We start from the raw sequence: 57,671 nt of genomic DNA, 5'->3' as shown, positions 1-57,671 counted from the left end.
TACGCAGCGTGCTCGGGTCAAGCGTCATGTAGTCGTCGAGATTCAGAATCTCGAGCGTCGTAAAGTGCGAAAGTTCGGACTTCTTCTGGTCCATCAGGTACTGGAGAAGCGCTCCCGTCACCTGGGTTTCGACCACTCGCCCATCGAGGCCGAGACCGTCCAAAGCCTCGACCTTAAAGTGCGTAAACAGCACATCCTTCGCGGAATCTTCGCCGAACAGGAATGCCGGAAGTTCTGTCACCAGAATGTTTTCGGAGCGAATCAAGTCCATCACTCCGCTAGGAATCACGGTTCCTTCGGGCACCACAACTTCTTTCGGCATGCGGCGGCAGAATTCACATTCAAAAGCCTGCACCGAGCTCTTGCACGCTGCCAAGTAGCCAGTCGTCACGTCGGCAATCGCAAACGAGACCGAATCCTTTTCGGGAATGAAGGCGCAAAGGTAATTCGCCTCTTTCGCATTCAGGTTCGACTCGTCCATCGCGGTGCCGGCACTGATGATTTCCACAATGTCGCGCTTGACGATTCCCTTTGCGAGTTTCGGGTCTTCCACCTGTTCGCAAATGGCGATGCGGTAACCCGCCGCCACCATCTTGGGCACGTAGCGGTCCGCGGCATGGTGCGGGAACCCGCACAAAGGCGTTGCTCCCGAGGCGCCGTTGTTGCGGCTCGTGAGCGTAAGTCCTAAAATTTTGGAGGCAACCACGGCATCGTCTTCGAAAAGTTCGAAGAAGTCGCCCATTCTAAAAAACAAGATGCAGCCGGGATTCTGTTTCTTGATCTCGTAATACTGCTGCATTAACGGGGTCACAGCCATTAGGCATCTCCCATCGACAATTCAACCTGGTCCGGATTTTCTTCGGGCTGCTTGGGTTCTTCGGGACTCACCGATTCGGGTTTCGCATACTGCGGCACCAAGGCGCCCGCTTCCAGAAGTTCACTGAATTCGCGGAGGCGCGGCAAGTCTTCCGGGATGCGGTTGATGCCAAAATACTTCATGAATTCCTGCGTGGTCACGTAGGTATAGGGGTTACCCACCGTATCGGCACGGCTACCCAGCGCAATAAAGCCCTTGTCGAGCAAGTTACGGATCGGGCCGTCCACCGACGACACGCCACGCACCTGTTCAATCGCCGCCTTGGTAATCGGCTGCTGGTAAGCAATCACCGCCAAGGTTTCAAGCGCCGCCTGGCTGAGCCTGCGGGCGTTTGCTTCGGGGAACAACTTGCGCACCCACGGGTAATACTTGGCGCGGGTCCTAAAGCGGTAACCGCCGGCCTGTTCCACAATTTCGAACGGGGAATTAATCTTGTTCAGCGAATCGTTCGCCGCAATCAAAGCATCGGACACCAAGCGCGCATCCAGAAAATCACCCAGAATTTCACGCAGCTTTTTAAGCGTCACAATGTCAGGAGACGCAAATACGAGCGCCTGGATAATGCGGGCCAAATCCTCTTGGCTCTCGACTTTCGGGAGTTCCGCCGATTCTTCGGCCAAATCGTCCAAATTCTGATTTTCTTCCATACGCTTACCAAGATACAAATTTTCAGTTCAAGATCTACCAATAGATCCCGGCTCGGGGGCCGGGATGACATTCTAAGCTAGAACACAACCAAGTCATTCTTGTGGATGAGTTCGTCGGCGACATCCTTGCCCAAGAGTTCGTGAATCTGGGCGGTCTTCTTGTGAAGCACAAGTTTCAAGGTTTCGCTGTCGAACTTCGCGACACCGCGTGCCACCGGCTCGCCGGTTTCGCTCAAGACTTCAATCAGGTCGCCCTTGTCAAAATGCTTTTTCACCGCGCACACACCCACGGGGAGCAGGCTGGAATGCTTTTCGCGCAGAGCCTTCACGCCACCTTCGTCCACCACCACGGCCCCGCGCGGAGTCGTAATGAAGCTGAGCCAGCGCTGACGGCTGTTGAGCTTTTTCTTGGAGCCAACAAACAAGGTTCCTTCGGCGTTTTCAAAAATCACCTGATGCGGCAACACCTTCATGCCGCTCGCGAGGAACGCGTTGCAACCACTCTTGGTCACGTTGCGAATCGCTTCGAGCTTGCTACGCATTCCGCCGGTACTTACAGCGGAGCCCGTCTCGCCGGGCTTACCCGCGAGTGCAAGCACCGCAGGCGTAATTTCAGGCACAAAGCGCAAAAGGCGTGCATTCGGATTCTTCTTCGGATTATCATCGAAGAGTCCGTCTTCGTCCGTGAAAATCAAAAGCAAGTCGGCATCAAGGAACAGCGCCACATCGCTCGAAAGTTTGTCGTTATCGCCCACCTTGATTTCGGCAACAGCCAGCGAGTCGTTTTCATTGATAATCGGAACAATCTTGCGGGCAAGCATCGCCTTGATGGTGTTCTGCAAATTCTTGTAGCGGTTGCGGTCGCGGAAGTCTTCGGCAGACAAAAGAATCTGGCCCACCGAAAGTTGCATCCAACGGAACATTTCGCGGTAGGCGTACATGAGGTCAATCTGACCCACGGCAGCGCAGGCCTGCTTTTCGGCAAGCACCGTCGGCTTTTCCTTGTAACCGAGCTGGCTCATGCCTGTTCCCACGGCACCGCTTGTGACAATCACAACTTCCTTGCCCGCTTCCATGAGGCGAGCAACGGAATCTGCAAGTTTCTGGATATAACGGGTGCGAACGCCGCCCTTTTCGGAGTCGACCAAAATACGGGACCCGATCTTTACGACAATACGGCGGGATTCATCGAGAATATTCTTTCTTAATTCACTCATGAGTTGTAGACAGTAGGAAGTTAGAAGTAGACAGTTGTTTATGGTTCATTGTTAACGGCAAACAAGCAATCTAATCGCGTCTAGGCGAATCTGCGGGTTTGAAATAATCTTTTTCCATTCCTGCGCGTTCTTGCGGAGCTGTTGCAGCTGGGCGTTGTTGCCCGCCTTGCCACGCATGCTCAGCAAATGGTTCATGCGCTGGTATTCCTGTTCGGCGCGGGCTTCGACAGCTTCTGCTGCCACCTCGGCGATTTCTTTTGCCTTGGCAGACACAATGCGGCGTGCAATGGCGAGGCCTTCTTTGCCAAAGTACTTGAGCGTCATGTTCACGGCAGCGTTCCCCTGCGGAACAGGCACATCCTTGAAGTTTGCGTTCTTCAGTTCCGGCACCTTTTCGGTCAAGTCTTCACCCGTCGGGTTCACGAGCACGCTAATGTAGCGCGGGCCCGCAAGGTCAGACACGCCCCATTCTTCGGAGACCGAGAAGTCCACCGCAAAGTTGTACTGCATCACAAGGCCACGCATTCCGGAATTCTGCCAGATGTTGCATGCCACGGCACCATTGTCGAGCGAAGTTTCAAAGTCAATCACGCCCTGCGAAAGCGGGTGTTCCAAGCTCACGAAGTCCACTTCGTCGTGCACCATGGCTACGTTGCGGTCAAAGGTCACAGTCAAGCTAGACGTATCGCAGAAGCGAGCATCTTCGTCGCCACCGCCCGAACTTTCTTCGAAGTTTCCGACAGCCTGCGTCACGCGGCCACCGCCACCGGCGCCCGCCATGCCAACGCTTTCCGGCATACCAGGAATCGAGCCCGATTCCACCTGCGTGCCCATGCTAATGATGTAGCAGCCCTTGATCTTACTCTTTTCGATTTCAAGACCGCGGTCCATCAGCGACGAGAACACGAGCGTTTCCAAATCCTTGTCGGCGTCAATCTTCAAGATGGCATCGGTGATTTCTTTAGCCTTCGCCGGATTGCGGGAATTGAATTCCAACAGACGGTCACGCCCCTTCTCGATATTCTTGCGCATGGTATCGCAATCCTTCTTGACCTTAGGGATTACGGTATCGACAAAATTCTGGAGCAATGCCTGCGGTTCGGCCAAAGCGGCAATCAGTTCGTCGGTGTACTTGAGGAAGAGTTCGCCACCGCTCATCATCGGAGTACCGAAGGCATTCAAGCCGTTGTGGTACCAGCGGAACATGACTTCCTGACCGGAGCCCTTCACATACGGCACGTGAATAATGATGTTTTCGGTCTGACCGATACGATCCAAGCGGCCAATACGCTGTTCCACCAAGGCTGCATCGAGCGGCAAGTCGAATAGAATCAGGTGATGGGCAAACTGGAAGTTGCGGCCTTCGGAACCGATTTCAGATGCAATCAACAAGTTCGCGCCGTTTTCTTTACTGAAGTTTGCGGCAGCCTTGTCGCGGGCCATAATCGTCATGTTCTCATGGAACATCGAGAACGCACCCTCGCCCATGTATTCGTTCAAGAGCGTTTCAAGAGCTTGAACCACCTGGATGGATTCGCAAATCAGGAGCACCTTGTCGCCCGCGTGTTCCTTCAAGAATCCCTTGAGCCACACGTAGCGTTCGTCGAGCGCCCAGGCGTCGGAATAGCTCGTGCACAAGAGGCCATTTTCCTGAATGTCGGTGGACATGTCCAAATCGTTTTCGGCGGCCACGTTCACCATGTCGCGGTAATTCTTGTTCGGTTCCAGCGGAATTTCGTCGAGCACGCGCTTCGGGAATCCGCCCACGCCCTTACGGGTATTACGGAACACCACCGAGCCTGTACCCACGGCATCTACAATGCGGCGGATCCATTCGTCGGCCGGCATGCTCTTTGCGCTTTCCTGTTCAAGCCACGGGCGGATAATCGACTTCTTCGGCACGCATTCGTTCAAGTCGTCCCAGCTCATGGTCTGGCCGGGGTCCGTCGACAACTTCGAAAGTTCATTCACCAGTTTGCGGTAGGCATCCTGGTCCTTGATAAAGCTGTTGTAGTCCGCAAAACGCACGGGGTCGAGCATCTTCAAGCGGTTGAACTGTGATTCCGGATGGAACTGCAGCGGCGTACCCGTCAAAAGGAGCACGCCCTTCGAGCGCTGAATCACGGCGTTAGCGAGCAAGTATTCGTGGCTCGTGAATCCGTCTTCGCAAACCAGGTGGTGCGCTTCGTCAATAATCACCATGTCCCAAGTCGTCTTGAGCAAGTCTTCGATCAGAGCGGGCTGCTTGATCAAGAAATCGATGGAGCAAATAATATCGTTTGCAATCGTGAACGGATTCGGGCGGTCATCGTCGTCGTTCACGAACAGGCCCTTGATGTAGCCCTCGTCCACCAGCGTGAACAAGTGGTTAAAGCGGCGCTTCATTTCAACAAGCCACTGGTGCTTGAGCGTTTCAGGCACGATAATCAGGGTACGGGTCAAGCGGCCGCGGGCCTTGAGTGCATGCCAAATCATGCCGGCTTCAATCGTCTTGCCGAGGCCCACTTCGTCAGAGAGCATCAAGCGCGGGAGCGTAGAACTATCGCAAGCGCGGCTGCACAGGTAATACTGGTGCGGAATCATCGAGGTACGCGGACCAATCATGCCACGCACCGGCGACGAAATCCACTTGCAAGAAAGTTCCATGGCCGATTCACGGCGACCGAACTGCACGCTGTTCGACACGCGGTTTTCCATGAGGGCCTTGAACAAGTCCGCAGGACGCGCAATCGAAATCTTGCCGCTCAGTTCAGATTCCTTCATCTGTCTGCCGGCACGACCCGTATACACTAACAAGCCGTCCACCTCTTTCACCGATTCCACGGTAAAAGACATACCCTTTTCGCTCTTGGCGGTATCACCCACCGAAAGTTCAAAGCGGTCCACAGGGGCACCCATGGAACGGTAGCAACGGACATCACTTACAGCGGGGAAAGAAATCTTAACAATACGGTCTTGCACCTCGGTGACTATACCAAGCCCGAGAGTAGGTTCCGATTGACTTACATAGCGTTGGCCAATCTTGAAATTCATCATACCTCCTAAATTTAAAAAAGTTGGCAGAACTTAGTTGGCAGAGCTTAGAGAAAATTCAAGTTCCAAGCCACAAATTTTATGTTCTAAGTTCTATGTTCTAAGTTCTAAGTTCTATATTTACCTCGTATGATATGGTATTTTATAGATGAAACCGTAACAGACGGTGAACGACGCAAGGGTCCCTTTAATATCGACGAAATCAGGGACTTTGTAAAAGACGGCACAATAAAAGACGAAACTTTAGTGTGGCATTCGGGCATGGAAGCCTGGGTCGCCTGGAAAGACACCGAAGAATCCAAGGAAGTTCCGCTCTCCGAAGAAGAACAGATCAAGCAGGCCCTGGAAGCCATTATTGCCGAGCACAATAAAGGCAAGCATTACGCCGGATTCTTTGTCCGCGCTATCGCCTACTTTATCGACAACGTTATTTTGTCTGCAACAGGTGTCTTGATTCTGATGATCATGAGCGCCGTTCAGGCGATTGACCTGAACGCCCTCGCCGACGCCATGAACGCCTACATTAACACGCCCACCTCCGAAGAGGCTTTGAACAAGGTGATTGACGTTCCCGGCACGCACCTGTTCCTGATTATCTGGGGTGTGGCACAGGCCATTTACTTTATTGCGTTTACAGCCATCAAGTCGGCCACCCCCGGCAAAATGCTCGTGAAGATTCATGTCGAAGTCGCCCACGGTGAACCAATGAGCTGGGTGAGTGCCGCACTCCGCTTTATCGCAAGCCTGATTACGCAATGCACGCTCATGTTCTACGGCCTTGGCTACCTGATTGTCTTTATTGACCCCAAGCGGCGCGCCCTCCACGATTACATCGCCCGCACCAGGGTTGTACATGACAAGCTCAAGAAGTAATGTGAGATGTGAAATGTGGGATTAGACATTTCACATTACACATCACACATTATATATCGTTCCTTGAGATTGCAAATTTCAGAATTACTATATTTTCCTCGGAAAACAATTACGAGATCCGAATTCATAATTCTGAATTTATTATGTACCAGTTTATTGTACCTCAGGTTAAAAAGCCGCTCGACGGCGAAGTTGAAATTTCCGGCGCCAAGAACGCCGTTTTGGCCGTCATGGCCGCAGCCCTCTTAGCCGACGGCGTCTCCGAAATCACGAACGTCCCGCACCTCAAAGACATGAAGACCATGTCCGACGTGCTGCGCGTGATCGGTTGCCACATCGGTGGCGAAGCCCACACTTTAAGAATCGACACCCGTGGCGCCGACCATCTGGAAGCCCCTTACGAACTCGTGAAGACCATGCGTGCAAGCTTTTACGTGCTTGGCCCACTGGTAGCACGCTTTGGCCGCTGCCGCGTGTCTCTCCCGGGCGGTTGCGCCTGGGGCCCGCGCCCGGTTGACCTTCACTTGAAAGGGCTCGAGGCGCTCGGTGCAAAGATTACGGTAACGCATGGCTATGTGGAAGCCACCTGCGATGGGCGCCTACCGGGCGGTACATTCCATTTCCCGATTTCGAGCGTGGGCGCCACGGTGAACGTGCTGATGGCCGCAACGCTTGCCAAGGGCACCAGCGTCCTGCAGAATGCAGCCCTGGAACCTGAAATCGATAACCTCGTCGATTACCTCATCGGCATGGGCGCCAAGATTCAAGGTCGCGGCACGCGCACCCTTACGGTGCAGGGCGTAGAAGCTCTACGCCCGGGTAATGGCGTCACCATTCCCGACCGTATCGAAGCAGGCACCTTCCTCTGCGGCGCAGCCATCACCCGTGGCCGCGTCAAGGTCACCAAGATTATTCCCGAACATATCGCCTCGACGCTCGATGCCTTCCGCGACATGAACTGCAAGGTGTCCGTCGGCCCCGACTGGGCCGAAGTCGACGCCCGCAATGTAGAACTCAAGCCGATTACGATTCAGACGCTCCCGTTCCCGGGCTACCCCACCGATATGCAGGCACCCCTCATGGCAACGCTCCTCTCGGTTCCGGGCAACAGCGTGATTCAAGATACCGTCTACAATGACCGCTTTAAGCATGTGGCCGAAATGGAACGCCTGGGTGCAAACATTACACTCAGCGGTAACACCGCCACAATCAAGGGCGGGCTCCCGCTCGAAGGTGCCGACGTCATGGGCTCCGACCTGCGCGCTTCCGCCGCGCTCGTCCTCGCCGCGTTAATCGCCGAAGGCGAAACCAAGATTAGCCGCATTTACCACCTGGACCGCGGTTACGAAGACTTCGAAGCTAAAATGGCTAAGCTCGGTGCCGAAGTCAAGCGCGTCATCATTGACGCGGACGAACCGTAGACAGTAGACAGTAGGAAGTAGGAAGTAGGAAGTAGACAGTAGACTGTAGGCTGTTAAAAGAAAAACTCCGGCGAGGCAATCGTCGGAGTTTTCATTTTGAAAGATTTTTGAACTATTACAGAGCGGCTTCCGTAGATTCGGTCGTTGCGCTTGCAGTCGGTTCAGAAGCATTATCGGTCGTCGACTTGCGGGAGGTCGGCTTGACCGGTTCGCGAACCACAGGCACGCAACGTTCCACAGGTTCACCGGCAGATTTCTTGTCTTCTTTTTCCAAGATTTCCTGCAACATTTCGGCAGCCTGTTCAAATTCGGCAGACTTTTCGCAAGACTTGGTAGAAAGAATCTTCTGCAGGTACTGCTTCTGCATGTTGATGTCGCATTCTTCGCCATAAAGGCCCGAAAGCTTGAACAATGCGGGGCAGGTCTTCTGGCCGTCGGGGAAGGCTTCCGACATGCGTGCAAAGACCTTTTTCGCCTTGTCAACCTGGGCAACATCAATCAGGCAGAGAGCCATCCAGTAAAGCGAATTCTCGGCGAGTTCACCTTCTTTCATTTGTTCATAAACCTGCTTGAAACCGCTGTAGGCCAGCTTGAATTCACCGCGATGGTAATCGGAGCGGGCCGTATTGAACATCGCTTCGGCTTCCACGAGCTTTTCGGCTTCGCGTTCCAGGCTATCCATGGACACGGGCGCTGCAGGCGCACCGCTCACGACCACCTTCTTCGCCAAGATCTTGTCGGACTTGCCGAGCAACATATCCAAGCGGTAGATGATTTCTTCTTGCCTGGAATCGTTACGTTCGGACTCGTCTGCAACGCGGCGAGAAAGCATAGTGATTTCGGCCTGCATGCGTTTTTGAGCAAGCTCAGCCGCATCAAGTTCTGCACGCAGAGAATCGTTTTGAGCCTGAAGCCGTACAGCGACAGAATCAAGGTTGGCCTGAACTTCAGCGCCGACAGCCTTCATTTCCTGCGTACGGAGTACCGTCATCTGGCTACAACCCGTCAGGGCTGCGACCATAAGCAAGGGAAATACGATGTTCAATTTTTTGTTTTTCATATAACAAGTTCTTTTTAATTACCCGCAAAATTCCTCGCCTGCAGTAACAGGCAAGACGAGGACGAAATTTAAAGAATCTTATTCCTTGATGTTCACGCGGAAGTTGGCGCGACGGTTCTGGGAGTAGGCTTCTTCGGTTGCACCTTCAACCTTCGGAGCTTCCTTACCGTAGCTGACCGATTCCATGCGCTTGGCGTCAATGCCGTAAGCAACGAGGAATTCCTTCACTTTCATGGCACGCTTTGCACCGAGAGTGAAGTTGTAGTCTTCGGTACCGCGAGCATCGGTGTGGCCTTCGATCGTAATCGTGAAGCGTTCTTCCTTAATCAGGAGTTCGCCCACCTGAGCCAGGAGTTCCTTAGCCTTTTCGGTGAGTTCAGAACGGTCAAAGTCAAAGTAAACGTCTTCGCTCATGATCTGGTTGATGAGTGCTTCCAAGCGGGCACGTTCAGCTTCCAAGCGGGCGCGTTCAGCAGCCAGGCGTTCGGCTTCGAGGCGAGCCTGTTCAGCTGCCAGGGAATCTGCATTAGGTTCTGCAGCCGGAGCAACCGCGGCCGGAGCCGGTTCTGCATCCGGTTCAGTCTGGGGCTGCTGCTTCTTGGCGCAAGCAACGAGGCAGAGGGCTGCGGCAGATGCCACTACAGCGAGTTTAACGAAGTTCTTCATTTTTTACCTTCCTTTTTTGGTTGTTTAAAATCGTCATAGAAGAACGACCAAGTGGGCGAAGTATTTTCACCGGAATTGGTGATTCGCGTAACGTTGGAACCGTCCTTTCTCATAATGTAAATCTGGTACGAACCGCTACGGTTGCTCGCAAAGGCAATCAGTTTGCCATCGGGCGACCAAGTCGGGTGTTCGTTGTTACCGGCGTTGTTCGTGAGCTGCACAATGTCAGAACCGTCGAGAGCACAGGTATAAATGTTCATGTGTCCGGCATCCATCGAGGTGTAGGCAATGCGGTCCCCTTCGGGCGACCAGGCGGCGCGTTCGTTATAGCGACCCATAAAGGTCACACGGCGCAAATCGGAACCATCCTTGCTCATCGCAAAAATCTGCGGACCACCGCCACGGTCACTCGTAAAGAGCACTTCCGAGGCATACGGGCTCCAGGCCGGACTCGTCTGGTTCGACTTGAGGTAAGCGAATTTCTTGGCCTTGCCCGTTTCGGGGTTACCGATATACAAATCCGTCTTGCCGTCCACTGTGCTCGAGAACAAGAGCTCGCCAGTCTTCGGGTTCACAGCCGGGCTATAAGTCTGTTCCAACTGCGGGAACACCGACCTTTCCACACCTCCAAAAGTCTTGGAATAAAGCTTCGGACGGTGCGTCTTGAAATTCACATAATAAAGACCGGCATTGCCCTTCATCCAAACAGGCATCATGCTAATCGTCGTGTCGCGGGTAATCTGGCTGCGATGGAATCCGTCATAGTCGGACACCACCACCTGCTTGACGCCGTCCATCTTGGACACATAAGCAAGCTTGGTCGAGGCCACGCCGCGTTCGCCCCACAGGCGGTAAATCACCTGGTCAAAGAACTGGTGCAAGGCACGGCGCATATCCTTCTGTTCTACCGTATAAGATTCACCAAGCAGAACATCCTTGGTCTGCGAAGCATACAAGAAGCATTCCACCTTCAGCATCTTGCCGACAGGCGTTACCTTACCCGTAATGTAATGCTTGGCATGGGCCTTACTGAATTTCGGCAAGTCAAACTTGTCCGAAGAAACAACGTCGAAGCGGCCAGAAAGGTTTGCATCGCGAGTCACAATCAAGTGTGGTTTTTCTTCGATCCAGTCAATGGACTTCTTTTCTGCAAAGGGAACAACGCCAATGGGCATCGTCTTGAAGACAGAAATACCCACGTCTACGGCAATCGTATCGATGGTAGCATGCGATGTCACCGGCAGCATGGCCAATGCAAAGGCAGCGACGCTTACAAGAAATCTCATTTTTTCCATTCTAATCCACTCGTTTGTTCAATATAATACAATTTTTCGCTACCCCAGACCACAATCACCTTAATTCGGTGTGAAATTAAAGTGAAGCACCAGCGAGGGGGCTCTAAAATTGGGCGGAAGTTCCGGAACCTTCGAAATCTGCACAGCACGCACCGACAAGTGGTCCCAAGTTTTGTTACCGGAACTGCGCTTGAGGGTAATCGCCGTAATGCCACCAAAGCGGTCCACCGTAAACTGCACCGTCGTCTTTACGTCGCGACGCACGTTCAGGTTCGAGGGCGGATTGAAATTGCTCATGATAATTTGTTTTAAACGTTCCAAATAAACTTGCATCAGCGGGTCCATGTCTACAGACCCGACCGGGTTCAGGCTCGGGGCCTCCACCGATGTCGGCAGATCCAGGTCGTCTACTTCAAAATCATCCTGCGGTTCCGGTTCAGGTTCCGGTTCCGGCTGCGGTTCTTCCACCGGCTCCGGTTCGGGCGGTTTTTCCTCTACCTTGGGTTCAGGCGGCAGCTGCGGGTCAACCTTCGGTTTAGGTTCCGGCTTGGGTTTCGGTTCCAACGGCTTGGGTTCAGGCGGTTTGGGCTCCACCGGCTTAGGGCGCGGCGGCTGTGGGCGCGGCTGTACAGCCTGCTGTACCTGCACCATCTCGAACACGGGAATCGGTTCCGGTTCATGCTTAAAGTTCACGAAATGGAACGCGACACAAATACCTGCAACGAGCAAGTGGAACACCACCGCACACACGATGATCTTCGTCGTCATTCCATCGTCTTGCGACGAGAAGTATTGGATGTTTCTTTCTTCGCTCACCTACTTCCCCGGTTTTTCCTTGGGATTCATCGTCAGGAATCCGAGCTTGGTCACCCCGAGCTTTTGCACCTGGGTCACCACTTTCATCACCAGGCCGTAGTTCACAGACTCGTCGGCATTGATGACCACCGCCATCTCGCCGTTCCAAAGCGACTTGAACACGTTGTTGAAACTCGCGAAATCGACCATCATGTCGGCAATGTAGAGTTCCTCGTTTTTGGTGATTGAAACCTTCAAGAGTTTCTCTTGTTCCATGGTCGGGGCTTCTGCCTTAGGCAGGTCCACCTTGACACCCTGGCTCATGAGTGGTGCAGAAATGATGAACACAATCAGAATCGCGAACACGACATCGATCATGTTCGTGAGGTTCATCTCCTGCTTAAGTTCTTTACCGCGACTGCGCTTCACAAAGCCTCCTAGCCGGCCACTTCTTCAAGGGCGAGCAAGTCACCGCGCTTAAAGAGACTAAGCACCTGGGAGCCAAAGTTGAAGTACGAAATTTCGTTCTGACCGTTGCGGGCAGTAAAGTAGTTATAACCGGCAGAGGCAGGAATTGCAACAACAAGGCCTGCAACCGTGGTAATCAAGGCCATGGCGATACCCGGAGCGACCACGGTAAGGTCTGCCGAACCATGCTGACCAATCTGGAAGAAGGCGACCATGATTCCCCACACCGTACCCAAAAGTCCGAAGAACGGGGCGAGGTTGGAGCACGTGGCCAAGAAGCCTAAGTAGCGGTCTTCGGTAAGACGCAGGCCTTCGATCGAACGCTGGATAGTATCTTCCAGGAGCGAGGCGCGATGCTGGATCGAGTCATAGCTCACAAAGTTACTGAACTTGGAAGCTTCCTTCAGCACTTCAGACGTGAGGCTCTTCAGCGCACTGTCATCGGCGGTTTCGCAGAGGCCCTGCAATTCCACGAACTGGCGCACGTTAATGAATTCGCGGAAGAACACGACGTTTGCGCGCTGGTTCTTGCGATTCACGATGTACTTTACAATGATAATGCCCCACGAACCGAGCGACATGACCGCCAAGATGCCCAAAATCACGATGGTCGCGATATCGGACTGTGCAAGCATTTGGAGTAAAGGTACCGAATTGTTCAAAATCACCTCCCGTTAGCCGGAAAAAGACTCGTATCTTGTTGTTTGACAACAATATAGCAAAAGACCACGGAAAAAATTCCGGGGTCCTAGGTAAAATTTGCAACAATATCGTAAGAAACAAAAGTTTACAAAATTGGGGCTTTTGCAGAAAAGCCCCAAAACAAATGTTAAGGGGCAATGGGGCTTACTTGAGCGTCACGCTCTGGCTCATTCCGTTCACGCGAACAATGTAGTTGCCCGGAGTTTGCAGGGTGATGCTTGTCATTGTTCCGGCAAGTGGCTTGGCTGCAACCAAGTGACCAAGGCTATCGAATATGCGAACAACGCCACCCTGCGTGTTAGAAAGCGTGAGCGTCATGCCGTTTACCGCAAGGTTGAACGTAGGCTGAACGTCGTTCCAAGCGACAGTCGTATGCTCAGAAGAACTGCTTTCGGCCTCCGATGACGAGGACGGCTTGGCCTCGCTTGAAGAAGATTCCGACTTCGCAGAAGAACTGCTCGATTTCGTCTCAGAACTGCTGGACGGTGCCACGGACGAGCTGGACTTCACCGAAGAACTAGAAGAAGCAACGGAACTGCTAGATTTCGCCTCAGAGCTGCTGGACGGAGCCACAGACGAGCTGGACTTCACTGAAGAACTAGAAGGTGCGACAGAACTGCTCGATTTCGCCTGAGAGCTGCTGGACGGAGCTACCGACGACGAAGACTTCGCTTGGCTCGAAGACGACACAACCGAGCTGCTTGAAGAACTTCCCGTGTAAACAGGGATTTCAGCAAATGTTGGAGTTTCACCTGTTGCAAGCGCTTCCAAAGCACCCACAAGGTAAGCAAGAGGAGCATTCCAGTTGATAGCCACTTCATTAGTCGCATAGCTACAGCTATTGTCATAATAAGCCGTCGCCGGATAAGTCCTGGAATAACTACAGCTAGAGCCAACATCGCTATTGTCCTTATTCTGCGGACCACCCACCAGCATACCGGGCACAGGAGCCTTGATTCTGTCAGCCTGGGAAATTCTGTGGTGCGGATTTTGTGGAGAATTAGAACCGAATCCGGTGACAAAGCTCATACCAAGCGGGTTTTCGCCCAATAGATAGTCCACCACATTAACAGCAGCATTATAATACCTTTCATCTTCTGTCATATAGTATGCATGAAGCAGCCACACGCCCTGATTGGCAGCGACGGCGTTCGAGCCCCACACATAATCATCCGAAGTCATAGGAACCATAAAGCCCTTACTTGCATTTTCAACAAGTTTGTCCGCTGTAGCAATCAATTTTTCGTAAGCACTTGCACCATACTTGTCCTTATAAACGGACTTGTCGTAATTGGCGAGACCATAGACATTCTGCCATGAAGGAACATCTCCCGAAACTCCAACCGTTTTGTAATCAGGATTTCCTGTCACAACATAAAGTTCCGTCGAAGCAAATTGATATTCGTCAGAAGCGTCCGCATCTTCGTAAGCACCCGTTTCCACTCCTACGGGATTCGCATAATAAAGCGCTTCCGGGTTGAATCCGGCCCAAGCATACGCCCTTTCCGCGGCAGACAGACATTTTTCTGCAAACACGGCATCAAACTTTTTGTAAACGCGATAAGCCTTCGCCATGACCGCTGCAAAATCATAAGTAGCAGTTACACTCTTACCTATTGCATACCGCTTACCCGTATCATCAACCGGCATCACCGTCTTGGGGAACGCAAGTCCCGAAACCTTATGATAAACGCCTCCATCAGGAGCCTGCATCGTAAGCATCCAATCCAAATTGTACTTTATTTCAGCAAGCAAATCGGGCAGATTTCCTTCTTCCGGAATATTCCACTTGAGAGACTTGAAGTAGTTGGGATAATGTTCGTACAAAGCGAGCAACGTGTAAGTGGTTATACCCGAATTGACGATATACTTTCCATAATCGCCGGCATCGTACCATCCCTTGCCACTGTTAAACACGCGATCATCCCCTGTAGAAGTATGCGCACGGACAGCCGTATCCAAGTGGCCCGCACTACGCTTGTAGACTCCCGCATACACCGAATCCAAATCCATGGACGCTCGTTGATAGTAGAAGAATTTGAGAGACGCCTTTAATATATCCTCATAAGGGGCATCAGTCACAACAAGATCCTTATAGATGGTATCTGCGCCCTGCCGCACAATATAAGAACCAACCTTGTCTAAACCAGTAAATTCTACGGGACGCACTCGAACACCACCCGCCGCAAAGAAGGAAGATTCACCAGGAATAGCGGAATAAGCAACCTTGCCATCCTGATCTAAAAACTGAACCACATTATCGTTTCCAAATCGCAGGAGGAATTCCTTGAAGCCATTTTTCCTATAAGCAACCTGGTTCGCATAAACCTCTCCCGGGCACTGAATTTCACGTTCTTCAACCTTGACATTTCGAATGGCAAATCCGCCATAACGTGCACCACCATTGATATAGAATGTGGCCGAAGTGGTGGATCCGCAATAATCATAAGTATCCGATTCAAAATTTCCATTCAACGAAAACAGATGTTCAAAGTATACCGTATTCGGAGACGTTGACTGCATAACGCCCACATAAACAGAATCCCATGTAGCATCGTCAAAAAGATACCCGTTCCCGACAATCTTATAGGAATGTCCCTTCGTCAAGGTTATCGTATGGCGAGCTTGCAGTGCATAGGCTTTGTTGCTTTCATAAGAAGACCAGAACTTGAGCACCTCGTAGCCGTCGTCATCTATTTCAAACTCCACTGCACCCGCCGTTCCCGCATTAACGGTCCAGCAGCTGCTTAAATAATTATATGTATGTTCGCCATCAGAAAAGTTTCCACAACCTTCCAACGCATCACCCACCCAGTCAGGGTCATGAATTACTTCCGCATAATTAAAGCTAGAGGAGCTACTCTTTGCACTAGAACTGGAAACAGCTGAAACAGAACTGGAACTTACGTAATAGGCGAAGCTATAAGGTTCTGCGTTCGGATCTGTAAAGTAAGCCATATAGCGAACATCTCGTGTTGCAGGGGCAACAACCGGATTCCAGCCAGCAAACTCGTAATCCTTGCTTACGGGAGTTTCTCCCTTATATACGGGAAGTTCACCATAGGAAACGGAATCGTTCTGCAAAACATCCAATCCGTTCATAAAATCGATGGCATAGCGACTGTACTCAAATTTTGCAACAAGAACCACCGGAGTCGAAAACGAGCGACTTTTCCCTATCGTTCCCACAGCGGTTTCACCATCATACCAACCTAAAAGCTTGCGTCCCGGAGTATCGTCCGAGGGCATTGTGATCGAGGTACTCTTGCCCGAAAGAACATACCTTAAAACCGTATCGCCTTCTACAACGAATTGGACTAGCCCAGGTTCTGAGGATATCTCCGAGAACACAGCGTAAAGCGAATCATCGCCCGTCATGACGTCATCCGTCTTAAAGGCTTTCCCTTTAGATACCCAATAATCAAATTTCAATTCGTCATCAACAACGGTCGGATCCGGTTCACTTATGGGACTTGCCAAATGGCCTGTATAATCCGTGTAGGATGTACCGATATAATAAGTCTTTACGCGAATAGTTTTCGAGGAATCCAGAAAAGACACCTTATATATGGGACGATTCTTGTCATCTGCAAAGACCGGGTAGCCGGAACCATTCCAGCTCCAAAATTTCTGATTCAAAGTTTTTCCGTTACAGGTATTCAAAAGCCATGCAAAATCCAAGTTTTGCATTTCCGATGTGGTTTTGGTGTTTGTGCCCATGGAATCAATTCCAAGGCGACTTCTATCCATGTACGAGCATGTATTGACCGACGCTCCCGCCACATTCTTGCCACTAGCCATGATGGAATCCGCAGTGCTGTACGCTCCCGCAAAATATGCATTTTTTCTTGAATCACGATACAAGGCAGCAACATTAGAATCGTTACTGGCCCAACGAACAATCACATTGCCCCTATTGATGTTAGCGCCCGCCACCAACGTGTATTGAGATATTCCCGCCGCAAGGGCACTGTACGACTCTTTTCCAACAATTTCTATACGTCCCTCGTTGATGCAGTAATCAACGGTATCCGGAAAATAGCCAACAATGCCACTAGCAAAATAATGTTTTCCGGAGGTATCTGCCGAAGGCTGGACGTAAATATTTCCGTAATTATTGCTTCGATTCACGCTCCAAGTCCTATAGCCAACTAAGCCGCCAAAATAACCCGTCTTAGTCGCCATGCCGGACTCGTCAATATAGTCGATATTGCCATGGTTTTCCGAATCAAGAATTTTCGTATAATACCCATAACCAACAATACCGCCATAATAGCCATTCCCGCTACAATAAGCGCCCGCTGGCGACGTATAGATAAAAATGTCGCCATAATTTTTCACATTGGTCATAACCGTAGACGAATCGGAATTATACGACAGGATTCCACCGATGTCGCATCCCCCCTTTGTCACAAGTGACAAATGCCCGCGATTCACCACATTCGTCAATTGATGGACATAGTTACCATGACCGGACTCGCTTATGTTAAATATTTTGCCAACAATACCGCCCACATTTGTCATACCCGTAAGATTGCCTTCGTTTACCGCATTCTTCAGGTTCAAAACAGAGGTATAACTATTGCTATAGGAATAGCGTCCTCCCCTAAACACACCAACGATTCCTGCGACTAAGCCACCAACAATATCTACCTTGTTGACAACACCGTCAATAGTGAATTTTCCTGTGGCATTTGTTACAAACCCACTATTGGTCTGACTAGACGAAAGAATGCTGGAACCAATTTGCCCTTCGTTTACGCAATCCTTAATAAGATAAACTCCCACAGAATCCGTCTTTCCAATAAAGCCCGCACTACGTCCTGCATAGACATTCCCCTTATTCACACTCCTCGTTATAGAAACATTATTTCTGCCCCAGCCAACAAAGCCTCCGCCAACCCCCGAATTTTTTTTATTTTTAGACACTTTGCCTTCGTTTACGCAATTGTCTATTTCCAGAACACCCTCGTTCACGGCAACAAAGCCGCCCACAACAAGTCCTTCTTTGGACTCATACCCCGAAACCACATGTCCCCTATTTACAGAATTCTTTATGGAGGTCAAGGAACTATTCTTCGCTATACCATAAATAAATCCTCCAGACGACCCTGCGGAATCAGTCAACACATCGCCATTGTTCGCGCAACTATCAATGGATACCTTACCATAAACCATTCCAATAAAGCCACCATTGTCGCGTCCACTCACGCTACCGTCGTTTACAGAGTTCTTAATTGTCGTTGATGAACCCTGTGCGGCAATTCCTATAAGACCGCCAGCAGAGTAAGCTCCCTCAATGGTGCCATTGTTACGCACATTGCCAATATAAGATGTACCAAGAATAGCACCAGCGATACCCGCCGCATAATTAGTATCTCTTACAAAGCCGTTGAATTCACAATTCAAAAGAGAATCACCTGCAAAGCGGGCCACAATTCCACCAGAAAAGGAGGTACTGCTGCCCATGGTGGAGCTTGTGATGGAAACATTTTCCAGGGTCAAATTTTTGATGACACTCCCCTTTGCCACCGCACCGAAAAGCCCTGCATAGAGTTGGCTTTCAGCAATGTATATGCCAGAAATCTTGTGACCATCGCCGTCAAAAACACCAGCATATTTGGAATCCGCTGTTCCTATGGGAATCCACTCCGTAGTCAAAGCAGAAACAGGAGTTTCCCAAATGACAATATCGTCCTTGAGGATTGCGTTGTAGTCCACGTTGCCCTTGTTCACCTGCATCGCAAACCAGGCTAAATGCTCCGGAGAAGAAAGCTCGTAAAAAGTCTTGCCGTCTATATCGCAAGACGTAGGCTTAAGCAAATCGCCTTCCCAGTTGGCAAAAACCAGGGGGCATACAAATAAAAAGGCTGCAATCAGTTTTTTGAGCATAGAGTCCTCGTTGTGCTATCGAGATAAATATAGCTTAAAACGGCTAGAAAGTAAAGAAAAAAAAACAATTACGTAAGGAATGTGAGCTAAAGCAAATAATCAAGGTCGCTTACGGTTCTACAGCAATCAGTCACCAAAAGTTAGCCTCCATTTGGATACTACCAAATTTTCCATCATCAGTCATAAAACCTCCACGATTTTCCCAAAAAATCTTGAAATGTGGGAGGATGCGGATTTTTCTTTCCATTACAGGTCCCGCCAGATGAAATACTTTGCGCCATGAAATTATCCGCATTACTTTCCCGCCATAAGGGACGCGATTTTTACGACAGCATGTTTTTACTCCAGCAAACAGAGCCCTGTCTAGATTTTTTGAAAGCCTTGCACGGGATCAAAACGAAGGGCGAACTGAAGAAGGCTCTGCTGCAGGTTGCCGACTCGACAAACTTGAATGTAAAAAAGCGGGATTTCGAGCACTTGCTGTTTAATGTGCGATCTAGCGAAAAAATTTTGCATTTCAAGGAATTTATCGAGAGCCGTTGGTAGCCGGTTGAGTTTCCAGTGTTTGGATGGAATCGGTTGCATCAGCTTTGTCGGTTTGTGTCCCGTTCTGTGTGTCTTTTGAAACTGTGATTTCCTTGATGCACTTGTCAAATTCATTGAGGCCTTTCGTTTTCAGCATGTTTGCGTCCCTGAAATACAGTGGATATTGAAAGTCCCGTTCTTCATCGTAGTATCGTAGGCCTTCTGTAGTCTGGTCCTTGCAGTTTTCTTTTGTTGCGTTCACCTGCTGCTCTTCGTAAGAACATTCCTTGTCGCCCGACTTTACGCTGATAGCGACTCTATAATCCAGGGAATCCCTTTCGATGTCCGTAATCTTGAGTTCAAATATTTTTCCACCCAACTTGAATTTTTTCATCGTTTTTGTTTGTTCCAGAACTTCAATCTTCCGTTCTTTTTCCACAGCCTTTATGTAAGATTCCTGTTCGGGAGAAAATAGAGCGCCGAATGACCCGATAGTTGGGTAAGCATAATTATTTTCAAGTACGGCATAAAGGTCGGACAGATACATGGAATTCATGTAGTCGTCGTATTCAAAATATGCGGGCTTATATACAATCTCTTCCTGGAATTTGTTTTCGGAAATTGTCAAAACAAATTCGTCATATTGTTCCCTAAAGTCGCGGTCCTCTTGGGACTGGCAATATACTTCATCCTGATATTTAGAACAACCAATGTTAATCCATTTACCATAAATCTTATCGGTGGAACCGCCAAGATAGTAATGCGGATCATACGTATTGCCGTAGAAGAAAACGATTAGCGTGTCACCGTGAATCTCGTAGGTTGTCGGATTTGAATCTTGATACGCTTTGTAAGAGACTTCACCCCAATTAAAAGAACCTTGTTCCAAGATGCAATATTCTTCGGTGTGAGCGTCTTCGTTTACAAAGATTCGACGGTTTTCTTTGTCTATGGACACATGCTGGTATCCGGCTGTTTCTTGATTTTCCGACGGACTTGTGCTGTTGTCGTCAGAGCAGGCGAAAATGAACAATGCTGAAGCCAAAAGATAAAAATAGCGATTCATGTCAATCCTTCTTTTAGTTTTTCTGAAATATAACAACTTACTCAAATTGTGTCGTGACGTTCAGCGAGCCGCCGCGACCATACTGGTCCATGTAAAGCAGTTTCCATTGGAATGGGGTTTCTGGAACTTTGTCCGAAATATTGATAAGGCGGAAGGAGTATTCCTTTTCTAGGTCGGGAACTTGCCATCCGTGGCAGTAGCCCGCTATTGGGTCTGCTTCGTAAGAAAACGAAACGACCCCGCAGCCAAAGTTGTTGATTGCAGCCGTGTATTTGGGGTCAACGTAGGCGTAATACGGATAATCGGCGTAGTCCTCTTCGCTATAAAGCTCTTCGCAGTGTTCCCTTAACCATGCGGTATCCGAAACGCTCTTTTCAACAGTGTTGAAATCTTCCTTGGAAAATAGCATGGTATAGGATTCGGTTGAGATTTGTCGTTTGTCGATATCCGCACCGTCGCGGTAAAGAATGATTCCTTCGGGAAGTCCTTCTGCCTGTAACTGGTAGTGCCCTACAAAGCGCTCTAATGTCGTGCAGGTCTTTGCGGATAAAACGGCGAGGCGGCTTAATGCGTCGGCGGTATCAAATTCGGGGATGTTGGCGTAGGGAATGAATTCCGTGAGTGCACTGTCACCCAGATTGATATCGATAAGTTGAGTTTTTTCAGTGCTTGCGTGAAAATAGATGCCGAGTTTTTCATGGTCTTTGTAACTTGCCGGATAGGAGGTATTATTAATCTTTATGCGTCCGCCAATATCCTCTATGCAACTCCGCTGCTCGCATTCAAACGAACCGTCCGCTTTAACGGTGCATTCTCCCGTGGCAAAGAATCCCGTATCGAGAGTTCCTTCGGGTGTCGGGTATAAAAGTCGATATACCGTTTCGCGTGTCGAGTCTATCGTTTCTTCTCGCGATAGGCTGTAACTGCTTGACGAGCGGGGAACAGGTGTGAAAAGCGATGAAGACGAAAGCGGGTCGCTAGAAGATGAAATGCTTGAATCTATAACGACAGAATCAACAAATCTAAACGGAGTTTCCGCACACATGAAAGTCATTACACTCGGAGGCGGTGGATTGCACACGCCCTTATTTGTATATGTGGAATCTCCATTTCGTATGTTTATGGTATCTCCAAGACTATTGATCGAAATGATTCTTTCGATAGTCCATTCCCCGGAGCAGCATCCGCTTATATCGTATTCTTCTTTTTGCGGTTCCGACGACGAATCGCTACAGGCCAGAAGCCACAGAGAAACGGCTATCAGGTAAATTAGGCTCTTTTTCATAAAACGTCATCCTCTTCAAGGTTGTCGCATGCGGCAGCCTTTTCATTGATTTCCTCAAGCCGACTTTGAATGATGCTCCTCTCGTATTGGTCGTTTTCCAAGATGGCCTCGATGTATTTGTCGCCGACAACGACGCTACCAGATTCGCATTCGGTAAGATTGTATTTTTTTAAGTAGGCTTCGTAACGGGCTTTATGTTCCTCAATGAAAACCGAGTCCTCGTGGGTAGATGGTTCGAAAGCCTCTATTTCCAAGACATCATAGCATGGTGAAACCCCGTAGTCCGGCATGAATTCAAGCTCGATTAAGTCTTTGTAGCAGGATTTCTTTATGCTTGAAAATAGGGAACTTTGCGGTGCGTTAAGAAGGGAATCAATTTTTTCTTGAGCAATACTCGAGGCCCATTGTCGGTTGTAGTAATATGCGTTGAAATCTTCGATAGTTTCGCAGAAACTGTATGCCGAAATGCACTTTCCCCTTAATCCGGTCGTATCGGGTTGCGATATTTTAGACAATTCCTGTTCTATGTCGATAAACGGCGTTGGTTCCGTCGGCGAGTCTTTCGGGGCACTTGCCGTATCGTTATCGCATCCGAACCATAGAAACGCGGTAGAAGAAAGGAATATTTTTCCCAGAATTTTACGCAGCCTTATGTTCATGGCTATAAATATAATATTGTAAATCTAGTCCTTTACGCAGCGGACTGATAATCCGTCGTTTTCGTTGTCGCTACAGACGCTTACCATTCCTTCGAAACCGTCGCCAACATGAATCATTTTAGGACAATTATGATTGAGTTTGTCTATTGTGGATGTCCAAAAGAATGCTAAAAGGCCCGGCTCAAGAAAATTTTGGAATTCTGCTTGATAGTTCCCTGCGGGCAAAATTGCGAACCCGTATTCGTCTTTTGCATTTCCCCAACCCTCAACGCCATAAGCGTAAAACGCCGAGTAGCCACCATTCCCCTTTGTGGGCCACTCATCAACTGAAGGCAAGTGCCAATCGGGTGGGCAGGCTGTCTTTGCGGCGGCGAGTGTGTATAGACGACCGTACTTATCGCAGTTTTCGCCTTTGTTTCCGTTGCACCAACTTTGGACACCATCTTCAATTTCAAAGTTGAGATTTTCGGCCATCCAGGTCTGTTCGCCGAGTTGAATCGTCTTGTAAACTTGTCCGTCTCGGGCATCTGTCAGTTCAGGGCCTTCGTCTGTTTTTTTTACTTTTTTCGAAGGTCCTGGAGCGGGGCCGGGGTCAATTTCGTAGATTTTTCCGCTGAACTTGAAATACCTGATGTCCTTGTTTTCGGGGGCAATATCGAACCAGTGGTCGCTATAGCACGTGCATGCCGATTCCACACGGTCGGGGCCATATTCGATTTCCAAGGTGTCGCCTGAACGTTTTGTCAGGAGATCCGCCTCGACATAGCAGAGGTCCATCACTTTCAAGACGAATACCTGGTAATTTCCGTTGCCGTCGTTAAGAATATACGCCTTGGGTAAACCATTGGAAGAGTTTTCTGCGATGGTTGCTGCTTTGGCGGCTCGCTTTGCCAAAGAGGGTGAATCTGCCAAGCCGGCGAGACAAGAGCCTAACTTCAGTCCATTTTTCGTATCCGAGGCGAACGATTCTGATGCCAGGCCGCCGTCATCCGGTGCCGAAATCTCGCCGGGGTTTCCTGCCATCGTGTTCTCAATTTCAGTGGTTCCCGCTTCGTTCGGCTTTTCGGTGCATGCCCAGAACAAAGTTGTCGATAATGCGATTAGGATTTTTGTCGTGTTCATTTGCGTCTCCTTTTATCTGAGGTGGTCGCCTCGTCTGTAAGGGGAAACACTTGCAAATTCATTTGATAGACCTGATCAATATCTCGGCATTCGTTTGCGATGTCAATAATCTTTTTGCGGAAGATGTCAATTTCCTTGGTAATGCGGTCGTAAACAGATTTGTTTATCCCCATGGTGATTCCTGAAAAATTGCGCTCTTCCACGGAATCTTTGGCAATGGACTGAACCGCCAATTCGGACATTTTTCGGTTCATCGTGCGGATGACCAGGGGAATCGTTTCCTTGGAACCCTTGACGGCTTTTTGTGTTTGCTCGTAAGTTCCGTCGTCATTCTTTTTGAGCAAATCTGCCTTGACAAGAAACTGGAGTATGTCGCGGACTTGTGCAGCCGTAATTTCATGTTTTACTTTGGACGCAATTTCTCCAAATGAAGCGTTTGGCATAAGGGGGGCGAGTTCGCGAATAATCGGGTAGGCTGGATTTTCGTAATAGCGGAAGGCGTCTGCATCGACGATGCGAATCTTGTTCATTTGCGCTTCGCGTTCGAGTTCCCGGAGAGCCGATTCTTTTTCGCTGTCGTTTTTAGCGTTTCCGAATTTCACAAGCAAGGTAAAATAGGTGTAGTCAAAACCTTCGAGTCCCATGGCTCGTGCCGCTTTTGCTATGCCCGGCTTACTGAGACTCGTTTTCCCATCGCTGACCAGTTTCAAGTATGCCGGAGAAGCGAATCCGGCGAGACTTGCAAATTTTCGCCAAGTGAAATACGAACTTCTCTTGCGCTCGGCATAGAAATCTCGCATATACTCACGGTAATCCTGATATTCGGTAATAGGCCTCATATTCTTAAAAATAAAACAAAAATGTCGAATACGCAATAAAAATGGCGTTTTTTTACAAATTTTTCATCTGAATTTAAAATATGATACAAATGCGTTTCATAAAAAGTGCAGTATTGCAAGGAAAGGTTTCGCAAATTGCGATAATCTTTCAGCAGTTACCTACCAAAAAAGTTTCGGTGAAGCCGCGGTTGCCTGCGCCAAGTTCGGCATACACGCTTACGCGCGGGAACAGATCTTCATGTAGAGGGAATATACAAAAATCGGAGGAAATGTCGCATTTTCAACAGTTGTTGTATTCAAAATATTGACATCTGGAATAGGGCGTAAGTATATTTTATATAAGAATCGTGATACGGTTACTGTCATGAACAAAATGCCTTCTCATACACACATTTCTATCTTTATCTTAATTTTGGGAATGCTCTACCTAGAAGGGTGTTCTCTTTATCATAACTACATTTGGTACGAACCGAGATTATTAAATGAAAACGATGAAGTTGTTATACCAGAAAAAGACGATTACGAAATTTGGCGCTATTACACTAAAACAACCGCCAATGCATGGCTCATTTTCTTTTTCCCTTTTATCCCTCTAGGAGAAGATTTTGAAGGTCCACATCCATATTGCCATAAAGGGGACCTTGTAATATGGGTTAAAAAACAAGAAGAATGTCCCGTGGTATATGTCGATAATAATCCTGTTTACGGAAAAATACGTGAAGACGAACCATATGATATTACAGGGAAGAACAAAACCCACGACCTGTGTCATTATGGAAAATTGCCGATTGAACAACAACAGATATACACTATAAAATACAAGGGCGAAGTGAAGCGGTATCTCTTCAAAAAAGAACAGAATAAAGGATACACTCCCTTTTGGTTCCCAAGTGCCTAATGGAGTTTGTGGATCTATTGCCCACCCATACAAAAAACTATATTTGCATCTATGACCAAATCCGTTTACATTCCCATTCTTTTCGCTACAGCACTACTGTTCGCATTTTTCGGTTGCGCAGAGGACCGCGAAAGCATCGTTGAAACATGCGACGACTGTATTTCTTCTTACTCTCGTTTTCCCGAGTTCTGGGCGCTTGTCGATTACTCGCCTTATGTGTCGAGTTTCTTTGGCGATACTACACGTACGGAATGGCCCGACAACGTAGTCGAGATTGGCCACCCTGAAACCGACACTCTCCTTGAGGCTATGCGGATTACGTTTCCCCTAATCGACACAATCTCGGGGGCGTGGTACAGGGATTATCTGACAAAGACCAGTTTCATACGCAGTTTCAGGCTTGTTGTCGCAAACAACGATACGATGGATGTCGATTCCGTATTCATACAAATCACCACCGAGACGGAAAACGAGGAACTATACGGCGACATTCAGCCAGTCAATATGGTATTCTACCAGGTCGAGAAACTGGATGACCGAATCTATTTTCAAAACTATGTGAAAAAAGGCGAGGAACGCGGCAAACCGGTATTCTTCTCGGGCACTCCTGCAAACGTTGGCGACTTCGACGAAGCATACGTGCTTGTCATCAAGGAAAAAACAGACCGGTTACGCTTTCGTTATGTGCTGATGTCAGAACCGATAATCGCTCCGGAAGACACCTGCAAGAAAGTGGAATACTGCCGATACGTCGATATACCGTTTTCGGAGCGGCGTTGTTCGTCTGATTCTGCCGAGTCGGATTCATCGAAGGCTAACTCAACCAATACAGATGTTATTGAGACTTCAAACCCCGTTGATTCGCTTCCAACTTCGGACTCCACGGTCATTAGAAAAAGCGCTGACATATGCGTGTTCATAGACGGAATCCGTAACGAAATGCGTTGCGACTCCGTATGCAAAGAATTTGTTCCAAACAAAGAAAACTAAATTCATTAAGAAAAGAACATGAAAAATCAGATTCGCTTGCTTTGGGTGACGCTTGCGTTGGTTGCATTTGCCGCTTGCAGCGACGACAACTCTATCGGACCGCACAACTACACTGTCGGCTCTTTTACAGACGAGAGGGACGGCGAAACTTACAGGACCGTAGAAATCGGAAATCAGGAATGGATGACAGAAAATCTTAGGTATAACGCCAAGGGGAGCGTCTGCTTTGACTATGGAAACGCAAACTGCAAGATATACGGACGCCTATACAGGTGGAGCATCGCTATGGATTCGTCCGAAATGGTTCCGTGCGGCGATGGCGTTACTTGTGACTTGGCAGATTCACTGACCCAACCGCATGTGCAAGGAGTATGCCCTAACGGATGGCGTTTGCCGACTTACTCCGACTGGCTGACCCTACTGAAAAAGGACGGTCTGAAAGCCCCTGATTTGGATGTAAAATACTATGGATTCCAGAGGACTGACGGCAGTTTCAACCGCTTCGGATTATCCGCGTGCTTCACATGCTCCACAGAAAGCAATGCCGATTGGGCTTATCATTTTTCGTTTAGCCCCGACATGTACGATTCCACCGGAGTTCCATATTATGATGTAAAAACAGGGGCATGCAGCATTCGCTGCGTTAGGGATATATAGGGCGCAAGACAACTAGAAAATCACCTCTTGTTCTTGGGTAACTTTACTTCATATTCCACTGCTTTCACGTCGCTATCCCTTACGTACCTGACAACACCCGAACGGTCAGGCAAGTGCCGTTCCCTGAATCTTTCGTATTGTTCGCGAATAATATAGTCTGCACGGCGGCTATAATTGGCAATGATAAGCGCCGAATCCAGACGAGGCTGGTCGATATGCTTGTCAAGATTTTCGTAAATCCATTTATCGATTTTACTTAATGGGCGATGCATAACCACCGTTTCAGGGCGGTAATAACGGCTACGGTCTCTATTCAGAATCATATCGAATCGGCGAGTCAAGAACGAAAGGCCGTAATACTCCTTTTCGGAATACAGCTGTCTATACAAAAGAAAATGCACCGTATCGGCATAGTGCATGCTTTCGTCTATCAGCGGCGGAATAGAATCAAATTCACCATTTTCCAAATGGTTTAAAATTTTCTTTTTCAGGCTCAAATTTTTATTTATAGGAAGCGGGCCGCCAACCTGAAAAGGGACAAACGCCAAAGAATCCCCAAATGAGTCGCTGACGGACAATAATTCCTTCTTCGTAAGCACGGGAGTCCAGCCGTCATCAAAGAAAATGCGGTTTCCTGTAGGCCCTGGAAGAAAAAAATCCTTTTCAAATAATGCAACGGCAGAATCTGATTTCGCAGAATCGATTTCCGCAGATGCTCCCCGATAAAGGAACTTAAAAAATGTCTTGCGTTTTTCTTCAGGTGATGGAGCAATCCATTTTTTCGTTTCGACATCATATTTCTGTTTAACGTCAATCACCATATGCAGCAGAAAACATTGTGAACCGAATCCTGTAGAAATTTCGTTATAATCTTCAAAAGTTTCCTGCGTCTCTAACGATGCCATGGCGACATTCGCTTTATATTCCTGTTTTTTATCATTGCACCATTTCGCAAACGACTCGGAATATTCTGGAAAAACATTTTCGATATCCTTGTCAAGAATCTTTTTCTTGACGATAGAGCCAAAAACTGGTGCGTTCTGCGATGCGTCTTGCACAGTATTCAGCCTAGTCTTTGCTCTTGGGTAGAACTTTTTCGCATACTTGACAAAGCTATCTTCACGCTTCTGGGATTGAGCCATCTTTTTCTGAGCTTCTTCGTCGGTGTCATAGGACCAGACTGAAGACAATCCGCAAATACTGCGGTTGCCCCGGTGGTTGCTTTCATGAGCAAAAGCTAGACCTGCAAGCAAAAGGATTACGGAAACAGGAAGCGACAGACATTTCATAAACGACTTTTTTATCAAATCATTTAAATTTCGTTGTCATGTCAAGTGTATCGCCACGGCCATATTCGTCGCGATACACCAACTTCCAAGAAATAGTCGTATTGCGAAGCATCTAGTTCGAGCAGGCGCCGTACTTGCCGATCTTGTGAATTTTGATGCTATTGACGGACGTAGTAACGCAGTTCCCTTCCAACGAAACCGGACAAGAAACGCCAGCCTCGTCATTGGAATACTTGAAGTGGATGGCTAGGACGCTTGCCAAAGCACCTTTGAAAGTCGGGTAATCGAGATCTTGTTCGATGGCCCAACTGGGTTGATGGAAAGTTTTCGTGTTAAATGCAAGATCCACCGTTTTGACGGTACCACTCGGCAAGGTCGCATACCAGGAGCTTCTTCCGTCACCAAAGCTCCTCAAAGTAAACGCAACCTTCTTCGTTGCAGAATAGGTGACACACATTCCTTCCCAATCGGACATATTTACGGAGGTTCCCGACGGGGACATATTGAAACCGATGGCGGCATAGGGATACGGAACGGCTTCCATATATTCCCCATTATACTCCCAGTCGTATATAAGGTCGATTTCTGCCGTGTACGCGCCCATCTCGGATCCCGTGTATACGGTGGAATATCCTCTATCAGCACTATCATCAAAACTGAACCACCAGCCCGAACTATCCTTCGTTTCCTTGTTGTCGTCAAAGAAGGTATATTCGTCAACCGTGTTAAAGAATGTACGTACGCGGTCACCGTAGGTGGATGTGTACATGATACCGTCTTCGAAAGTTACGACTTTTTCCCTTGGTCCAGAGCTGCTAGACAATTCGGGTTCAGAGGATTCCGAAGAATTGGTTTTGGAAGAGCCGGAAGAACCGAGCTCGTCATCATCACCATCCTCATCGCCATCATCATCGCCAATATCAAGCGCGGCCCCCAAAGCCGACCATTTCCAAGTCAAGGATTCAGGATCCATGGAACACGTATAAATCTGTTTTTTGGACTTGTCATAGGCATAGGTCTTTTGGGGATTTGCGATGGCCCAGCTTTGCGAGCATTCGTCCATATCCTCTATTTTGCTAACGGCAGGCGCCCACGTGTATGTCGTCATTCCCATACCCAAATCAATAGAAGCGCAAATATAATCGGATTTTTCTCCGGTCACTTTGACCGTTTCGCCAGAATTAGATTCAGCACAGGGGGACTGGAAAAGTTCAACCAGGCTTTTCACGGATTTAGAAGAGCTTTCGCTGGAGCCACTGCTGCTTGCTGGCTTGGCGACTTCGTTAGTTGCTTCACAAACCGCATTTTGGGTATCGTATATTTCGTCCAACGTTCCAACCAAGCCAACGGTCTGAGTAACAGTACACTTCCCCGCTTCGTAGGTAGCGCTGAAACCCTCTACCGTACCCGAGGCTTCGCAAACCGTCTTGGCGGTGACATCATCGCCCATTTGAGAATAATCGGTGATTGTGGATTGCGAAACCATATTTCCATCCGCACCAAACACATAAACGGTAGTAGTGGTAGCCCCACCAGCCGTCGTTTTCATGGTAACGGAATTTCCCGTCTTGGTAACGGAGCATACATCGCTTGTCGCATCAGGACCGCTACTGCTGGAATCACTTCCGCAGCCGAAGAGTCCTATGCTAGCAGCACAAAATAAGGAAAGGAAGGCCGCTTCTTTTTTTTGTTTGCAAAAATTTGCAACACTTTTCATAGAAAACTCCTTTATTGATTAGCTTCAAATTAACAAAAATTTTCTAAAAGTCAATAAGAGAACCACTGATGATATGCGCTACATCACAATTGTACCTTAAAAAAGATCCAGCTCGGTCTGTAAACTCTTGGGGTGAAAGCTTTTACGATGTTCCGCAGTCATGCCGAGACGGCGGATTGCGTCAAGGTGAGCCTTGGTTCCATAACCGGCATGCTTGTCGAAACCGTAGCCGGGGAACTTCTTTTCGAGGTCGTCCATGTAGCGGTCACGGAAGACTTTCGCCAAAATCGAGGCCGCCGAGATGCTAGCAATGCGTCCATCGCCCTTGACCACGGGAATCTGCATTTCTTCGGGGATTCCGTGAATCTTGAGGTTACCGTCGACAGCAATAAGAACTCGCACCGTTTTGTCATCCTGAGCGGAGAGCCCCTGGCTCGTAGTCGAAGGATCTCTACTAATGTTGAGACATCCCTTCTTAAAGATCGGGATTTGAGGGGCGGATTCATGCAAACCGGGCATACCGAGAGCCTGCAAGGCTCGACGCATGGCTAAAAAGTCGGCTTCCAGGATATTCATGCGGTCGATTTCCTCGACCGAGGCGCTCGCTACGGCAAAGCAGGCGCAAGCATCTTGCACGTCCTGGTACATGGCTTCGCGCTTCGGGCGCGTAAGTTTCTTGGAATCGTTGAGTGTCAGGAGTGCGTCGGGCGTCTTGAGAACAGCAGCACACGCCACCACGGGGCCTGCCAAGGGGCCGCGGCCCACTTCGTCAATACCCACAACCACGGCATTTTCCCCCATCTGGGATGCAGCGAATTTGCGCATGGCCACTTCGCCATCGACAGGAGCTTCAATCCCTTCCAAAAATGCCGGAACCTTGAATTTCATGAGTTACAAGCCCATTTGAGCCGCATATTCCTTAATCGTCTTCCAGTAGAGGGCATGTTCCTGCACCAGCACGCGAGCAGCAAGCGTTTCCGGCGTGTCCGCAGCTTCAACAGGCACGCGGGTCTGTGCCAGAATGCGGCCCTGGTCGATTTCTTCGCTGACCAAGTGAACTGTCGGGCCCGATTCCGTATCGTGCGCGGCAATCACCGCCTCGTGCACATGAATTCCGAAAAAACCCTTGCCGCCATACTTGGGCAAAAGCGACGGGTGAATGTTCAAAATACGGTCCGGGAGCCTTTTAATGAGGCTTACCGGCAAGGCCTTCATATAGCCCGCCAGAATCAACAAATCAATGTCGTAGCGATCGATGACTTCGAGCAGCGCCGCTTCGTAGGCAGCCGTATCGGGGTGCGTCTTGCCCGAAATGTGGAAAACGGGAATCCCGTAAGATTCCGCATGAGAAACAGCCCCGCAACCACCGTTGTTGGTAATCAGGAACTTGCATTGGGCTTCGAGGTCGCCCTCGCCAATGCGGTCAATTATCGCTTTAAAGTTACTTCCACCACCGGAAGCCATCACGCCTATTTTAAACATGGCGCCAAAAATAGAAAAATAATCTAGGATTGTTTGATGCTAGCAGATATTCATCAGGATCAATCCAACCGCCCAGAAGGCAAGCAGATAGTTCACGATGAAGTGCCAAAAGATGTGCGTCCTTTCAGAACTCGTCATAGCATGTCTCTTAACCATGCCCCTAATTTAGATATAACATAACTAAAATTAAAGAGACGGAAATCACACTGCGACAAGCATCACAAAGTGATAAAAAACTTACAAAGGTTACTTTGTTTTTTCTTCGATTTTTACGACCGGTTCGTCCATCATCTTTTCGGCGATAACTTCCGGCGTTTCTTCGGCAATTGCAGCGTTGGATTCTTCCGGCATCCACGGCTTGTCGAGGCTCTTTTCCCAAGAAACGGTAGGCGCCTGCGGCATTTCATGCGAGGTATCCACAATCGGGAGGCCCAAGAGTTCGCGGGCGCGGTTGAGAGCGGCATCGATGTTACCGAGGGCGTTTTCTTCACCGAGTTGCTTAAGCACTCCGGCGCGAGTAAGCGCTACCACCGGCTGAGCATGCACGCCACTGAGCAACAGCTGCGTCCCTTCGCGGTTGCAGCGGTTCAGCAGGTCCTCGATCATCTGGATGCCTGCGGCATCGATGCTCGACACGCTACGCATGCGCAAAATAAGAATCTTCGGCTTGTCCGAGATGCGGGCCATCGTGTCCTTGAACTTGTCGACCGCGCCAAAGAACAGCGAACCGGCCAACTCATAAACCACCACGCCCTTCGGCACCTGGCGGCTGAGCTCGTTGTGCGCGGCCTCCTCGTCGTCATCCTTGAGGGCCTCGGTCACCGTCTCCATCTCGGACACATCGCTCATGCGCTTGATAAACAGCACCGCCGCAAGCAACACGCCCACTTCGATAGCGACCGTAAGGTCGATAATCACGGTCAAGAAGAAGGCCACAAGCATCACAGCAACATCGCTCTTCGGGGCCTTGAACATCTTGATAAAGCTGCGGTAGCCGCACATGTTGAACGCGACCTGAAAAAGCACGGCGGCAAGCGCTGCCATCGGGATCATTTCGGCATACTTACCGAGCACGAGCATGATGAGCAGGAGCACAACCGCATGCACGAGGCCCGAAATCGGGCTCACGGCACCGTTACGGATGTTGGTTGCCGTACGGGCAATCGCACCCGTAGCCGGGATACCGCCAAACATCGGGGAAAGCACGTTGGCAACGCCCTGACCGAAAAGTTCGGTATTGGAACGGTGCTTGGTCGAGGTCATACCGTCGGCCACCACGGCAGACAAAAGGGATTCAATGGCGCCCAAAATGGCAATCGTCAAAGCCGGCTGGAACACTTTTTGCATCATTTCGAGGCTAATGTTCGGCAAATGCGGAACCGGAAAACCGCTCGGAATGTGGTTTTTCATGCCAATGGTCACCACGCCGTGGCCCGTAATCGGATCATCCCAGCCCAAGACCTTCACCATGACAGTCGCCACGATAATGGCAATCAGGGAACCCGGAACTTTCGTCGTAATCTTCGGCCACAGAATGCAAACGGCCAAAGCCACAAGGCCAACAATCACGGCATAAATATTAACAGTATCAAGCGAAGAGGCGTAAAGCTTGATTTTGCCCACGGCATCGGCCGGGTCTTTGGAAAGGAAACGGAGGCCAAAGAAGTTCGGCACCTGGCCAAGAGCAATAATAATAGCGATACCGGCGGTAAAGCCCACAGTAACCGGATACGGAATAAACTTGATGATAGCGCCAAATTTGGCTAAACCGAAGATAATCAGCAAGATACCGGCCAAAAGAGTGGCCGAGGCAAGGCCATCGTAGCCATATTGGCTCACGATGCCATAAACAATCACAATAAAGGCACCCGTCGGGCCGCCAATCTGGAAACGGGAACCGCCCAACAGCGAAATGGTAAAGCCAGCGATAATGGCCGTATAAAGACCCTGTTCCGGACCCACACCCGAAGCGATAGCAAACGCAATGGCAAGCGGAAGCGCCAGAATGCCCACAATCAGGCCCGACATGAGGTCGCTTACGAAGTTCTTTTTGTCGTAGCCCCTGCGAATCGTGCGGAACAATTCAGGAGTAACGGTCGTCTTGACTCCAGCAAGGAAATTCTTGACGGAATCTTTGGCGTTAATATTGGGCATGGGGGTCTCCAATCTTAGGAACGCGGCCAAATTTAGGAAAATTTACACCCTTTGTTAAGGGTAAAAAAAAGCAACCAAATAATTTTCTATCTTTACGCCCGAAAATTCAACCTATAACCCCAAGAGACTATGCTTTTCAATTTCGACATGATCCAGGGCGTGTATGCCCGCATTCCCGCCCGCGTTGAAGCTGCCCGCAAGCAGCTGGGCCGTCCGCTCACCCTCGCCGAAAAGATTATCTACAGCCACCTGATCGATGGCGCCGAGAACAGGACTTACGAACGCGGCAAGGATTTTGCCGAATTCCACCCCGACCGCGTGGCCATGCAGGACGCTACCGCCCAGATGGCCCTCCTCCAGTTCACCACCGCCGGTAAGGCCCGCGTGGCAGTACCCAGTTCCGTGCACTGCGACCACCTGATTATCGCCCGCGAAGGTGTCGAAAAGGACCTCCCCCGCGCGAAGGAAGAAAGCAAGGAAGTTTACGATTTCCTCCAGTCCGTGTCTGCCAAGTACGGCATTGACTGCTGGCTCCCGGGTGCAGGCATCATCCACCAGGTGGTGCTCGAAAACTACGCCTTCCCGGGCGGAATGATGATCGGTACCGACTCCCACACCGTGAACGCTGGCGGCCTCGGCATGCTCGCCATTGGCGTGGGCGGTGCAGACGCTGTGGACGCCATGGTGGGCCTCCCGTGGGAACTCAAGTACCCGAAGATGATCGGCGTGAAACTCACCGGCAAGCTCCAGGGTTTCGCAACCGCGAAGGACATCATCCTCAAGCTCGCAGGCATCCTCACCGTGAAGGGCGGCACCAACGCCATTATCGAATACTTCGGCGAAGGCGCACGCAGCCTCTCCGCAACAGGCAAGGCAACGATTGCAAACATGGGTGCCGAAGTGGGCGCTACCTGCTCCACCTTCAGCTACGACGATTCCATGAGCCGCTACCTCAAGGTGACCGGCCGCGCCGACGTTGCCGCCGCCGCCGACAAGATTGCAGAACACCTCAAGGCCGACCCGGAAGTCGAAGCAAATCCGGAAAAGTATTTTGACCGCGTTGTGGAAATCAACCTGAGCGAACTCGTGCCGCACTTCAACGGCCCGTTCAGCCCGGACCGCGCCTACGCCGTGACCGACATGGCAGAAAGCCTCAAGGCCACCGAAACCAAGCCGGAATCTACGCCGGTCGTGAGCGCCGCCCTCATCGGTTCTTGCACGAACTCCAGCTACGAAGATTTGTTCATGGCAGCGAACATGATCAAGCAGGCCCTCGCGAAGGGTCTCAGCCCGAAGTGCCCGCTCCTCATCAACCCGGGTTCTGAACAGGTGCGCTACACCGCCGAACGCGACGGCCTCATCGACCTGTTCAAGCAGTTCGGTGCCACCATCATGACGAACGCCTGCGGTCCTTGCATTGGCCGCTGGGACCGTGCCGGTGCCGACAAGAAGGAACTCAACACCATCGTCCACAGCTTTAACCGCAACTTCGCAAAGCGCGCCGACGGCAACCCGAACACGCACGCCTTCGTCGCCTCCCCGCTCATGGCCGTGATTGCAGCGCTCAGCGGCGACATCCGCTTCAACCCGATGACCGACACCCTCGTGAACAACGAAGGTAAAGCAGTCAAGCTCGACCCGCCGGAACAGTGCGAACTTCCGCCGAAGGGTTTTGAAGTCAAGGATGCCGGCTACCAGGCCCCCGCCGAAGACGGTTCCAAGATCACCGTTTCTATCAACCCCGAAAGCAAGCGCCTCCAGGCCCTCACGCCGTTCGCGGCTTGGGACGGCAAGGACATCGCCGGTACCCCGCTCCTCATCAAGGCCAAGGGCAAGTGCACTACCGACCACATCTCCATGGCTGGTCCGTGGCTCAACTACCGCGGTCACCTCGAAAACATTTCGAACAACATGCTCATCGGCGCCGTGAACGCATTCAACGGCGAAACGAACAAGGTTCTCTGCCAGTGCGGTGAATACAAGGAAGTCCCTGAACTTGCGAAGATTTACAAGGCCAAGGGCACGGGTTCCATCGTCATCGGTGACGAAAACTACGGTGAAGGTTCTAGCCGCGAACACGCCGCCATGGAACCGCGCTTCCTCGGCGTGAAGGCCGTGATCGTGAAGAGCTTCGCCCGCATCCACGAGACGAACCTCAAGAAGCAGGGCATGCTCGCCCTCACCTTCAAGAACGCCGCCGACTACGATAAGATTCAGGAACAGGACGTGTTCGACATCGTGGGTCTCACCAAGTTCGCCCCGGGTTCCGAGTTCACCCTCGTCGCCCACCACAAGGATGGCTCCGTCGATAACATCGCGCTCAGCCACACCTACAACGAACAGCAGTGGGCATGGTTTAAGGCGGGTTCCGCCCTCAACCTCATCCGCGCGAACAACAAATAAGAGCTTTATTCCGGCACCCGCCCAAACAAACGAAAAAAAGTGCCATTTTTTGAAAATTTGACAAAAACGTGACACTTTTACAGGTTTTGTTTATATATATTGAGGGTATGGTGCCGGAGTAGCACCCCAAGGTTTTTAAAAAGGATCATTATGCTTTCTTACGCTGAAGCTTATAAAATCGCCGCCGAAGTCCACAAAGGTCAGACAGACAAAGCAGGTGGCCCCTACATTGATTTTCTGCAGAATGTCGCAGATTACCTCAAGAACAAGGGTGAATCCGAAGAGGTTCAGACACTCGCCATTTTGCAGGACTTGATTACCGACACTACCAAGAAAACCCCTGAAGAAGTGATCGCCATGGGCGTTCCGGCCGATATGGTCAAAAAAATCCAGAAGATGACTTACCACAAGAACCAGGGCTGGATCGACGAATACAGCTGCAAGCTGATGGCCGAAGGCGTCCCCGCCGAAGAAGCTAACTACGAAGCCCGCGAAAAGGAATTCGTGAAGTTCATGGGCACCCTCAAGGACGACCCGCTGATGGCCAAGGCCAAGAGCGCCATTCTGAACGTGCTTTTGGAAGACAAGTACATCAAGCGTCAGGAACGCCGCGAACTCAAGACCAAGTTCCGCCTCAAGAAGTACCAGGCGGCTATCGAAGCCCTCGGCGTGTAATAGTAAGAAGTTAGAAGTAGACTGTAGGAAGTCCTTCCTAGGTAAACTTATAAGGAAAGTCCGCCCCTGTGCGGGCTTTTTTCTTTTTCACCTTCCTACTGCCTACCGTCTACTGTCTACTACAAAATTTTTTATTGCTTTCAATGTAGCCGAAAAAGCCGTATTTTGCTATTTTTACGCGCGTAATTTAAGAGTCCCCGTAAACCATGCGGGGCAAAACAAAAAGGAACACAACCATGGCAAATAAAGTCTATAACTTTAGCGCAGGACCGTCTGTCCTGCCCGAACAGGCACTCAAGGAAGCATCTGCTGCATGCATCGACTTCGAAAACAGCGGCATCAGCATTCTCTCCATGAGTCACCGTTCAAAGCCGATTGAAAACATGTTCGCCCAGACGGAACAGTACCTCCGTGAATTGATGGGCATCCCTGAAGACTACGACATCGTTTTCCTCGGTGGTGGTTGCTCCCTTCTGTTCTGCATGCTCCCGATGAACTTCCTCAACCAGGACGCTACGGCAGACTACGCTCTGACTGGCGTTTGGGCAAACAAGGCTTACAAGGAAGCCAAGCAGTTCGGTAACGCTCTCGCCGCTTGCGACACCAAGTCCGAAACTTACAGCCGCATCGACAAGAACCTGAAGCTCAGCGACAACGCCACGTATCTCCACGTGACTGCCAACAACACCATCTACGGTACCGAATGGCACAACTTCCCGAAGCCGAAGTCCGGCTTCCTCATGGCTGACGTGAGCTCCGACTTCCTCGCCCGCAAGATCAACGTGTCCGACTTCGGCGTTGTGTACGGCGGCGCCCAGAAGAACATCAGCTGCGCAGGCGTGACTGTTACCATCATCAAGAAGGGCCTCCTCGGCAAGGTGAACCGCACCATCCCGACCATGCTCAACTTCCAGACCCACATCGACGCTGCCAACATGTTCAACACTCCTCCGGTATTCGCCGTGTACGTGATGAACCGCACCCTCAAGTGGCTCAAGGAATTCGGTGGTGTCGAAGCTATCGAAAAGGTGAACCGCTCCAAGGCCGCTCTCCTTTACAGCGCCCTCGACAACTCCAAGGTGTTCGTCGGTACCGCTGCCAAGGAAGACCGTTCCATCATGAACGTTCCGTTCGTGTTCAACAAGGACGTGGTCGCTGCAGACAAGGCAGACGATCTCGCCAAGGAATTCCTTGAATTCGCTAAGGCCCGCGGTCTGCAGCAGCTCAAGGGTCACCGCTCCGTGGGTGGCTTCCGCGCATCTATCTACAACGCAATGCCGGTCGAAGGCGTGCAGGCCCTCGTTGACTGCCTCGGCGACTTCGAAAAGAAGGTGCTCGGCTAATTAGCCCTATCAAAACCATTCAAAAAGCCCCGGTGAAAACCGGGGCTTTTTTGCAAATAGCTTTTTCCGCCCGCCCGTTCGCATGCTCAGGGCAGGCTCCAGCAGGAATTTTCAAATATTAGTCTTCGCTCTTCTTGAACTTGTTCACCACGTCTGGCACAATGTCCATGACCTTAGAAACAAGCGAACTGTCCTTGCTAATGGGCATCACGCGCACGTCGTCGCCCTTGATGACGAGGAAAGCGACCGGTTCCACCGAGGCGCCACCGCCAGAGGCAGAAGTATCGCCCTTGGACTGGTGACCGCCAAAACCGAAGCCCACGGACACGCGGCTCACGGGCACAACGGTAGATTCACCGGCCTGAATGGGGTTACCGATAACCGTTTCAGCCTTAGTGATGAAACGGAGCTTTTCCAAAAGAGTTTCTGCAAGTTTTTCAATAGCCATGACTTTAATATAATAAAAACAGATATGGGGTATGAGGTCGGCGCTTCGCACCTTTGAGCTATGAGCAGCAATAATCGCGCCGAAGGCGCTAGTATCGCGCTTCGAAAATGCGGTCGCTGGCGGTAAAGAACGTACGTTCCAAGTCGGACCAAGACATATAGCCCCAGACAACGGCGACTCGCCCGCCAGACAAGCGGCTCGCGATTCCGTAAGAGCCCTCGCCCGCTTCAAAGTAAACACAGTCATTTGCCGGAACAATTTCGCTCGGAGTCACCTGCTTAAGGCCAGTCACCCACTTTTCAAACGCATCCGATTCCACCTGATCCCAGCTGCGAGCCACATTCCAGCGTAGGTTACCGTCGCGGTAACTTTGCACCAGCACCGGGAAGGTCGATTTGACGCCTAAAAAGAATTTGGTCTGAATCGAAGCGCGGCCCTGCTCACGATGCTCAAACGGCAAGCTCAAAAAAGCCTGCGGGAATCCGCCATGGTAACCCGGGAACTTGCGCACGTAATCTTCGAGGTCGGCGCGCTCGTAACGGCGGTAGCTGTCGTGCCTAAAGATAAAGATGCGCTTGTCGGCGCGAAAACTCTGTTCCAAGAAGTTACCCCTCAGAATCGGGATGCTGCCTTGGAAGTGTCCGCTGTTCATGTAATAGTCGAGTGCATACACATCGCTTTCGAATTCAAGTACAGTCACACCGAGCGTATCGCCAAGCATAATCGCGTAGCGGTAGTCGTAGCGGCGTTCCAGCGAAGGAATTTCGGCATTCTTCGAAGAATCTTGTGCAAAGGAAACAGGCTTCAAAAATTTGTACGCAATCGCGGAATAGTCGACCGGGATTTCATCTTTCTCCTGGCAGCCAGTCACAAGCGCCGCAATACTCGCCGCAAGCACAAGCCCCAAAGATTTACAAGAGAAAAGCATACGAGAAATGTAGAAAAAAAAGAGTCAAAATTTCAACAGTCACCAAATCTAAACAACTCCGAAATCTGAATTCCGAAATCCGAATCAAATAGCGTAGCTGCAATATTCCCGCAGGGGACATTTGCGGCAACGGTCCGTCACTGTACGGCAAATAAAACCGTCGGTTCCGTCTTCTAAATAAAACTGCAAACCGTGCGCAGCCACGTAGGCGGTCAAGGCGTCGACCTTCGATGTTTTCACCTCGGCATTTTCGGACTGTTCCATCAAATGCTGCACAAGTGCCACATACATGTCGGTTGCAAGTTTCTGCTTTTGTGCGGGCTCCAAGTCCGCAAAGCCGTCGCTTGCAGGCCCAAGAATCGAAAGGTAACGGCGAGCGCCCATCGTTAAAGGCATCGGTGGCCATTTGGGCGAGGGCGCACAATCGAGCGAAAGCCCCACCGGCGCGGGCGCGAGCAAGCGGTAAATGGCTGCGCAAACTTTCGGGCGCGGGTTTCCCTTGCCCATAAAGTAAATTTCGCCAAGGTCACGCCAAAGTTCTTCGGGCGTGCGCGACTTGAGCCATTCCTGCAAATCCTCGTGTCGACGAACAAAGAGCCCGACACTCCAGAAAATTCCCGCCACATTTTCAAACAAACTCCAGGTGCGGCAACCGAATGCTGATTCTACGCATAATTCAATATCCTGCGCCTTCGGCACCGGCAACGTCCAGAGTTTTTCGCCAGGGAATTTTTCGTTGAGCGCCCGCAAGAGCTCCACAAATTCAGGGTAGCTCACGTCTTGAAAAAGCGCCGTGCCTAAAAGTGTCCACGCGATGCGTTCATTCACGCCCTTTTCAAGCTTTGCGACCGCAAGCACCGGGTCGTCGATTCGGGCAAACAACCGCACAAACTCCGCCGTCGCCTTGAACAACGCTGGTTCGTCGTGAATAAAACGCTTGACCGAAACCATCGGCAAACCTAAAGATTAAAGGGCCTCGCCCACCTTCACGGCTGTTCCTACGCGGCTCTGGAAAAGCCCCGGATTCCTTTCGCGAATCTTCTTGTCGACCACGAGAATTACGGTGCTGCCCATTTCGAAGCGACCCAGTTCGCCGCCCTTTTCCACGGTAATTTTCTGGGCGGGTTTCCAGTCGTAACGTTTGCAGTTGCGCGGGAGTTTGCCCGCATTCACCAAGAGTTCGTCCGTGTAGGCGACTCCGATGCGGCCCACGTTGGTTGCACCGACCTTCACCACCAGCATTTCGGAGCCGTCGTCCAAGCGCAAGTGACTCGTAAGGCGTTCGTTAATGCAGAACAGGCCTTCCACGCGTTCCACGCTACCCACATTCACCGGCCAGAGCGTACCCGGGCAGTAGCTGGCATCAACCACCTCGCCCTTCACGGGGCTATGAATGCGGTGGTAGTTAAACGGAGCCAAGTAAATCGTCGCGAAGGCTCCACCTTCAAAGCGGGCAGCCATTTCTTCGTCGCGAAGCAGGTCCTTGAGCGTGTAAGTTTTGCCCTTAGCCTGAATCAGCTCTTGCTTTTCGTCGAAAGTTGCCGTCTGCGAAAGCACGCCATCCACCGGCGACACGATTTCGGAATCGGCAATCGGGCGCATTCCCGGCTTGAGCCTGCGGATAAAAAGTTCGCCGATGTTCGCATAATGTTCAAGCGGATATTCCGACTCTTCCATATTCAGCTTGTAATAAGCGGCAAAAGCGTTGCGTGCCTTCTTGGAAATCACAGGCAACTTGAGGCGGGTCAACGCACCGAAGGCGCGGCTAGCGGCATTCTTCGGCAACAACTTCATAAAGACATAAAAAGCGGTATTCATGGGGGTAAAGATAGAAATTTAACCTGATATTCCCGAATCCACCACCTAGACCCATGCTCGCATCGCTACAATTGAGCATATGTAAAAAAGACTTTTTACTGCACGCTTGCGCACTACCATTATTTTTTGTATATTGTGTCCGGAACGATTTTGACACCTAGCTGTCAAAAAAAATGTTTATCTTTGTACCGACAAAAATTTTAACGAGAGTTTCTAATTACTATGGCAGCAGCAAAGTATACCGAAGACAGCATTAGAACACTGGAATGGAACGAACATATCCGTGAACGTCCGGGTATGTACATCGGCAAGCTCGGCGACGGCAACAGCCCCGACGACGGCATTTACGTGCTGGTGAAAGAAATTATCGACAATTCCATCGACGAATTCGTGATGGGTGCCGGCAAGCAGATTATTATTGATATCGAAGACCACAGCGCCCGCGTGCGCGACTTTGGCCGCGGCATTCCGCTGGGCAAGGTCATCGACTGCGTATCGAAGATTAACACCGGCGGTAAGTACGACTCCGAAGCCTTCCAGAAGTCGGTAGGTTTGAACGGTGTAGGTACCAAGGCGGTGAACGCGCTTTCGACCAAGTTCATCGTGAAGAGTTTCCGCGACGGCCGCGTCAAGGAAGCCGAATTCAGCAAGGGCAAGCTTGTCCGCGAAGAACGCGAGAAGAACACCACCGAAAAGAACGGTACCGAAATCTACTTTGAACCGGACGCCAGCATTTTCAAGAATTTCCGCTTCTTGCCGGGCTACATGGAAGAAAAGGTATGGAACTACGCCTACCTGAACAACGGACTTTCGCTCGTGATGAACGGCAAGACCTACAACAGCCCGAACGGACTCTTGGACCTGTTGCAGAACCACGTGGACGATTCTATCCGCTACCCGGTGGTCCACTTTAAGGCAAATGATATCGAAGTCGCCTTTACGCACGGCAACCAGTACGGCGAACACTACTACAGCTTTGTAAACGGCCAGCATACCACCCAGGGCGGTACGCACCAGCAGGCCTTCCGCGAAGGTATTGTGAAGGGCGCCCGCGACCATTTCAAGAAGGACCTGGACCCGGCCGACGTGCGCAACTGCATTATCGGCGCCATTTCCGTGCGCATCCAGGAACCGGTTTTCGAATCGCAGACCAAGACCAAACTCGGCTCGACGACGGTCGCTCCAGGCGGCGCCCAGTTGCGTACCTGGATTGTAGATTACGTCGCCTCGCAGCTCGACAACTACTTACACAAGAATCCGGAAACTGAAAAGGCTCTTTTAAACCGCATTACGCAGAACGAACGCGAACGCAAGGAAATCGCGGGCATCAAGAAGCTTGCGAACGACCGCGCGAAAAAGGCAAACTTGCACAACCGCAAACTGCGCGACTGCAAGATTCACCTGACCGACACGAAGAACGCCTTGAACCGCGAAACCATGATTTTCATTACCGAAGGTGACTCTGCATCGGGTTCTATTACCAAGGCCCGCAACGTGCAGACGCAGGCCGTATTCAGCCTTCGCGGTAAACCGCTGAACAGCTTCGGCATGACCAAGAAGGTCGTGTACGAAAACGAGGAATTCAACCTGTTGCAGCACGCGCTCGATATCGAAAACGGTCTCGAAAACCTCCGCTACGACAAGGTGATTATCGCGACCGATGCTGATGTGGACGGAATGCACATTCGTCTGCTCCTCATGACCTTCTTCCTGCAGTTCTTCCCCGAACTCGTGGAACAGAAGCACCTGTTCATTCTGCAGACGCCGCTTTTCCGCGTGCGTAATAAGCAGGTGACCAAGTACTGCTACGACGAAGTGGAACGCGACAGAGCCGCCAAGGAAATCGGCAAGACCGGTCTCGAGATTACTCGATTCAAAGGTCTCGGCGAAATTTCTCCGGAAGAATTCGGCCAGTTCATCGGTGAAGACATGCGCCTCGAAACGGTGGTGCTTCCGCCCGATGCCTCGTTCGGCAAGATGCTCGCCTACTACATGGGCAACAACACTCCCCAGCGTCAGGACCACATCGTGCAGAACCTCCGCGCCGAAGCAGTCGAGGAACTGTAGAGAATTCGGATTTCGGAGTTCAGATTTCGGAGTTCGGAATCAGTCTATGAAAAAAGCAGCATTAAAATGCTGCTTTTTTCTCTAAGGGGCTTGGCCCCGAGCCCATGACTCAGTACTAAACCACCTTGAAAGCCTGCGTTCTAGGCACAGCCTTGACGTTCTTGGTCTTGCCCTTGCCAGGCTGGATCATGAGCACCTTTTCCATACGGGTGCCGTCCATCTTGAGCACGCGGAAGGTGTAACCCTTGATAGTGACTTCAGCGCCGGGAGACGGAATAATGCCGAGCGTTGCCTGAATCAGGCCCGAAAGCGTTTCCACGTGGGAATTTTCGGGAGCTTCGAGTTCTACGCCAAGCTTGTATTCCAAATCGGAAAGCGTAATAACCGGATCGAGGATGAATCGTCCGTCCTTGAGGCGCTGCACATCTTCATCTTCGTCCACGTCGTCTTCGTCCTTGATTTCGCCCACGATTTCTTCGAGAATATCTTCGAGCGTGACAAGGCCCGCGGTTCCGCCATATTCATCGACCACGATGGCGAGCTGGTTACCCGTCTTGCGCAGTTCGGTGAGCATGTCGTCAATCTTCTTGTGGTACGGCACAAAAACCGGCGGCATCACGAGTTTCATGATATCAAACGGTTCGTCGCGGTGTTCGGTGTACCACTCCAAGAAGTCGCGGTTCGAAAGAATACCGACGATATTGTCAACCGTATCCTTATACACCGGGAGTCTAGAATGACGTTCCGTATTCAAAACCTTCACCAAGTCTTCGAGCGGGGTGCCGACTTCGACCGCACACATATCCACACGCGGCGTCATGATTTCGCGCACCGGGGTTTCTACGAAGTCGAAGATGTTCAGAATCATCTGGCGTTCTTCTTGTTCCAGGCCTTCGGCATCAGGGTCCGCCTCGTCCGAAAGGTCAGCCTGCGCCTGCACAGCGTCGCGGCGTTCTTCGGGCAAGAAGCTGAGTTTGGAATCGTAGCCCAGGCCCTTCAGAATCTTCACGAACAGCAAGTGGCAAATCTTTGCCGGCAGTGCAAACGGCAGGCGAATGAACTTGAACAGCGGAATCAGCACGACTGCAAAGGTGTCCGGTTTCAAGTTGCCGAGCAGATTCGCCAAGAATACCGTAATGGTGTAAATGCCGATGCAAGCGACCACCAAGTAGGCGGCAAAAGCCAAGAACCAGTAGTCCTGCACCCAGTTCCAGGGAATCATCTGGAACAGGTAAAAGCCAAGAACGCCCGCACCCACGTTACAGAAAATGCGGCCGATCGAAATCGTCTCGTTAAAGCCAGGCAGTTCCACCAACGAGGCTACCACCTCTTCGCGACCTTCGCGGTCGCGGGCATCGCGCTTGGCGTAAATGGCACTAAAGGCAGCCTTGATCAGCGAAAACGAGAACGATGTCAGGACAAATACAACAAGGAACGCGACGGCATAACTTTCAGAAGATTCCATTAGGCACCTTCCTTGTACGGGTCAAGTCCCAGGAATTCGCATTCGCGCTTGCGCATTACCTTGCGGTCGGCGGCCTTGATATGGTCGTAGCCCGAAAGGTGCAAAAGCCCGTGTACAATCACGCGCTTCATTTCGGCATAGAACGTGTTGCCGTATTCGGGAGCCTGGCGGCGCACCTGCTCGCGGGCGATGTAGATTTCGCCGAGCATGGCCTCGTCTTCAGGGATTTCGACACCGAGTTCGTTTTTCCATTCGAACGAGAGAACGTCTGTTACCTTGTCGAGCCCGCGGTAATCGCGGTTCATGGTGCGCACGAACTCGTCGGTGCAGAGCACGATGTTCACGTCTTTTTCCTTGCCTTCTTCGGCAAGGAGCTTGCGAGCCATCTTTTCGAACTTGTCCTTGTACGGAAAAGCCTCGATGTCCCCCTCGCAAAGGAACTCGATATTATACTTTTTCTTTCGACTAGCAGGGTCTGGCATTAAATGTTATACCACTTCTTGAGGACGTCTATGATAGCTTCGGCCTGGGCCTTGCCCGTAATCTTGAACTTGCCCTGGGGTTTGAAATTGCCCGCCATCTTGCGGTAGCGGCGCAACGACACCTTGGGTTCGGTAAATTCACCGGACTTCGGGTCACGTTCCTGGTAAAAGAACATCACGGTCGGCCACGCACCCTTCGAAAGGATTTCCTTGCCGATTTCCTTGATGACTTCTTCACCGGTATCTTCATCGCTATAGGCAACGGTCAGTTCTTCAACTTCCATATTTAGTCCTGTAGTTATAGGTTTTGACCTTCTTCCAAAAAACTTTGAAAAAAGTCACAGTCTTGTTACCCCGAATATACAATTCTGTATCGGGCCTAAAAAAAATACATATATTTGCGATGGGATGTTACACTAAAGCGAGGCTTTATGTCCTTTTCACGTTTTTTTAGGCTTATAGCCCCCCTACTTTCCATCCTAGTTGGGGTTTCTTTTGCCGCTAAATCGCAATCGGGTAGAGTTCACTATGCCGTAGGCGAAGTTTTCGTACTCCGTAGTGGCTCCGAAATGGTCATCAAGAGCAGCGATCCCGATAAGAGCAAGCTCAAGAAAGCCAAAAACGTCAAGGAACGCGACGACATCATCACCAAGCTGGAATCCGAGGTAATTATCGGCCTTCCGGACGGCAGTTCCTTCAATGTTCAAGAAAACACCGTCGTTACCATTACCAAGCTTTCCTTTGAAGACGGCGAAAACAACTTCATCACCGAAGTCAAACGCGGTAGCATGAAGTTCGACGTGCAGAAGCAAGCAAAAACCAAGAACAAGATCAAGTTCAAGACCGGTATCGCCACGGCAGCTATCCGCGGTACGGATGGCTTTATCGGCAAAACCGCTAAATGTGAAATCGCATCTCTTTCAACAGGAAACCTGGACTTTGAAATCAGCACGACAAAAAAGACTTATGCAATCACTGGCGGCCAGACGATCTTTTACTGCAAGGACGCTGCTATCGTTGTCGACCTGGAATCTTCCGGAAACGGCGAACTCTTCAGGGAACTAAACGCCGTTTTGACCGACACAACCCTTTCTGCAGACGCTATCCGCAAGGCTGCCGAAAAAGCAGACAAGAAGATTTCCGAAAAGCAGAAAGAATTGAGGGCAAAAATCAATTGCCATATCGACCCCCTCCCCGATATCGTTTATTCTGCCAAGCAGACCATTTCAGCCACCTGCTCCGAAGGTACGTACATCCGTATTTTCGGCGAACCGCAGCGTTCCAACGGAAACGCACTCCTGCTACCCGTCGAATGGGACCCCAGCACCATCGGTCAAAAAAAGGTTCCATTCACCTGTTTCTATGAAGGCGACCCCACCAACACTATGCAGTGCGGTCTGCTAACCACCTATTTCGCAGGCTCAAGCGACACAACCACCACAGGAGACCAGGCTCTATTGACCATTATGTCCAGCATGCCTATCAAAGTGTGCGACCCCGCCATGATTACCATCGAAGGTGTATTTGACACCACCGACCAGAACGCAGTCCTCACAGTTACGCTCGGCAAGTACACTTCTAAAAACCTTGTGCCCCTCAGTGCAAAAGGACGATTCCTGCATTCCATTCCCGTGTCCGACAAAAACGGAAACTGGAACGAAAATACCCTCTACGTGAATTTTGAATCTAAAAATGGTAACAAGAATGTAGAAGTACCCATCAGAGTGGTTAAGTCCTGCAAGACTGTGAACCTGATTCCGCCTACCCTCGCACTTTACGCCAACCAGTGCAAGGCCGCACTTGCCTTAGGCCAAACAGATGGCGACAAGGCTATTTACACGCTGTATATCGATAACGTCGCCCAAAAGGAAATCTACTTTGACAGCGACCGCAAGTTCTACGAAAAACTGACCAGCGGCATCCACACGTACAGATTCCATGTGGAAGATCTCGCCGGCAACAAGGTTGAGTTGAAACAAAGACTGCAATGCTACCCGCCCCTCAGGAACGCAAAAATTGTCATTGACGGTGGCGAAGAACCGGAATACATACCCGTGCCGCCACCGCCCAGAGGTATAAATACCAAGATTCACAGACAGCTTTCGTTCTCGGTCAAGAACCTGCCTCAAAACGATCCGACATACATCAAGCAAATTGATATCACCCTGCCCGGGAACCACATTCAACTCCGCGGCACCGATTTGCAGTCGAACAGGATTGACCAGCAGATTGAGCTCCCTCATGGCACTTCGACCAAGGTCAAGATTACCGTCACCCTGAAGAGCGGTGAAATTCTTACTGCGAACAAACCATACACGGTGCAATAATGAAAAAAAATCATCTCATTTCAATTATCGCTCTGACAACCGTCCTGGTTTACGCACAAGAACCGGCTTCCCTAGCTCAAGACACCCCGCTCAGCGGCAACGTTCACGGATTTATCAGGGTAGAACAGTCCCCATACGTGGTGACCGACAACCTGACTGTCGAAGAGAACCAGGTGCTCGTGATAGAACCGGGTGTCAAGTTGCAGTTTGCTCCGGGTACCGGCCTTTATGTCAAGGGACAGTTTGTCGCGGCAGGAACAAGCGAAAACGAAGTCGAATTTGTCTCGGCAGCAGGCGATTCCAAGAACGGCAGCTGGAAAGGTGTCTTCATTACCGGTAGTGAAGAATCTGAAATCAGAAACGCAAGCATTAGCGGTGCAGAAAACGGTATTGCGGTCGAAAACAGTTCCGCAACCATTCTATTCAGCAAGTTTGCGAACACCTCAAGCCGTGGCGTCTATGCCAAGAACTCAAAAGTTTCTATCAGCGGATGCCTTTTTGAAAAAAATGACGGCGCCGCAGTCCATACCGACAGCTACAGCGACATGAATATCAACGACGTAAAGTTCGACGGCAACAAGGTCGCCCTTTACAACGCACAGCTCGCCATCACGAATGTTCAATCTTCCAGTTTCGAAAACAACTCCTACGCCGTCTTGGACATGGGCAACAGTCAACTGACCTTTGACAATACCCAGGTCAGCAAGAACACGGTGGGTGTAAGCGCAGGCGACGTTCTTGAAAAGAACGTTATCGAAAGCATTAACGGAAACGAGACCGACTTCAACAAAGATTACGAAGGCGTCGCGCAGACTTTGCCCGCAAGCCCCGAAATTCCGGGCGTCGAAAGTCGTGCCGTTGACGCAAACGACAAAATCGGCGACCTGCTCGTCCAAAAAGAAGAAGAGGAAGACGCCAAAGCACCGAAGTCCTGGAATGTCATGGGCAGCGTGATGGTAAACAACTACTACCACAAAGTCCTTATGCGCAAAGACCGCAACGGGAACCGTTACAAGAACATCTTCCAAGTTCCCGGTTTCGGTACTGAAGCAAGCGTTTACTTGTTGATGCAGTCTCCGGACGGCAAGTCCATCGAATTCAGCGGTGACTACACCGGTGACCAGTGGAACCGATTCTCACCGATTCCGGTTACCTTGACTTACACAGACAGCTACAACAAGCTCATCCTGGGCGACTTTACCAAGACCGCTGGCGAGACATACATGGCAAGCCTTCCCATCTTCGGTGCCGGCTACACGCTTTCGCTCCTCAAGAACAACGTGAACCAGCCTCTGCTGGAATTGAGCGGATTCTTCGGCGAAAACCGCAAGCCCTACTTGATTGGCGAGCGTCACCCCTATATTTACAAGAATTACATTGACGAAGGCGAAGCTCAGGCTCAGCGCCTTGCTTATGGCGGATCTATCAAATGGTCGCCGCTCCGCCGTTTTGACGCAACCATCGGCGCGATCTATGCCGACGATGAAATTCACAATCCTCTGCTGCGCGATGGCGGAAGCCGAAGCTCGATTACAAGCGAGCCCCTGCAGAAATCCTTTACCGTATTCGCCGATGGAAACTGGCTGTTCTACCCCGGCAACATCGAACTGAATGGTCAGATTGCCGTTGGCCGCGCCGACACCGCAGACGTTTACAGGGAACGCGCCATCAACAAGGTGTTTACCGAAGCCGGAATCAACACCGCATCGATGACGGTGCTCCGCCAGCTTATGGCTAACGAGAACAAGATCAATTCGCTTTCGTTCGCCCAGCTCGAAGAAATCTTCGGCGGCAACACGACTCTTAACCGCAGCCAAATGCGCGATTCCTTGCGCACCCTCATTCGTGAAGCCAAGAACTTGAAAAAGGAATACGACAGCGACCGCGACAACGACCGCGTAATGGGACTCAATTGGGGCAGCCAGAATTTCGCCATCGGGGCATCACTTTTCTGGAACATTTACAAGACCACGATTTCTGGCCACTTGAAGTATGTGGGCGAAGACTACTACAGCGCCGGTTCTCCGGACCAGCTCGCCGACACGCGTGAATTCGGCGGCAACATCGAACAGATAATTACCAACTTCTGGACGCTCAACTTTGGCTATATGCTCAACATCGAAAACGCAGCCAATGGCGACAAGACAAACTTGTTTGGCCTTGGCGAAGGCTCCCGCTGGGGACTCTTCAATAGCAACGATTCCAAGTGGGTTGAAGAACATGAGCTGGATTACGGCCGAACCAAGTACATTCAGAACTGGTCTTTGGGCAACGACTTCAAGATTGGCAAGAACGTAGACGTGAGTGTCGGTTACAATCTGGAATACCGAACCCAATACCGCCCCTACCAGCTCCACGCCGACCCCATTCTGAAAGACGGAATTTATAGAGACGGATGGTTTGCCGCTCGCCAGGGCAGAGCTACGACCGAAATCATTGACGGCGAAACAACCACCGTGTTGGATTCCGCTCGCTGGGCCGATTACATGAATCTTTCCGGTGAAGACTATCTCGCATCCAAATTCCAGGAAAGAATCTACAAGAACACTTGGGCTTTGGACTTGACCATTCGCGGCTTCAGCACCACATTCAAAGCCGGCGGACGTTGGATTCTCCGTAGCGACGATTCCAAGTTCTACAAGGACGCCTTGATTAGCGGCATGGATCTTTCCAACACCACTTGGGCCAAGCTGGGTTACTACTTTGGCGGTGCTGACTACTTTGAACACGCCTATCCGCTCTCTGCAACGACGACTCTAAAGCGCGTGCAGAACAGTTTCAGATTTACGCCGCGTTTCAAGAACTACGAACGTAACGACATGACCGAACACGAATTTACAGTCTCCGACGAACTCGAAATTTCCTTCCTGAAGCGATTCTTGGTTCTGGGGCTTTCTGGAGAATTCCGTTACATGACCATTGACTGGGAAGAAGACGGCATTAGCGAAGACGAGACCGAAACGGATGTGCTGGGTAACGTGAATCTGCGCGTGAACCACTCCAAGCGACTGAGCACCGATTGGTATACGGGTACGGCACTTTACTACCGTCCGGACAACTTGAGCGACGAATACAAGGATATTTACGCCGGCATCCGCGTGAACTACGTGTTCTAGAAATAGTTGGCAGAGCTTAGTTGGTAGAACTTAGAGAGAAGAGATTGTTCTAAGTTCTAAGTTCTAAGTTCTAAGTTCTAAGTTCTAAGTTCTAAGTTCTAAGTTCTAAGTTCTAAGTTCTAAGCTCTAAGTTCTAAGCTCTAAGCTCTTTTTTCTACATTATAGGGTGATGTTCACCTACCGCTACAGAGAACTAAGCGTCGCGCTTGCCAAGAAAGGCAAGTACCGCGAGGCATTGGCCAAGGAACTCCGCCTGCACCCCGAAGAGATTTTCAACTTGCAGGTGGAGCGTTTCTCGTTGGATAGCCGCCGAAAAGGCGACCCCAAGTGGTCTTACAATGTGATTTTTGACTTGAAGCGCGAAGTACGCGCCACGGGGAATCACGCCAAAGGGCTTGTAGCGGCCACGCGTGACAAAGAAAGTTTAGAGACCGATCCGCAGAAAAACAGCGTTGCGATGCCCGGCCATGTCGATGTGATTGGCGCCGGCCCGAGCGGACTCTGGGCAGCATTGCATTTGCTGCGCAAGGGTTTTGCCGTTGATTTGTACGAGCAGGGCAAATGCGTCGAAGAGCGCTTCCGCGATATTCGTCGGTTCTTTGTTGACCGCAACTTCAACGCCTACAGCAACGTGCTTTTTGGCGAAGGAGGTGCGGGGGCCTTTAGCGATGGAAAGCTGAATACCCGCACCCGGAACCTGTTCGTGGAACAGGTTCTACACGACATGGTGGACTTCGGAGTCGACGAATCTGTCGTGACCTTCGCCAAGCCGCATATCGGCACGGACCGACTCGTTTTATTGCTGCGGAAACTGCGCGCAGAAATAGAAAGGCTCGGCGGCAAGATTCATTTTAGCACAGCGCTTGAAGACATCGAAATTAGGCAAGGAAAAATAAGCGCTATTAAATTGAGGAATGTCATTCTGGAGCGAGGCTATGGCCGACCGATAGAATCCAAGGACCCCATCACAAGAGTTAGTCCGAGTGAATCAAGGCAGTCTTCCGCAACGTCATCCTGGAACGAAACGAAGTGTAGTGACGGGATCCAGCGCAGCGTTTATACAGTATCATCGAATTCCTACTGGAAACCCTGCGAAGCGCTGGTGCTCGCCGTCGGGCATTCTGCTCGGAACATTTACGAAATGCTCCACGCCCGTGGCGTCGCACTCGAAAGCAAGGCATTTGCCATGGGCGTGCGCGTCGAGCACCCGCAAGCGCTCATCAACATGCGACAGCTCGGCCTGAATGTAGACACCAAGCTCACGGGTTCCGCCGAATATTTTCTCGCCACCCCGACACTGAACAAAACAAGCAGCGCCTACAGTTTCTGCATGTGCCCGGGTGGCGTCCTGGTGCCCTGCGCCTCGGAGCCCGGGACCCTTGCCACCAACGGCATGAGCTACAGCCGCCGCAACGGTCCCTTCGCCAACGGCGCCATCGCCGTGCCCATTGCCGCCAGCGACAAACTCTTTGGCGGTCTTGAATTCCAGCGCAAAATCGAAAGCGACGCCTACGCGGTCGGCGGCAAGAGTTACGCCGCTCCGGCCCAAACCATCAAGGCGTTCCTCGCCCACAAAGAAGACAAATCGCTTCCGAAATCCACCTACCCCTGCGGACTCGTTCAGAGCAATCTGTGGGACTGGATGGACAAAACCATTTGCAAGAGCCTCGCCGAAGGATTCCAGAACTTTGACAAGAAGATTCCCGGATTCATCGAAGAAGGCCTGATCGTCGCCCCCGAAACCCGCACCAGCAGCCCGCTGCGCATGAGTCGCAACAACGAAACGCTTGAAAGCGTGAATACCAAGGGCCTATTCGTGCTCGGTGAAGGCGCCGGATACTCCGGCGGAATCGTCACCAGCGCTGCCGACGGCGTTCGCCTCGCCCACTACGCGAAAAAGGATAAATTGGTATGAGCAATGAGCTCGCTCATAAATTCGCTTTGAGGTCACTCCGCTTAAAGCCAATGCACCTTAAACCTCAAAGGCACGTAGTGCCGACCTCTTACCCCACACCTCAGGTTAGCCTATGATTACCCGAGTCATTGACCGCAACTTTGCCAACATGCGCCTCGACCGTTTTTTGCGCAAGGCATTCCCCGACGAATCGCTGTCGGTATTTTTCGCCGTCATCCGCAAGAAGAAAGTCCGCGTGAATGGAGTCGTGGGCAAGGCAAATCAGATGTTGCAGGAAGGCGACACCGTCTGCATTTATGAGAATTTTAAGTCAGTCAGCGAAGATGAGAGAACGCTCGCTAGCTCGCTACAGACGAGAGACGAGAGAGAGGCTAGTTCGGAATTCGGAGTTCGGAATTCGGATTACAAAGAAGGGTTCGCAAAAGCCAAGTCTACCTGGGGCAAAACAGACGAGAGACGAAAGACGAGAGACGAAAGAAACGCTTCTTGGGGCGCCAAGGAACTTGACCTCATTATACAAACCGAAGATTACGTTATCGTCAACAAGCCCTCGGGCCTTGCAAGCCAGCCAGGTTCCGGCACTCGCCCCGGCGAGAGCCTCGTAGAATATCTGTGGGAATGGGGCCGCCGCGAAGGGCTCGACTTCAAACCCACTATAGCCCACCGACTCGACCAGGAAACCTCGGGCATGATCATTGCCGCCCTCCACGGCGACACGCTCCGTGATTTCACGCGCATGATTCGCGAACACGAAGTCGACAAATTCTATTACGCGCTCGTCAAAGGCAACCTCAAAAAAGACAAGGGAACCATAAACGAAACGCTCACTCGCACCGACGCCGCCAAGGGTAGCAAAATGAAAGTCGGCGAAACCGGCAAGGATGCCCAGCAGGCAATCACCCACTACCGAGTCAAACAGCATTACGAAGGCTACGACCTGGTAAAAATCAAGCTCGAAACCGGCCGTATGCACCAGATTCGCGCGCATTTTGCAAGCATCGGGCATCCGCTCCTCGGCGACACCCGCTACGGCGACTTCGCCCTCAACCGCGAAGTCAAAAAGACGCTCGGGCTCAACCGATTGTTCCTGCACAGCTGCCGACTGGAGTTCACTTGGCACGGCGACAAAATCGTACTCGATTGTCCGCTCCCCAAGGAACTGCAAAGCGTCGTGGACCAGCTAAAGCCAATCCGCCACGAACACCGATAAGAACTTCTAGGCTTTTCTCCACCTCCAAAATTTTTTTTGTACTTTTACAAAGGGATCGGGAGGTCTAAGGAGAAAATATGAAGTTTCTTTTGGCACTCATAGTGTCCCTCTATTTTGTTGCTTGTAGCAACAGCGAATCGTTTACGCCTCCCGTAGACGAGACGGCCGTTTTGCCCATCGTTGACACAACCGAGGATTCTACTCAAGAAATCGAAGGAATGCTTCGTCTCTCCGGCGACAAAGTCATGCTGGGAACCAATGACAAATCTTTTAAAGCCAACGAACGCCCCGCCATGAAAGTCACTCTTGATTACGACTTTTACATGGACATTCATGAAGTCACTTGTGGCGAATACGCAAGCATTGCCAAAAAAGCAGAACTCAAGACCTTCGGCAAATGTGAAAACGACAGTCTCCCCCTCACCGATATTACCTACTACGATGCAGTGCTATATGCCAACGCCAAAAGCAAACTTGAAAAACGCGATACGGTATACACCTACCGAAGCGCGCTCTTCGACGGGGAAAAACACTGCACGAACCTGGAAGGTTTCGCATTTCATGCAAATGTTGATGGTTACAGACTCCCTACCGAAGCAGAATGGGTCTACGCAGCGACACGAGCCTGGGATGTAAAGAAAAGTTGGAACAACAGCAACTCTGAATACAAGCTTCACCCTGTTTGCAGCATCGGCACAGATTCTGCCGGATTCTGCGACATGGCAGGAAACGCGATGGAATGGGTGAACGACTGGCTCGGACTATTCCGCGACACAACCGTCACCAACTACGCAGGAGCTCCCGATGGCGGAGACATGGGAGAGCGAATTGTCAAAGGAGGAAACTACTCTTCTTCAGCAAAAGAACTAAACCCCTACAGCCGTGGTGATGTCTACACAGTCACGTCTTCAACAAGAGCCGAATACGTCGGTTTTCGTCTAGCATTCGGAAGCATCCCCGACGCTCTTTGGATGAACGACGATGGAGCATCAACCTCCAATATCGTGACATCTCTCGTCGGGTCAGAAGCCATCAAGAATCTTATTGGGACTTTCAACGCAAAGCTCACTTTCCGCAACGATGTCAGCGGAAACATCGCCTACCTGGACTACAGTAACGGAACACTTTCCGTTAAAGAGATTACAAAGGGAATTAACGCCTACCACCCCGAAATTTCTCCTGACGGAGAATGGGTCGCCTTCAGCACCGGCTACGAAGGAATCAATGGGACTTCTTCCGTTTACGTACAGAGCCTCGACTCAGAAATTCCATCAGAACCGATAAAGTTAAATGTTAAAAGTGCGGCCATTCCCCGCTGGCGAGTCCTTGGAAACGGCGACACAGTCATCGTCTACGTAAACGACGCCGGGAACAACAAGGACGAAGCAATGTTCAAGAGCAATTCGACTTGGCAGGTAAAATTTGCGAACAGCAAATTCGGCACCCCACAAAAGCTCTTTGACGGAGCATACCACGGCGGCATCAGCGAAGACAATACGCTCGCCGTCTCTGGCGCAAGAATCCTGCGCGCCCGCGTCGCCAAGAAAGATGTTATTTGGTACGATTCCGCCCAGGCCTGCAACGTGTCTCTTTCTCAAGACGGAACCAAGCGCACCGCATTCCTCGACTTCGCCGGAAAACCAGGCAAGGAATTTGTAGGCGAAACCTACGCAACGCATCAACGGGTCTTTATTGCAGACAGCACCGGCAAATTGATTCAATCCATCAAGGCGCCATCTGGCTACACCTTTGACCATACAGAATGGGCTACCAACGGCGATAAATCCGTTGTCGTTGCAACGCTCACCAATGCAAACGGCGCCCACACAAAGATTGCCATCGTCAATCCAGAAGACAGCTCCACTACCGAAATTGTCGAAAGCGAAGAACTGTGGCATCCGAGCCTGTGGCTTAAAGAAGTTCAAAAGACTATTCCATCTACAGAAGATTCTACCGAGAACGACACGACATTCCACCTTGACCCGGACAGCGCTGGCGTTTATTACAACACCTCAGGCAACTACGTCGCTGTACAATGGCGCTATAAAATGGAAATGCTTTGGCAGTACATGAATACAGCCAACGTCGTTGTATTGGGAAGTTCCCGAGCCATGTTCGCTGTAAATCCGCTCTACTTCAACAAGCCCTTTTTCGTTCTCAATCTTGCCAATTCGGAAAACACAAAATACGGTTCCAAATACATCTTCCACAACTATGTCGTTCCACATTTCAAAAAGCTAAAATACATCATCATTTCTATGGATCTTGACCGTTGGTACCATGACAACGACTACAACTTCTTTTATTCAAAATACAAGAATTTTCCCGGCTACATTTATGATGAAAACCACAATTTTTGGATTGACGGCATCCCCCAGGACCTTTTGGACATGACTTTCGAATCCCTTGGCCAGGAAAGCTATGCACAAAAGTTCCGTCCGGCACGGGGATTCCAGAAAAGCGCATCAAAGGGATGGGAACAAGAAAATGTTCCTATAAAGAGGGATTCCATGTGGTACTCAAAGAATTCGACAGTTTATTATAAAAACTACGACCTTCTCGTAGACATTATCAAAGAGGCGGCAGAGCACAACATCACCGTTATCGGCGTAGAATTCCCCCAGAGTCCCGCATTTAAGACAACAGGATGCTACGCACAATTCGGTCTACAAAGAAGCCAGATGCCGCAACTGTTTGAAGAAATAAACAACATCAGCAAGACCTACCCAAACTTCATGTTTGTCGATGAAAATAAGATGGGTGATCATGACTACCCTGAAGAGATGGCCCAAGATGCAGGCCACCTATCAACTGATGGTGCAACGAAAATGTCTATCCGTCTCGACTCCCTATTGAGAACTTTGGAATAATTTTTCTAAATTTACCACCGAATTTTAAGCAGGCACGGATACGACACCGTGTCATAAAGGATAATACGATGAAAGTTTCTTTGAATTGGCTCAGACGTCACGTTGATCTTCCGGAATCTGCGGAAGAAGTTGCAAAGGCATTGACCTCCATCGGCTTGGAAGTCGAAGGTACCGAAGAACCGGGCAAGGTTTATGAAAAGCTCGTTGTGGCAAAGGTACTCACCTGCGAACCCCATCCGGATAGCGACCACTTGCACATTACGACCGTCAATAACGGCAAAGAAACTATCCAGGTCGTTTGCGGCGCCCCGAACGTGGCCGCCGGCCAGACCGTGGTGCTTGCCCCGATCGGTGCAGAGCTTCCGCTCCCCGATGGCGGCACCCTCAAGATGAAGAAATCCAAGATCCGCGGCGTCGAAAGCTTCGGTATGATTTGCGCCGAAGATGAAATCGGTCTCAGCGACGACCACGCCGGCATCATGGTTCTCGACGACTCTATTCCTGCAGGCACCCCGTTCGTAAGCCTCGGCCTCTACGACGTTTGCTTCGAACTGAACGTGACCCCGAACCGCCCGGATGCATTAAGCCACCGTGGCGTGGCCCGCGAACTCGCCGCCAAGTTCGGCCGTCCGCTCAAGCCGCTCGCCTACGAACTCAAGGAAGATTCCGAAGCCGCTAGCTCCGCCGTAAGCCTCGAAGTGGTTCCCGGTTGCGGTTGCTCCCGCTACGTGGGCCGCGTCATCAAGGACGTGAAGGTCGAAAAGTCCCCGGCATGGCTCGCAAAGCTCTTGCACGCCGTGGGCATGAACAGCATCAACAACGTGGTCGACATCACGAACTTCATTCTGATGGACGTGGGCCAGCCGCTCCACAGCTTCGACATGGACCAGTTGCACGGCAACAAGATCAAGGTCCGCCGCGCCGTGAAGGGCGAAAAGATCGAAACCATCGACCACACCGCCCATGAGCTCGTTG

The 57,671-nt window shown here is 50.6% G+C and carries 44 protein-coding genes (2 of these 44 cut by a window edge); 16 read left to right on the top strand and 28 right to left on the bottom strand.

Annotated features, from left to right (window positions below):
- From mutS to rapA, 4 genes are all read right to left on the bottom strand, one after another.
- Positions 1-817, bottom strand: the start of a protein-coding gene (mutS, locus tag BUC02_RS06910; RefSeq protein ID WP_073320520.1) for a DNA mismatch repair protein MutS. 1,796 nt of this gene lie to the left of the window's left edge; 817 of the gene's 2,613 nt are visible here — the first part of the coding sequence; its start codon is at positions 815-817; the stop codon falls past the left edge of the window.
- Positions 817-1,524, bottom strand: coding sequence for an SMC-Scp complex subunit ScpB (gene scpB, locus BUC02_RS06905; protein ID WP_073055697.1), 708 nt, complete (start codon positions 1,522-1,524; stop codon positions 817-819). The genes mutS and scpB overlap by 1 nt, the downstream gene beginning before the upstream one ends.
- A 77-nt stretch (positions 1,525-1,601) precedes the next feature.
- Complete coding sequence (gene proB, locus BUC02_RS06900) at positions 1,602-2,741, bottom strand: glutamate 5-kinase (protein WP_073320518.1); 1,140 nt, start codon at positions 2,739-2,741, stop codon at positions 1,602-1,604.
- Positions 2,742-2,792: 51 nt separating this feature from the next.
- The gene (gene rapA / locus BUC02_RS06895) at positions 2,793-5,777 is read right to left on the bottom strand and encodes an RNA polymerase-associated protein RapA (RefSeq protein ID WP_073320516.1); all 2,985 of its coding nucleotides are present in this window, start codon (positions 5,775-5,777) and stop codon (positions 2,793-2,795) included.
- A gap of 126 nt (positions 5,778-5,903) precedes the next feature.
- Here rapA and BUC02_RS06890 point away from each other — a divergent pair, with 126 nt between their 5' ends.
- Together BUC02_RS06890 and murA are read left to right on the top strand one after the other, a co-directional pair.
- The gene (locus BUC02_RS06890) at positions 5,904-6,647 is read left to right on the top strand and encodes an RDD family protein (RefSeq protein ID WP_073320513.1); all 744 of its coding nucleotides are present in this window, start codon (positions 5,904-5,906) and stop codon (positions 6,645-6,647) included.
- A 143-nt stretch (positions 6,648-6,790) separates the two neighbouring features.
- A complete protein-coding gene (gene murA / locus BUC02_RS06885) occupies positions 6,791-8,068 on the top strand; it encodes a UDP-N-acetylglucosamine 1-carboxyvinyltransferase (RefSeq protein ID WP_073320510.1) in 1,278 nt (425 codons plus the stop codon).
- A gap of 115 nt (positions 8,069-8,183) precedes the next feature.
- Here murA and BUC02_RS06880 read toward each other — a convergent pair whose 3' ends face one another.
- The 7 genes from BUC02_RS06880 to BUC02_RS06850 all read right to left on the bottom strand — a co-directional run bounded on the left by BUC02_RS06880 (position 8,184) and on the right by BUC02_RS06850 (position 18,946).
- Entirely contained in the window at positions 8,184-9,128 is a 945-nt protein-coding gene (locus BUC02_RS06880; RefSeq protein ID WP_073055705.1) for a tetratricopeptide repeat protein, read from the bottom strand.
- Positions 9,129-9,206: 78 nt separating this feature from the next.
- The gene (locus BUC02_RS06875; RefSeq protein WP_073055707.1) at positions 9,207-9,794 is read right to left on the bottom strand and encodes an OmpA family protein; all 588 of its coding nucleotides are present in this window, start codon (positions 9,792-9,794) and stop codon (positions 9,207-9,209) included.
- Complete coding sequence (locus BUC02_RS06870; protein ID WP_254794136.1) at positions 9,791-11,080, bottom strand: translocation protein TolB; 1,290 nt, start codon at positions 11,078-11,080, stop codon at positions 9,791-9,793. The genes BUC02_RS06875 and BUC02_RS06870 overlap by 4 nt, the downstream gene beginning before the upstream one ends.
- 69 nt (positions 11,081-11,149) lie before the next feature.
- On the bottom strand, positions 11,150-11,905 hold the full coding sequence (locus tag BUC02_RS06865) for an energy transducer TonB (protein WP_249268846.1): 756 nt from the start codon (positions 11,903-11,905) through the stop codon (positions 11,150-11,152).
- A complete protein-coding gene (locus BUC02_RS06860; protein WP_073320505.1) occupies positions 11,906-12,313 on the bottom strand; it encodes an ExbD/TolR family protein in 408 nt (135 codons plus the stop codon).
- 8 nt (positions 12,314-12,321) lie between these two features.
- On the bottom strand, positions 12,322-13,014 hold the full coding sequence (locus BUC02_RS06855) for a MotA/TolQ/ExbB proton channel family protein (protein ID WP_139261053.1): 693 nt from the start codon (positions 13,012-13,014) through the stop codon (positions 12,322-12,324).
- 184 nt (positions 13,015-13,198) lie between these two features.
- Positions 13,199-18,946 (bottom strand): glycoside hydrolase family 9 protein, encoded by a 5,748-nt coding sequence (locus BUC02_RS06850; RefSeq protein ID WP_073320501.1) that lies wholly within the window; start codon positions 18,944-18,946, stop codon positions 13,199-13,201.
- A gap of 219 nt (positions 18,947-19,165) precedes the next feature.
- Between BUC02_RS06850 and BUC02_RS06845 the strand changes: the two genes are divergently transcribed.
- A complete protein-coding gene (locus tag BUC02_RS06845; RefSeq protein WP_139261052.1) occupies positions 19,166-19,492 on the top strand; it encodes a nucleotidyl transferase AbiEii/AbiGii toxin family protein in 327 nt (108 codons plus the stop codon).
- Here the strand turns inward: BUC02_RS06845 and BUC02_RS06840 are convergent.
- From BUC02_RS06840 to BUC02_RS06820, 5 genes are read right to left on the bottom strand one after another with little or no spacing between them, the layout of a single operon-like run.
- Positions 19,473-20,537, bottom strand: coding sequence for a hypothetical protein (locus BUC02_RS06840; RefSeq protein WP_073320497.1), 1,065 nt, complete (start codon positions 20,535-20,537; stop codon positions 19,473-19,475). The two genes, BUC02_RS06845 and BUC02_RS06840, sit on opposite strands and share 20 nt — an antisense overlap.
- A 37-nt stretch (positions 20,538-20,574) precedes the next feature.
- The gene (locus tag BUC02_RS06835; RefSeq protein WP_139261051.1) at positions 20,575-21,822 is read right to left on the bottom strand and encodes a hypothetical protein; all 1,248 of its coding nucleotides are present in this window, start codon (positions 21,820-21,822) and stop codon (positions 20,575-20,577) included.
- A complete protein-coding gene (locus tag BUC02_RS06830) occupies positions 21,819-22,481 on the bottom strand; it encodes a hypothetical protein (protein WP_073114697.1) in 663 nt (220 codons plus the stop codon). Before BUC02_RS06830 ends, BUC02_RS06835 begins: the two co-directional genes overlap by 4 nt.
- A gap of 24 nt (positions 22,482-22,505) precedes the next feature.
- Positions 22,506-23,603, bottom strand: a complete 1,098-nt coding sequence (locus BUC02_RS06825; RefSeq protein ID WP_083564458.1) for an FISUMP domain-containing protein — start codon at positions 23,601-23,603, stop codon at positions 22,506-22,508.
- Positions 23,600-24,442: a TIGR02147 family protein gene (locus BUC02_RS06820; RefSeq protein ID WP_073320491.1), complete on the bottom strand. Its 843-nt coding sequence runs from the start codon at positions 24,440-24,442 to the stop codon at positions 23,600-23,602. Before BUC02_RS06820 ends, BUC02_RS06825 begins: the two co-directional genes overlap by 4 nt.
- A 418-nt stretch (positions 24,443-24,860) precedes the next feature.
- On the opposite strand from BUC02_RS06820, the gene BUC02_RS06815 reads away from it, so the two are divergent.
- Genes BUC02_RS06815 through BUC02_RS06805 form a run of 3 tightly spaced genes read left to right on the top strand, consistent with a single transcriptional unit; the run spans position 24,861 to position 26,987 of the window.
- Positions 24,861-25,340 carry a hypothetical protein gene (locus BUC02_RS06815; protein ID WP_139261050.1) on the top strand — a complete coding sequence of 160 codons (480 nt, stop codon included), beginning with the start codon at positions 24,861-24,863 and terminating at the stop codon, positions 25,338-25,340.
- Positions 25,341-25,391: 51 nt separating this feature from the next.
- Entirely contained in the window at positions 25,392-26,330 is a 939-nt protein-coding gene (locus BUC02_RS06810) for a hypothetical protein (RefSeq protein WP_073320487.1), read from the top strand.
- An 18-nt stretch (positions 26,331-26,348) separates the two neighbouring features.
- Complete coding sequence (locus tag BUC02_RS06805) at positions 26,349-26,987, top strand: FISUMP domain-containing protein (RefSeq protein ID WP_073320484.1); 639 nt, start codon at positions 26,349-26,351, stop codon at positions 26,985-26,987.
- 20 nt (positions 26,988-27,007) lie between these two features.
- On the opposite strand, the gene BUC02_RS06800 is transcribed toward BUC02_RS06805, so the two are convergent.
- The 5 genes from BUC02_RS06800 to BUC02_RS06780 form a co-directional block, all read right to left on the bottom strand.
- Positions 27,008-28,276 (bottom strand): hypothetical protein, encoded by a 1,269-nt coding sequence (locus BUC02_RS06800; RefSeq protein ID WP_139261049.1) that lies wholly within the window; start codon positions 28,274-28,276, stop codon positions 27,008-27,010.
- A gap of 112 nt (positions 28,277-28,388) precedes the next feature.
- On the bottom strand, positions 28,389-29,993 hold the full coding sequence (locus tag BUC02_RS06795; RefSeq protein WP_073320478.1) for a hypothetical protein: 1,605 nt from the start codon (positions 29,991-29,993) through the stop codon (positions 28,389-28,391).
- A 96-nt stretch (positions 29,994-30,089) separates the two neighbouring features.
- Positions 30,090-30,818: a ribonuclease HII gene (locus BUC02_RS06790; protein ID WP_371340969.1), complete on the bottom strand. Its 729-nt coding sequence runs from the start codon at positions 30,816-30,818 to the stop codon at positions 30,090-30,092.
- Positions 30,819-30,884: 66 nt separating this feature from the next.
- Entirely contained in the window at positions 30,885-31,475 is a 591-nt protein-coding gene (gene purN, locus BUC02_RS06785) for a phosphoribosylglycinamide formyltransferase (RefSeq protein ID WP_073320472.1), read from the bottom strand.
- A gap of 246 nt (positions 31,476-31,721) precedes the next feature.
- Positions 31,722-33,629: a SulP family inorganic anion transporter gene (locus BUC02_RS06780; protein ID WP_073320469.1), complete on the bottom strand. Its 1,908-nt coding sequence runs from the start codon at positions 33,627-33,629 to the stop codon at positions 31,722-31,724.
- A 129-nt stretch (positions 33,630-33,758) separates the two neighbouring features.
- Between BUC02_RS06780 and BUC02_RS06775 the strand changes: the two genes are divergently transcribed.
- The 3 genes from BUC02_RS06775 (at position 33,759) to serC (ending at position 38,050) form a co-directional block, all read left to right on the top strand.
- The gene (locus BUC02_RS06775; protein ID WP_073320466.1) at positions 33,759-36,032 is read left to right on the top strand and encodes an aconitate hydratase; all 2,274 of its coding nucleotides are present in this window, start codon (positions 33,759-33,761) and stop codon (positions 36,030-36,032) included.
- Between the two features lie 150 nt (positions 36,033-36,182).
- Positions 36,183-36,707 (top strand): HD domain-containing protein, encoded by a 525-nt coding sequence (locus tag BUC02_RS06770; RefSeq protein WP_073320463.1) that lies wholly within the window; start codon positions 36,183-36,185, stop codon positions 36,705-36,707.
- Positions 36,708-36,943: 236 nt separating this feature from the next.
- Positions 36,944-38,050: a 3-phosphoserine/phosphohydroxythreonine transaminase gene (serC, locus tag BUC02_RS06765; protein WP_073320460.1), complete on the top strand. Its 1,107-nt coding sequence runs from the start codon at positions 36,944-36,946 to the stop codon at positions 38,048-38,050.
- 118 nt (positions 38,051-38,168) lie between these two features.
- On the opposite strand, the gene BUC02_RS06760 is transcribed toward serC, so the two are convergent.
- From BUC02_RS06760 to asd, 4 genes are all read right to left on the bottom strand, one after another.
- Positions 38,169-38,498: a GerW family sporulation protein gene (locus tag BUC02_RS06760; protein WP_073055726.1), complete on the bottom strand. Its 330-nt coding sequence runs from the start codon at positions 38,496-38,498 to the stop codon at positions 38,169-38,171.
- Positions 38,499-38,586: 88 nt separating this feature from the next.
- Positions 38,587-39,426 carry a glycosyltransferase family 61 protein gene (locus BUC02_RS06755; protein WP_073320457.1) on the bottom strand — a complete coding sequence of 280 codons (840 nt, stop codon included), beginning with the start codon at positions 39,424-39,426 and terminating at the stop codon, positions 38,587-38,589.
- Between the two features lie 84 nt (positions 39,427-39,510).
- Entirely contained in the window at positions 39,511-40,377 is an 867-nt protein-coding gene (locus BUC02_RS06750; protein WP_073320454.1) for a hypothetical protein, read from the bottom strand.
- Positions 40,378-40,392: 15 nt separating this feature from the next.
- The gene (gene asd / locus BUC02_RS06745; protein WP_254794134.1) at positions 40,393-41,220 is read right to left on the bottom strand and encodes an archaetidylserine decarboxylase; all 828 of its coding nucleotides are present in this window, start codon (positions 41,218-41,220) and stop codon (positions 40,393-40,395) included.
- A gap of 246 nt (positions 41,221-41,466) precedes the next feature.
- On the opposite strand from asd, the gene BUC02_RS06740 reads away from it, so the two are divergent.
- Positions 41,467-43,311, top strand: a complete 1,845-nt coding sequence (locus BUC02_RS06740) for a DNA topoisomerase IV subunit B (protein WP_073320448.1) — start codon at positions 41,467-41,469, stop codon at positions 43,309-43,311.
- Between the two features lie 115 nt (positions 43,312-43,426).
- Here BUC02_RS06740 and BUC02_RS06735 read toward each other — a convergent pair whose 3' ends face one another.
- From BUC02_RS06735 to BUC02_RS06725, 3 genes are read right to left on the bottom strand one after another with little or no spacing between them, the layout of a single operon-like run.
- Positions 43,427-44,776 carry a hemolysin family protein gene (locus BUC02_RS06735; protein WP_073320444.1) on the bottom strand — a complete coding sequence of 450 codons (1,350 nt, stop codon included), beginning with the start codon at positions 44,774-44,776 and terminating at the stop codon, positions 43,427-43,429.
- Entirely contained in the window at positions 44,776-45,258 is a 483-nt protein-coding gene (gene ybeY / locus BUC02_RS06730) for an rRNA maturation RNase YbeY (RefSeq protein WP_083564456.1), read from the bottom strand. Before ybeY ends, BUC02_RS06735 begins: the two co-directional genes overlap by 1 nt.
- Positions 45,258-45,542 (bottom strand): hypothetical protein, encoded by a 285-nt coding sequence (locus BUC02_RS06725; protein ID WP_072797039.1) that lies wholly within the window; start codon positions 45,540-45,542, stop codon positions 45,258-45,260. Before BUC02_RS06725 ends, ybeY begins: the two co-directional genes overlap by 1 nt.
- Positions 45,543-45,827: 285 nt before the next feature.
- On the opposite strand from BUC02_RS06725, the gene BUC02_RS06720 reads away from it, so the two are divergent.
- The 6 genes from BUC02_RS06720 to pheT all read left to right on the top strand — a co-directional run.
- Positions 45,828-47,585: a FecR domain-containing protein gene (locus BUC02_RS06720; protein ID WP_073320441.1), complete on the top strand. Its 1,758-nt coding sequence runs from the start codon at positions 45,828-45,830 to the stop codon at positions 47,583-47,585.
- Complete coding sequence (locus BUC02_RS06715) at positions 47,585-50,701, top strand: right-handed parallel beta-helix repeat-containing protein (protein WP_073320438.1); 3,117 nt, start codon at positions 47,585-47,587, stop codon at positions 50,699-50,701. The genes BUC02_RS06720 and BUC02_RS06715 overlap by 1 nt, the downstream gene beginning before the upstream one ends.
- A 169-nt stretch (positions 50,702-50,870) precedes the next feature.
- Entirely contained in the window at positions 50,871-52,616 is a 1,746-nt protein-coding gene (locus tag BUC02_RS16545) for an NAD(P)/FAD-dependent oxidoreductase (protein ID WP_254794132.1), read from the top strand.
- Positions 52,617-52,728: 112 nt separating this feature from the next.
- Entirely contained in the window at positions 52,729-53,826 is a 1,098-nt protein-coding gene (locus tag BUC02_RS06700) for an RluA family pseudouridine synthase (RefSeq protein ID WP_073320434.1), read from the top strand.
- 77 nt (positions 53,827-53,903) lie between these two features.
- Positions 53,904-56,696, top strand: a complete 2,793-nt coding sequence (locus BUC02_RS06695) for a TIGR02171 family lipoprotein (RefSeq protein WP_073320431.1) — start codon at positions 53,904-53,906, stop codon at positions 56,694-56,696.
- A 68-nt stretch (positions 56,697-56,764) separates the two neighbouring features.
- A protein-coding gene (gene pheT / locus BUC02_RS06690; protein ID WP_073320429.1) for a phenylalanine--tRNA ligase subunit beta crosses the window boundary here: on the top strand, positions 56,765-57,671 show its beginning. Its footprint extends 1,529 nt past the window's final position; only the first 907 of its 2,436 coding nucleotides appear in the window; its start codon is at positions 56,765-56,767; its stop codon lies beyond the right edge, outside the window.

This window comes from Fibrobacter sp. UWOV1 (assembly GCF_900142495.1).
Classification (GTDB): Bacteria; Fibrobacterota; Fibrobacteria; order Fibrobacterales; family Fibrobacteraceae; genus Fibrobacter.
The sequence above is the reverse complement of the archived record's forward strand: the minus strand, read 5'-3'. Positions and strand labels throughout refer to the sequence as shown.

Coding starts and splice junctions, on each gene's coding strand:
- scpB (WP_073055697.1), bottom strand. CDS start 1,524: ATGGAAGAAAATCAGAATTTGGACGATTTGGCCGAAGAATCGGCGGAA.
- proB (WP_073320518.1), bottom strand. CDS start 2,741: ATGAGTGAATTAAGAAAGAATATTCTCGATGAATCCCGCCGTATTGTC.
- rapA (WP_073320516.1), bottom strand. CDS start 5,777: ATGATGAATTTCAAGATTGGCCAACGCTATGTAAGTCAATCGGAACCT.
- BUC02_RS06890 (WP_073320513.1), top strand. CDS start 5,904: ATGATATGGTATTTTATAGATGAAACCGTAACAGACGGTGAACGACGC.
- murA (WP_073320510.1), top strand. CDS start 6,791: ATGTACCAGTTTATTGTACCTCAGGTTAAAAAGCCGCTCGACGGCGAA.
- BUC02_RS06880 (WP_073055705.1), bottom strand. CDS start 9,128: ATGAAAAACAAAAAATTGAACATCGTATTTCCCTTGCTTATGGTCGCA.
- BUC02_RS06875 (WP_073055707.1), bottom strand. CDS start 9,794: ATGAAGAACTTCGTTAAACTCGCTGTAGTGGCATCTGCCGCAGCCCTC.
- BUC02_RS06870 (WP_254794136.1), bottom strand. CDS start 11,080: ATGAGATTTCTTGTAAGCGTCGCTGCCTTTGCATTGGCCATGCTGCCG.
- BUC02_RS06850 (WP_073320501.1), bottom strand. CDS start 18,946: ATGCTCAAAAAACTGATTGCAGCCTTTTTATTTGTATGCCCCCTGGTT.
- BUC02_RS06840 (WP_073320497.1), bottom strand. CDS start 20,537: ATGAATCGCTATTTTTATCTTTTGGCTTCAGCATTGTTCATTTTCGCC.
- BUC02_RS06835 (WP_139261051.1), bottom strand. CDS start 21,822: ATGAAAAAGAGCCTAATTTACCTGATAGCCGTTTCTCTGTGGCTTCTG.
- BUC02_RS06830 (WP_073114697.1), bottom strand. CDS start 22,481: ATGAACATAAGGCTGCGTAAAATTCTGGGAAAAATATTCCTTTCTTCT.
- BUC02_RS06825 (WP_083564458.1), bottom strand. CDS start 23,603: ATGAACACGACAAAAATCCTAATCGCATTATCGACAACTTTGTTCTGG.
- BUC02_RS06820 (WP_073320491.1), bottom strand. CDS start 24,442: ATGAGGCCTATTACCGAATATCAGGATTACCGTGAGTATATGCGAGAT.
- BUC02_RS06815 (WP_139261050.1), top strand. CDS start 24,861: ATGCTCTACCTAGAAGGGTGTTCTCTTTATCATAACTACATTTGGTAC.
- BUC02_RS06810 (WP_073320487.1), top strand. CDS start 25,392: ATGACCAAATCCGTTTACATTCCCATTCTTTTCGCTACAGCACTACTG.
- BUC02_RS06805 (WP_073320484.1), top strand. CDS start 26,349: ATGAAAAATCAGATTCGCTTGCTTTGGGTGACGCTTGCGTTGGTTGCA.
- BUC02_RS06800 (WP_139261049.1), bottom strand. CDS start 28,276: ATGAAATGTCTGTCGCTTCCTGTTTCCGTAATCCTTTTGCTTGCAGGT.
- BUC02_RS06795 (WP_073320478.1), bottom strand. CDS start 29,993: ATGAAAAGTGTTGCAAATTTTTGCAAACAAAAAAAAGAAGCGGCCTTC.
- BUC02_RS06790 (WP_371340969.1), bottom strand. CDS start 30,818: ATGCGCAAATTCGCTGCATCCCAGATGGGGGAAAATGCCGTGGTTGTG.
- purN (WP_073320472.1), bottom strand. CDS start 31,475: ATGTTTAAAATAGGCGTGATGGCTTCCGGTGGTGGAAGTAACTTTAAA.
- BUC02_RS06780 (WP_073320469.1), bottom strand. CDS start 33,629: ATGCCCAATATTAACGCCAAAGATTCCGTCAAGAATTTCCTTGCTGGA.
- BUC02_RS06775 (WP_073320466.1), top strand. CDS start 33,759: ATGCTTTTCAATTTCGACATGATCCAGGGCGTGTATGCCCGCATTCCC.
- BUC02_RS06770 (WP_073320463.1), top strand. CDS start 36,183: ATGCTTTCTTACGCTGAAGCTTATAAAATCGCCGCCGAAGTCCACAAA.
- serC (WP_073320460.1), top strand. CDS start 36,944: ATGGCAAATAAAGTCTATAACTTTAGCGCAGGACCGTCTGTCCTGCCC.
- BUC02_RS06760 (WP_073055726.1), bottom strand. CDS start 38,498: ATGGCTATTGAAAAACTTGCAGAAACTCTTTTGGAAAAGCTCCGTTTC.
- BUC02_RS06755 (WP_073320457.1), bottom strand. CDS start 39,426: ATGCTTTTCTCTTGTAAATCTTTGGGGCTTGTGCTTGCGGCGAGTATT.
- BUC02_RS06750 (WP_073320454.1), bottom strand. CDS start 40,377: ATGGTTTCGGTCAAGCGTTTTATTCACGACGAACCAGCGTTGTTCAAG.
- asd (WP_254794134.1), bottom strand. CDS start 41,220: ATGAAGTTGTTGCCGAAGAATGCCGCTAGCCGCGCCTTCGGTGCGTTG.
- BUC02_RS06740 (WP_073320448.1), top strand. CDS start 41,467: ATGGCAGCAGCAAAGTATACCGAAGACAGCATTAGAACACTGGAATGG.
- BUC02_RS06735 (WP_073320444.1), bottom strand. CDS start 44,776: ATGGAATCTTCTGAAAGTTATGCCGTCGCGTTCCTTGTTGTATTTGTC.
- ybeY (WP_083564456.1), bottom strand. CDS start 45,258: ATGCCAGACCCTGCTAGTCGAAAGAAAAAGTATAATATCGAGTTCCTT.
- BUC02_RS06725 (WP_072797039.1), bottom strand. CDS start 45,542: ATGGAAGTTGAAGAACTGACCGTTGCCTATAGCGATGAAGATACCGGT.
- BUC02_RS06720 (WP_073320441.1), top strand. CDS start 45,828: ATGGTCATCAAGAGCAGCGATCCCGATAAGAGCAAGCTCAAGAAAGCC.
- BUC02_RS06715 (WP_073320438.1), top strand. CDS start 47,585: ATGAAAAAAAATCATCTCATTTCAATTATCGCTCTGACAACCGTCCTG.
- BUC02_RS16545 (WP_254794132.1), top strand. CDS start 50,871: ATGTTCACCTACCGCTACAGAGAACTAAGCGTCGCGCTTGCCAAGAAA.
- BUC02_RS06700 (WP_073320434.1), top strand. CDS start 52,729: ATGATTACCCGAGTCATTGACCGCAACTTTGCCAACATGCGCCTCGAC.
- BUC02_RS06695 (WP_073320431.1), top strand. CDS start 53,904: ATGAAGTTTCTTTTGGCACTCATAGTGTCCCTCTATTTTGTTGCTTGT.